Annotated in this window: 52 protein-coding genes and 6 pseudogenes (1 of these 58 only partly in view); 32 read left to right on the plus strand and 26 right to left on the minus strand. The window is 63.9% G+C overall.

The window, feature by feature from the left end; genetic code table 11:
- The 6 genes and pseudogenes from C486_RS03030 to C486_RS03055 all read left to right on the plus strand — a co-directional run.
- Window positions 1–222 (plus strand): annotated as a pseudogene (locus C486_RS03030) (nucleotide exchange factor GrpE); the annotation flags it as partial.
- A 171-nt stretch (window positions 223–393) separates the two neighbouring features.
- Window positions 394–2322 carry a molecular chaperone DnaK gene (gene dnaK, locus C486_RS03035; RefSeq protein WP_008452911.1) on the plus strand — a complete coding sequence of 643 codons (1929 nt, stop codon included), beginning with the start codon at window positions 394–396 and terminating at the stop codon, window positions 2320–2322.
- A 236-nt stretch (window positions 2323–2558) separates the two neighbouring features.
- Window positions 2559–2756: a hypothetical protein gene (locus C486_RS03040; protein WP_008452913.1), complete on the plus strand. Its 198-nt coding sequence runs from the start codon at window positions 2559–2561 to the stop codon at window positions 2754–2756.
- A 365-nt stretch (window positions 2757–3121) separates the two neighbouring features.
- Entirely contained in the window at window positions 3122–4294 is a 1173-nt protein-coding gene (dnaJ, locus tag C486_RS03045; RefSeq protein WP_008452917.1) for a molecular chaperone DnaJ, read from the plus strand.
- 119 nt (window positions 4295–4413) lie between these two features.
- Window positions 4414–5007 (plus strand): DJ-1/PfpI family protein, encoded by a 594-nt coding sequence (locus C486_RS03050; RefSeq protein ID WP_008452919.1) that lies wholly within the window; start codon window positions 4414–4416, stop codon window positions 5005–5007.
- A gap of 82 nt (window positions 5008–5089) precedes the next feature.
- The gene (locus C486_RS03055) at window positions 5090–5833 is read left to right on the plus strand and encodes a hypothetical protein (protein ID WP_008452921.1); all 744 of its coding nucleotides are present in this window, start codon (window positions 5090–5092) and stop codon (window positions 5831–5833) included.
- 30 nt (window positions 5834–5863) lie between these two features.
- On the opposite strand, the pseudogene C486_RS03060 reads toward C486_RS03055, so the two are convergent.
- Window positions 5864–6124, minus strand: a pseudogene (locus tag C486_RS03060) (Rieske 2Fe-2S domain-containing protein); the annotation flags it as partial.
- Here C486_RS03060 and C486_RS19950 point away from each other — a divergent pair.
- The 5 genes and pseudogenes from C486_RS19950 to C486_RS03080 form a co-directional block, all read left to right on the plus strand.
- Window positions 6113–6309: pseudogene (locus C486_RS19950) on the plus strand (FAD-binding protein); the annotation flags it as partial. The pseudogenes C486_RS03060 and C486_RS19950 sit on opposite strands and share 12 nt — an antisense overlap.
- Before the next feature lie 100 nt (window positions 6310–6409).
- Window positions 6410–7063, plus strand: a complete 654-nt coding sequence (locus C486_RS03065) for an HAD family hydrolase (protein ID WP_008452928.1) — start codon at window positions 6410–6412, stop codon at window positions 7061–7063.
- A gap of 112 nt (window positions 7064–7175) precedes the next feature.
- Window positions 7176–7520 carry a hypothetical protein gene (locus C486_RS03070; protein WP_008452930.1) on the plus strand — a complete coding sequence of 115 codons (345 nt, stop codon included), beginning with the start codon at window positions 7176–7178 and terminating at the stop codon, window positions 7518–7520.
- A 116-nt stretch (window positions 7521–7636) separates the two neighbouring features.
- Window positions 7637–8560, plus strand: a complete 924-nt coding sequence (locus tag C486_RS03075) for a M48 family metallopeptidase (protein WP_008452932.1) — start codon at window positions 7637–7639, stop codon at window positions 8558–8560.
- Between the two features lie 122 nt (window positions 8561–8682).
- Entirely contained in the window at window positions 8683–9270 is a 588-nt protein-coding gene (locus C486_RS03080; protein WP_008452935.1) for a GNAT family N-acetyltransferase, read from the plus strand.
- A 33-nt stretch (window positions 9271–9303) separates the two neighbouring features.
- Here the strand turns inward: C486_RS03080 and C486_RS03085 are convergent, their stop codons facing one another.
- A complete protein-coding gene (locus C486_RS03085; protein ID WP_008452936.1) occupies window positions 9304–9552 on the minus strand; it encodes a hypothetical protein in 249 nt (82 codons plus the stop codon).
- A 56-nt stretch (window positions 9553–9608) separates the two neighbouring features.
- On the opposite strand from C486_RS03085, the gene C486_RS03090 reads away from it, so the two are divergent.
- From C486_RS03090 to mce, 3 genes are all read left to right on the plus strand, one after another.
- Window positions 9609–9962, plus strand: a complete 354-nt coding sequence (locus C486_RS03090; RefSeq protein ID WP_049910075.1) for a hypothetical protein — start codon at window positions 9609–9611, stop codon at window positions 9960–9962.
- Window positions 9963–10050: 88 nt separating this feature from the next.
- Entirely contained in the window at window positions 10051–11733 is a 1683-nt protein-coding gene (locus C486_RS03095) for an acyl-CoA mutase large subunit family protein (RefSeq protein ID WP_008452940.1), read from the plus strand.
- A gap of 383 nt (window positions 11734–12116) precedes the next feature.
- Complete coding sequence (gene mce / locus C486_RS03100; RefSeq protein WP_008452945.1) at window positions 12117–12500, plus strand: methylmalonyl-CoA epimerase; 384 nt, start codon at window positions 12117–12119, stop codon at window positions 12498–12500.
- 9 nt (window positions 12501–12509) lie between these two features.
- Here the strand turns inward: mce and C486_RS03105 are convergent, their stop codons facing one another.
- Both C486_RS03105 and C486_RS03110 read right to left on the minus strand, forming a co-directional pair.
- On the minus strand, window positions 12510–13442 hold the full coding sequence (locus C486_RS03105) for a hypothetical protein (protein WP_008452947.1): 933 nt from the start codon (window positions 13440–13442) through the stop codon (window positions 12510–12512).
- 301 nt (window positions 13443–13743) lie between these two features.
- Window positions 13744–14382 (minus strand): ferredoxin--NADP reductase, encoded by a 639-nt coding sequence (locus C486_RS03110; protein WP_008452950.1) that lies wholly within the window; start codon window positions 14380–14382, stop codon window positions 13744–13746.
- Window positions 14383–14656: 274 nt separating this feature from the next.
- On the opposite strand from C486_RS03110, the gene C486_RS03115 reads away from it, so the two are divergent.
- Together C486_RS03115 and C486_RS03120 are read left to right on the plus strand one after the other, a co-directional pair.
- Window positions 14657–16411 (plus strand): 2-oxoacid:acceptor oxidoreductase subunit alpha, encoded by a 1755-nt coding sequence (locus C486_RS03115; protein ID WP_008452952.1) that lies wholly within the window; start codon window positions 14657–14659, stop codon window positions 16409–16411.
- The gene (locus tag C486_RS03120) at window positions 16411–17277 is read left to right on the plus strand and encodes a 2-oxoacid:ferredoxin oxidoreductase subunit beta (protein WP_008452954.1); all 867 of its coding nucleotides are present in this window, start codon (window positions 16411–16413) and stop codon (window positions 17275–17277) included. Before C486_RS03115 ends, C486_RS03120 begins: the two co-directional genes overlap by 1 nt.
- A 46-nt stretch (window positions 17278–17323) precedes the next feature.
- Here the strand turns inward: C486_RS03120 and C486_RS03125 are convergent, their stop codons facing one another.
- Window positions 17324–17989: a DUF6517 family protein gene (locus C486_RS03125; RefSeq protein WP_008452956.1), complete on the minus strand. Its 666-nt coding sequence runs from the start codon at window positions 17987–17989 to the stop codon at window positions 17324–17326.
- Between the two features lie 150 nt (window positions 17990–18139).
- Between C486_RS03125 and C486_RS03130 the strand changes: the two genes are divergently transcribed.
- Window positions 18140–19297 (plus strand): pyridoxal phosphate-dependent aminotransferase, encoded by a 1158-nt coding sequence (locus C486_RS03130; protein WP_008452959.1) that lies wholly within the window; start codon window positions 18140–18142, stop codon window positions 19295–19297.
- Between the two features lie 99 nt (window positions 19298–19396).
- Window positions 19397–20187, plus strand: a pseudogene (locus tag C486_RS22145) (alcohol dehydrogenase catalytic domain-containing protein).
- Window positions 20188–20240: 53 nt separating this feature from the next.
- On the opposite strand, the gene C486_RS03145 reads toward C486_RS22145, so the two are convergent.
- Window positions 20241–21248, minus strand: coding sequence for a TIGR04024 family LLM class F420-dependent oxidoreductase (locus tag C486_RS03145; RefSeq protein WP_049910099.1), 1008 nt, complete (start codon window positions 21246–21248; stop codon window positions 20241–20243).
- A 184-nt stretch (window positions 21249–21432) separates the two neighbouring features.
- Window positions 21433–23160 (minus strand): alkaline phosphatase D family protein, encoded by a 1728-nt coding sequence (locus tag C486_RS03150; RefSeq protein ID WP_008452965.1) that lies wholly within the window; start codon window positions 23158–23160, stop codon window positions 21433–21435.
- A gap of 175 nt (window positions 23161–23335) precedes the next feature.
- On the opposite strand from C486_RS03150, the gene C486_RS03155 reads away from it, so the two are divergent.
- Entirely contained in the window at window positions 23336–24763 is a 1428-nt protein-coding gene (locus tag C486_RS03155) for an FAD-binding oxidoreductase (protein WP_008452966.1), read from the plus strand.
- 101 nt (window positions 24764–24864) lie between these two features.
- Window positions 24865–25725: a hypothetical protein gene (locus C486_RS03160; RefSeq protein ID WP_008452968.1), complete on the plus strand. Its 861-nt coding sequence runs from the start codon at window positions 24865–24867 to the stop codon at window positions 25723–25725.
- A 74-nt stretch (window positions 25726–25799) separates the two neighbouring features.
- Here C486_RS03160 and C486_RS03165 read toward each other — a convergent pair whose 3' ends face one another.
- Window positions 25800–27488, minus strand: a complete 1689-nt coding sequence (locus C486_RS03165) for a thiamine pyrophosphate-binding protein (protein WP_008452970.1) — start codon at window positions 27486–27488, stop codon at window positions 25800–25802.
- A 95-nt stretch (window positions 27489–27583) separates the two neighbouring features.
- On the opposite strand from C486_RS03165, the gene C486_RS03170 reads away from it, so the two are divergent.
- Window positions 27584–28444: a UbiA family prenyltransferase gene (locus C486_RS03170; protein ID WP_008452972.1), complete on the plus strand. Its 861-nt coding sequence runs from the start codon at window positions 27584–27586 to the stop codon at window positions 28442–28444.
- A 35-nt stretch (window positions 28445–28479) separates the two neighbouring features.
- Here the strand turns inward: C486_RS03170 and C486_RS19955 are convergent, their stop codons facing one another.
- The 7 genes from C486_RS19955 to C486_RS03200 form a co-directional block, all read right to left on the minus strand.
- Window positions 28480–28728, minus strand: a complete 249-nt coding sequence (locus C486_RS19955; protein WP_008452974.1) for a hypothetical protein — start codon at window positions 28726–28728, stop codon at window positions 28480–28482.
- 790 nt (window positions 28729–29518) lie between these two features.
- Window positions 29519–30652: a universal stress protein gene (locus tag C486_RS03175; protein ID WP_008452976.1), complete on the minus strand. Its 1134-nt coding sequence runs from the start codon at window positions 30650–30652 to the stop codon at window positions 29519–29521.
- Window positions 30652–31320, minus strand: a complete 669-nt coding sequence (locus tag C486_RS03180; RefSeq protein ID WP_008452977.1) for a potassium channel family protein — start codon at window positions 31318–31320, stop codon at window positions 30652–30654. The genes C486_RS03175 and C486_RS03180 overlap by 1 nt, the downstream gene beginning before the upstream one ends.
- A 124-nt stretch (window positions 31321–31444) precedes the next feature.
- Window positions 31445–32962, minus strand: a complete 1518-nt coding sequence (locus C486_RS03185) for a TrkH family potassium uptake protein (RefSeq protein WP_049910101.1) — start codon at window positions 32960–32962, stop codon at window positions 31445–31447.
- A 118-nt stretch (window positions 32963–33080) separates the two neighbouring features.
- On the minus strand, window positions 33081–33818 hold the full coding sequence (locus C486_RS03190) for a potassium channel family protein (protein ID WP_008452981.1): 738 nt from the start codon (window positions 33816–33818) through the stop codon (window positions 33081–33083).
- Between the two features lies 1 nt (window position 33819).
- Window positions 33820–34242, minus strand: coding sequence for a universal stress protein (locus C486_RS03195; RefSeq protein ID WP_008452982.1), 423 nt, complete (start codon window positions 34240–34242; stop codon window positions 33820–33822).
- A 4-nt stretch (window positions 34243–34246) separates the two neighbouring features.
- Entirely contained in the window at window positions 34247–34645 is a 399-nt protein-coding gene (locus tag C486_RS03200; RefSeq protein ID WP_049910077.1) for a hypothetical protein, read from the minus strand.
- A gap of 278 nt (window positions 34646–34923) precedes the next feature.
- On the opposite strand from C486_RS03200, the pseudogene C486_RS22755 reads away from it, so the two are divergent.
- Window positions 34924–35130: pseudogene (locus C486_RS22755) on the plus strand (AsnC family transcriptional regulator); the annotation flags it as partial.
- Between the two features lie 421 nt (window positions 35131–35551).
- Here the strand turns inward: C486_RS22755 and C486_RS03210 are convergent.
- The 5 genes from C486_RS03210 to C486_RS03230 form a co-directional block, all read right to left on the minus strand.
- Entirely contained in the window at window positions 35552–36730 is a 1179-nt protein-coding gene (locus C486_RS03210; protein ID WP_008452988.1) for a redox-regulated ATPase YchF, read from the minus strand.
- A 142-nt stretch (window positions 36731–36872) separates the two neighbouring features.
- Window positions 36873–37604: a GNAT family N-acetyltransferase gene (locus C486_RS03215; RefSeq protein ID WP_008452991.1), complete on the minus strand. Its 732-nt coding sequence runs from the start codon at window positions 37602–37604 to the stop codon at window positions 36873–36875.
- 371 nt (window positions 37605–37975) lie between these two features.
- The gene (locus C486_RS03220; protein ID WP_008452993.1) at window positions 37976–38539 is read right to left on the minus strand and encodes a DUF7344 domain-containing protein; all 564 of its coding nucleotides are present in this window, start codon (window positions 38537–38539) and stop codon (window positions 37976–37978) included.
- Window positions 38540–38943: 404 nt separating this feature from the next.
- Window positions 38944–39642 (minus strand): helix-turn-helix domain-containing protein, encoded by a 699-nt coding sequence (locus tag C486_RS03225; protein WP_008452995.1) that lies wholly within the window; start codon window positions 39640–39642, stop codon window positions 38944–38946.
- A 577-nt stretch (window positions 39643–40219) separates the two neighbouring features.
- Entirely contained in the window at window positions 40220–41155 is a 936-nt protein-coding gene (locus C486_RS03230; protein ID WP_008452997.1) for an A/G-specific adenine glycosylase, read from the minus strand.
- Between the two features lie 122 nt (window positions 41156–41277).
- Here C486_RS03230 and C486_RS03235 point away from each other — a divergent pair, with 122 nt between their 5' ends.
- Window positions 41278–41601 carry a hypothetical protein gene (locus C486_RS03235; RefSeq protein ID WP_008452998.1) on the plus strand — a complete coding sequence of 108 codons (324 nt, stop codon included), beginning with the start codon at window positions 41278–41280 and terminating at the stop codon, window positions 41599–41601.
- 380 nt (window positions 41602–41981) lie between these two features.
- Here C486_RS03235 and C486_RS03240 read toward each other — a convergent pair whose 3' ends face one another.
- Window positions 41982–43886, minus strand: a complete 1905-nt coding sequence (locus C486_RS03240; protein WP_008453004.1) for a DHH family phosphoesterase — start codon at window positions 43884–43886, stop codon at window positions 41982–41984.
- Window positions 43887–44009: 123 nt separating this feature from the next.
- Window positions 44010–45179 carry an outer membrane protein assembly factor BamB family protein gene (locus tag C486_RS03245; protein WP_008453005.1) on the minus strand — a complete coding sequence of 390 codons (1170 nt, stop codon included), beginning with the start codon at window positions 45177–45179 and terminating at the stop codon, window positions 44010–44012.
- 155 nt (window positions 45180–45334) lie between these two features.
- On the opposite strand from C486_RS03245, the gene C486_RS03250 reads away from it, so the two are divergent.
- Together C486_RS03250 and C486_RS03255 are read left to right on the plus strand one after the other, a co-directional pair.
- Window positions 45335–45832 (plus strand): Mov34/MPN/PAD-1 family protein, encoded by a 498-nt coding sequence (locus C486_RS03250; RefSeq protein ID WP_006184590.1) that lies wholly within the window; start codon window positions 45335–45337, stop codon window positions 45830–45832.
- A 97-nt stretch (window positions 45833–45929) separates the two neighbouring features.
- Window positions 45930–46361, plus strand: coding sequence for an adenylyltransferase/cytidyltransferase family protein (locus tag C486_RS03255; protein WP_007109358.1), 432 nt, complete (start codon window positions 45930–45932; stop codon window positions 46359–46361).
- A 69-nt stretch (window positions 46362–46430) separates the two neighbouring features.
- Here C486_RS03255 and C486_RS21530 read toward each other — a convergent pair whose 3' ends face one another.
- The gene (locus tag C486_RS21530; RefSeq protein WP_008453015.1) at window positions 46431–46589 is read right to left on the minus strand and encodes a hypothetical protein; all 159 of its coding nucleotides are present in this window, start codon (window positions 46587–46589) and stop codon (window positions 46431–46433) included.
- 113 nt (window positions 46590–46702) lie between these two features.
- Complete coding sequence (ilvD, locus tag C486_RS03260; protein ID WP_008453017.1) at window positions 46703–48430, minus strand: dihydroxy-acid dehydratase; 1728 nt, start codon at window positions 48428–48430, stop codon at window positions 46703–46705.
- Window positions 48431–48761: 331 nt separating this feature from the next.
- On the opposite strand from ilvD, the gene C486_RS03265 reads away from it, so the two are divergent.
- From C486_RS03265 to C486_RS19965, 4 genes are all read left to right on the plus strand, one after another.
- The gene (locus C486_RS03265) at window positions 48762–49748 is read left to right on the plus strand and encodes a beta-ribofuranosylaminobenzene 5'-phosphate synthase family protein (protein ID WP_008453018.1); all 987 of its coding nucleotides are present in this window, start codon (window positions 48762–48764) and stop codon (window positions 49746–49748) included.
- Window positions 49749–49838: 90 nt separating this feature from the next.
- Window positions 49839–50168, plus strand: a complete 330-nt coding sequence (locus C486_RS03270; RefSeq protein WP_008453020.1) for a transcription factor S — start codon at window positions 49839–49841, stop codon at window positions 50166–50168.
- 170 nt (window positions 50169–50338) lie between these two features.
- Window positions 50339–50761, plus strand: a complete 423-nt coding sequence (locus C486_RS03275; RefSeq protein ID WP_049910103.1) for an ester cyclase — start codon at window positions 50339–50341, stop codon at window positions 50759–50761.
- A 17-nt stretch (window positions 50762–50778) separates the two neighbouring features.
- Complete coding sequence (locus C486_RS19965; protein ID WP_008453024.1) at window positions 50779–51399, plus strand: helix-turn-helix domain-containing protein; 621 nt, start codon at window positions 50779–50781, stop codon at window positions 51397–51399.
- Between the two features lie 32 nt (window positions 51400–51431).
- Here C486_RS19965 and C486_RS22150 read toward each other — a convergent pair.
- A pseudogene (locus C486_RS22150) lies at window positions 51432–51845 on the minus strand (transposase); the annotation flags it as partial.
- Window positions 51838–54123 carry an amino acid permease gene (locus C486_RS03285; protein WP_008453026.1) on the minus strand — a complete coding sequence of 762 codons (2286 nt, stop codon included), beginning with the start codon at window positions 54121–54123 and terminating at the stop codon, window positions 51838–51840. The gene C486_RS03285 and the pseudogene C486_RS22150, both read right to left, overlap by 8 nt.
- A gap of 627 nt (window positions 54124–54750) precedes the next feature.
- Between C486_RS03285 and C486_RS03290 the strand changes: the two genes are divergently transcribed.
- The 3 genes from C486_RS03290 to C486_RS03300 all read left to right on the plus strand — a co-directional run.
- Window positions 54751–55482 carry a GNAT family N-acetyltransferase gene (locus C486_RS03290; RefSeq protein ID WP_008453028.1) on the plus strand — a complete coding sequence of 244 codons (732 nt, stop codon included), beginning with the start codon at window positions 54751–54753 and terminating at the stop codon, window positions 55480–55482.
- A 78-nt stretch (window positions 55483–55560) separates the two neighbouring features.
- On the plus strand, window positions 55561–56907 hold the full coding sequence (locus C486_RS03295) for a DNA polymerase Y family protein (protein WP_008453030.1): 1347 nt from the start codon (window positions 55561–55563) through the stop codon (window positions 56905–56907).
- 135 nt (window positions 56908–57042) lie between these two features.
- Window positions 57043–57144, plus strand: partial view of a J domain-containing protein gene (locus C486_RS03300; RefSeq protein WP_008453032.1) — the start only. It continues 1128 nt past the right edge of the window; only the first 102 of its 1230 coding nucleotides appear in the window; the start codon lies at window positions 57043–57045; the stop codon falls past the right edge of the window.

Genomic DNA, 57144 nt, shown 5'->3' on the forward strand with positions numbered 1-57144 from the left:
GATGTGTATAAGAGACAGGCCCAGGTGACCGTCTCGAACGGCGACCTCGCCGACGGGGACGGTGACGAAGCCGCCGAAAACGCCGCCGAGTCGACCGACGGAAACGGCGAGGACGCCGCGACCGAGACCGATGCGACGGACGCCGAGGACGACGCGATCGAACTCGGCGGCGAAGTCACCGCCGACGGGACGGACGCTTCCGCCGACGAAGCGGACGAGTAACACACGGGCTCGTCGAGTGGCGACCGCTCGAGCGAGCGCCGGAGTGACGCTGATTTTTACTGCGAGCCAACTGTCGCGAGCGAGGCTGTACGCCGGCAGACGCGCGTTTTATTCGGCTTCGCCGGTCAGCTAGTAACCTTTAAAACAAAGTGCGCACAATACCCGTCCACGATGGCGAGCAACAAAATTCTCGGAATCGACCTGGGGACGACAAACAGCGCGTTCGCGGTGATGGAAGGCGGCGATCCGGAGATCATCGTCAATGCCGAAGGCGAACGGACGACGCCCTCCGTCGTCGCCTTTACCGACGACGAGCGACTCGTCGGGAAACCGGCGAAGAACCAGGCGATCCAGAACCCCGAAAAGACGATCGCGTCGATCAAGCGCCACATCGGCGAGGAGGACTACACCGTCGAGATCGAGGGCGAGGAGTATACGCCCGAGGAGATCTCCGCGATGATCCTCCAGAAGATCAAACGCGACGCCGAGGACTATCTCGGCGACGAGGTCGAGAAGGCCGTCATCACGGTCCCGGCGTACTTCTCCGACCGACAGCGCCAGGCGACCAAAGACGCCGGCGAGATCGCCGGCTTCGAGGTCGAGCGCATCATCAACGAGCCGACCGCCGCGTCGATGGCCTACGGCCTCGACGACGATTCCGACCAGACCGTGCTCGTCTACGACCTCGGCGGCGGCACCTTCGACGTCTCGATTCTCGATCTCGGCGGCGGCGTCTACGAGGTCGTCGCGACCAACGGTGACAACGATCTCGGCGGCGACGACTGGGACGAGGCCATCATCGACTACCTCGCCGACCAGTTCGAGGCCGAACACGGGATCGACCTCCACGAGGACCGGCAGGCCCTCCAGCGGCTGAAAGACGCCGCCGAAGAGGCCAAGATCGAACTCTCCTCGCGCAAGGAGACCGAGATCAACCTGCCGTTCATCACGGCGACCGACGATGGCCCGATCCACCTCGAGGAGTCGCTGACCCGCGCGAAGTTCGAATCGCTCACCAGCGACCTCATCGATCGCACGGTCGAGCCGACCGAGCAGGCACTCGAGGACGCCGGCTACAGCAAGGACGACATCGACGAGGTCCTCCTTGTCGGTGGCTCGACTCGAATGCCGCAGGTCTCCGAGAAGGTCGAGGAACTCATCGGCGAAGAGCCCCAGAAGAACGTCAACCCCGACGAGGCCGTCGCGCTGGGCGCGGCGATTCAGGGTGGCGTCCTGGGCGGCGAGGTCGACGACATCGTGTTGCTCGACGTCACGCCGCTCTCGCTCGGTATCGAGGTCAAAGGGGGGCTCTTCGAACGACTCATCGAGAAGAACACGACGATTCCGACCGAGGAGTCGAAGGTGTTCACCACCGCAGCGGACAACCAGACCACGGTCCAGGTCCGGGTCTTCCAGGGCGAGCGCGAACTGGCCGAAGAGAACGAACTGCTCGGCGAGTTCCACCTGACCGGCATCCCGCCGGCCCCCGCCGGCACACCACAGATCGAGGTGTCCTTCTCGATCGACGAAAACGGCATCGTCAACGTCTCGGCGGAGGACAAAGGCAGCGGCACCACCGAGGAGATCACCATCGAGGGCGGTGCCGGTCTCTCCGACGAGCAGATCGAAAAGATGCAAGAAGAGGCCGAGAAACACGCCGAGGAAGACCAGCAAAAGCGCGAGCGCATCGAAGCGCGTAACGCCGCCGAGGCGACGATCCAGCGCGCGGAAACGCTGCTCGAGGAGAACGACGAGCAGGTCGACGACGATCTCCGTGCCGATATCGAGGCCGCGATCGAGGACTTGGAGGAGACGATCGACGACGACGATGCCGACGCTGACGATATCGAGTCCGCGACCGAGGCCCTGAGCGAGGAACTACAGGAAATCGGCAAGCAGATCTATCAGCAGGAGGGCGGTGCCGGCGCTGCCGGCGGTGCTGCGGGTGCTGGCGGTGCGGCCGGTGCCGGTGCAGGCCCCGGCGGCATGGGCGGCGGTCCGAACCCCGGCCCCGACGCCGGTGCTGCCGGCGGCGAGGACGAGGAGTTCGTCGACGCCGACTTCGAGGACGTCGACTTCGACGAGGACGACGAGGAGTAACGAACCCCTTCCAGTTTCGGCACCGGCGAAACGAGTGCTGACTGCGATCCGGTTTTCGAGTCGCGTCGGCCCGCTATTGTTTTGCGTTCCTCGAGTCGGCTCATCCAATAGTGGATAGATCCACGTCAACCCTGTACAGAAGGCGGAGTCCGCTAACCCCCTCTCTTTCAACCGGAAGAGTCATTGCTACATTCGATCTAGAATAGATAACAAACCCTCCAGTGGACCCACGACCGATGTCCGAGAAGCAATCAAACGACGGGTTCTATTCGAGTCGGGTCGGAAAGGCGGTCGTCTATTTTTCCGTTACGTTTTCCGCGGCGGTCATATCTGGAGTGTATACAGGCCGATCCGTCGGGGACGTGATCGGGACCTCGCTTGTCTTCGCCGCCGTCTTCGCAGCAGTTATCTGGTCCGTATGGATCGAAGGCTAACCCCCATTTGAGAACCGTTGTATCGGTCCTCGTCCTGATTGTTTTCGGCCACCGCGGTCTCTCGTTCCCGACGGTAGAACAGGGCAGTCCAGTATGGCTACCGGTACGTGCCCGAACCGGGATGGTCATCCATCTTATAGAACGGGCGGCCATTGATCCGTCGGACGAATACGACGAGCCCCTCTTTACCGGTTCGATCTGGGGCGCTCGTCACGGCGAGCGCGTCCTCATCACTGCCGCAACCGGACGGCAGTGAACTGCAGCAGTGGGTGGGGTCGCTCCTGATGGGGCACGAGCGCACTGGACCGCATGCTCCATGGAACGTTCGTTTCAAGTGGCTCAACCGAGTATCGGTTGCACAACGAATGAGCGAGGACTTCTACGACGTTCTCGGCGTGAGCCCCGACGCGTCTGCCGAGGAGATCAAACAGGCGTATCGGTCGAAGGCCACCGAGTATCACCCCGACGTCAGCGACGACCCCAATGCCGAGGAGAAGTTCAAGAAGATCCAGAAGGCAAAGCAGGTCCTAACCGACGAGGAGAAGCGCGAGGCCTACGACCGGATGGGCCACGACCGCTACGAACAGGCCGAAAAACACGGCTTCGACGCCAGCGAGTCCGGCGGTGCCGGCGGCATGGGCGGCGGCCCGTTCGGCGGCATGGGCGGTGGCGGCATGGGCGGGGGTGGCGGTCTCGGCGACCTCTTCGAACAGGTCTTCGGCGGCGGCGGTGGCGGCGGACGCGGCCGCCGTCAGCCGCGCAAAGGGCGGGACCTGCGGACCGAACTCGAGATCGATCTCGAGGAGGCATACGAAGGTGCTGAAAAGCAGTTTACCGTCGAGCGACCCGAGGAGTGCGATGTCTGTGCCGGCGAGGGCCACCCGCCGGAGGCCGACGCCGAAACCTGTCCGCAATGTCAGGGCCGCGGGCAGGTGACGCAGGTCCAGCAGACGCCGCTCGGCCGGGTCCAACAGACGACGGCCTGTCCCCGCTGTGAGGGCGAGGGGACGCTGTACTCCGAGACCTGCGGCGAGTGTCGCGGCGAGGGGTACGTCCGCAACGAGGCGACGCTGACCGTCGAAGTCCCGGCGGGCATTCAGGAGGGCCAAACTCTCCGAATGGAAGGCGAAGGCGCGCCCAGTCCCGAGAACGGCCCGCACGGCGACCTGCTGATCGACGTCTCGATCCGCGACCACGACGAGTTCGAACGCGAGGGCGACGACCTCCAGTACCGGCTGCCGATCTCGTTCCCGCAGGCGACCTTCGGCGACACCGTCGAAGTCCCGACGCTCGAGGGTGCTGCCGAGTTCGAGATCCCGGCGGGGACCCAGAGCGGCGAGACCTTCCGCCTCGAGGGGAAAGGCATGCCGCGTCTCCGCGGTCGCGGGCAGGGTGACCTCTACGTGCAGGTCCAAGTCGTCACGCCGGAGAGTTTGAACGAGGACCAGCGCGAGGCACTCGAGGCCTTCGCGGAGGCCGGCGGCGACGAGATCGAAGTGACGGAAGGCTTCTTCGAGAAGATCAAGCGGGCGTTCTGAGTCGCGTTTCGTCCCCGCCGCTCCGTCGGATCGAACGGCGGTGCTCCGGCGACCGGAGTGGCACGGTACCATCCACCACATGTTATGAGCGTTGCGCTCGAATCATCGTATGGATTCGCATGCCAGCACAACAGCTCCTGCTCCTCGCCGGCGACTACGTCGAGGACTACGAGGTTATGGTTCCGTATCAGGCCCTCGAGATGGTGGGGCACGAAGTGCACGCCGTGTGTCCGGAGAAGGAAGCCGGTGAGACCTGTCCGACCGCGATCCACGACTTCGAGGGCGACCAGACATACACCGAAAAGCCCGGGCACCGGTTCGAACTGACCCACGACTTCGACGCCGTCGATCCGGCCGAGTACGACGCGCTTGTCGTTCCCGGCGGCCGCGCGCCCGAGTACCTCCGTACCTACGACGCAGTTCTCGAGTACGTTCGACACTTCTTCGCGGAAGACAAACCCGTCGCGTGCCTGTGTCACGGCGTCCAACTCCTCGCCGCCGCGGACGTTCTGGACGGCCGAACCTGTACCGGCTATCCGGCGCTCGAGACGGACGTCCGAACGGCCGGCGGTGACTGGGCGGAGGGCGTTACGCGCGACGGGAACCTCGTGACCGGACAGGCCTGGCCCGACCATCCCGAGTGGCTCGCCATGTTCCTCGAGTGTCTCGGGACCGACATCGATCACGCCGAACCGGCGGCCGCGGACGACTGAGCCCGTCGTATGAGGGTCGCATACGGACGGGCCGGTAGAGCGAGTCGGCGCGCTTTTTCGGCCCCGGGACGGAGTGGCTAGTATGAACGTTGGGACGGTCGACGGCTTGCTGACTCGGGAACTCCGCGACGATCGGATCGCGCTCGTCGACGCGACGGGGCGGGAGTACGACTACCACTGGCTGTGTACGACCTCGTGGAAAGCCGGCAACTTCCTGCGGCACGCGGGCGTTCGCAACGGCGTCACCGTCGGGGTCGTCGGCGACGGCCCCCTCGCACTGCTGGCCTTTTTCGGGACGACGTTGCTCGAGGGAACGACCCGCTTCGACCCGCCGACGGATCTCACCGACGAGGACGACTTCCGGACGCTCGTCGCACCCGTCGACCGATTCGCGGACTACGAGGTACCCCGCGGCGCACAACGGGTCGGCTACGGTGACAAGCCCGACGCGCCGGACATCCATCACTTCGACGCGGGGCTGTGGAGCGAGAACCCCTCGTTCCCGCCGCTGTCGATCGATCCCGAAACGGTCATCCTGACCGACGGCGAGCGGCCCGTCACGCACGAGGGGCTGCTCGAGGCCGCACGCGAGGTCGTCACGGAAACCGGTCTCGAAGCCGACGACCGCGTCGTCGTTCGCACGCCCCTGTCCGATCCTCGGACGATCGCGGCGGGCGTGATCGCGCCGCTGTTGGCCAAGGCCGTGCTCGTCCTTCCGGGCGACGAGACCGTGGGCGAGCAGGCGAGCTATGCCGTCTCGAGCGCTGCCGCCGAGTCGGTCCCCGAGCCAAACCGGATCGATCTCGACGCGGTGGCGCTCCCCTGACGGCGACCGGGTCCCGCTGCTTTGCAGCGGTCAGAGCTCTCGGGACAGCAACCCCTCGACGGCAGGTCCCGACAGAACCTCGCCCTCGTGGGTGAACCGCGAGCCGTGACAGGGGCAGTCCCAGATCGCTTCGGCGTCGTTCCACTGGACGAGACAGCCCATGTGCGGACAGATCACCGAGACGGCGTGCACCGTCTCCGCCTCGTCCGAGACTCCGAGGGGCTGGTCCGGTCGCCGAACGACGCGACCGTCCCCGGTCCGGGGGATGCCGTCCGACCCGTGTGCCTCGAGCGTGACTGTCCGACGCTCGAGACACTCGCGATCGGCGGCGGCTCCGCTGGACTGAGCGCAGCGCTGTTCACCGCGAAGAACGGCCTCGAGACGACGGTGGTCGACACGACGAGATGTGGATGCACACGGCCCACCTGTTCACCTCTCCCGGCATTCGGAGCATCAACGGCAGCGCGTGGGACTCGCGCGCGATCAGGGCAGCGACCGCGGAGCCGACGTGGGCGTTCTCGCGGCCAGCCGAAACGCAATAGCGTTATGCTCTTCGAGTGAATATTCCAGCGCAGTATGGAATACGATGCGGTCCTGTTCGACTTCGACGGCGTCGTCGTCGAAACACCGTCATCCAAGCGCCTCTCCGACGCTCTCGGCCGGACGTACGAGAAACTCGGCCGGTCCGGTCCGGCGGCGGAGACGTTTCAGGAACTCATGGGCGGCGACTTCGAGTCGATCGCCGACCGCTGTCAGGGCCTCGGCATCGAGGCGGACGTGTTCTGTGCCCAGGCCGCCCGCGAGATGGTCCGAACCCAACTCGAGGAAGTGGAACGCGGGGTGCGATCCGCGTACGACGACATCGCGGCGGTGCAGTCGCTCGAGCGTCCCCTCGGCATCGTCAGCGACAATCACCCGACCGTCGTCTCGACGCTGCTCGACCGGTTCGGGCTCCGATCGCTGTTCGAAACCGTCTACGGCTGTCCCCTGACTCCCGACGGGCTGGCTCGACGCAAGCCCGATCCGACGAACATCGAGGCCGCGATGGACGCGCTCGAGGCGGACGCCGCGTTGTACGTGGGCGATCGAACCGTCGACATCCGGGCGGCCGACAACGCGGGCATCGATTCGGTGTTGCTCTCCCGGTCCGGGACGGAGCCACCCGAAGCGGACGTGGACCCCACCTACCGCCTCCCGTCGCTGTCGGGGCTTCCGTCGGTCCTCGAGTGAGCGCGCCGACGGCGGGTCGAGCATCGTTCCCGTCGACACGGCTCACTCCCTATAGTAGCTGTCCAGATACAGGGGAACGCATAGGACAGTGCCACGGAAGAGAGCCGAACGTATGGCGACCGTCGAAACCGTTCTGTCGTCGATTTTCAGCACGATTCCTGAACTCCATTCCGGGCAACTCGGACTGCTGTCGGGCGTCCTCGTCGGGATGCTCTACTGGCACGGCTATCGCCGGCCTGCGCTCGCGCTCCTCACTGCGTTCTATCTGCTGGCGCTCGGTATCGTGCCCGGGTCCACGAGGGGGCTGATCGTCGCCCAGTCGAACCCGTGGTACTTCTGTTCGTTTCTGCTCATCGCCTCGCTGAGTGTGATCGGGGCAACCGCCGTCCGGGCGCGGGTGGCACGCTCGAGCCGACATCGAACTCGGCGAGCGGACGGCAAGCCGTCGGAGTGGTAGTCGTGGGGAGTCGGTCTCGACGGTGACTCGGGCGTTCGATAGCCGTTTCAGTCGCCCGGTCGTAGTTGACCCGAGCCATGCCTCCTCGTCGACGCGGTCACGGAACGCGCTTGCTGATGGCGCTGGTCGGCTGTCTGCTCCTGCTGTGGTCGCTCGCGCTGGCCGCGATCAGTTACTGGGCACTGTCCGCCCTCCGGGCCTCCGCACCCGACCCCGGGACGACGCTTCTCGTTGTCGTCGGTGCCGGTCTCTTGGGCGGGTATCTGAGCTATCGGTTCGGGACGACCCAGTTGCTCTCGCGGCTCGAGGCGGTCGAACTCCCGCGATCGCACGCACCCCGGTTCTACCGGCGGCTCGACGATCTCGAGTCGCGGATGGACGTCGATTCGCCGACCGTCGCGATCGCGCGGCTGCCGATGCCAAACGCCTTCGCACTGGGCAGTCGACGCGGCGGCGTCGTCGTCCTCGATCGGTCGCTGTTCGGGTTGCTGTCGCTCGACGAACTCGAGGCGCTCGTGGCACACGAATTCGCCCACCTCGAGCGGTACGATGCCTTCGTCCAGACGCTTGCCTACAGCGTCTTCCGGACGATCGCCGGGCTTGCCGTCCTGCTACTGTCGCCGCTGCTGGTTGCGGTCATGGGGATCGCTCGAGCCGTCGCGTGGCTCCGGGGCGATCCGCAGTCGTGGTCGCGGACGGCCGTCGGCCGGCTGCTGGGCCGCATCGAAGGCGGCGTCGTGATCTGCGTGCTCCTCGTGACGCTGGCCGTCCGGGCCCACTCACGACGGCGGGAGTACGCCGCCGACGAGCGGGCCGCAACCGTCACGGGACGGCCGGTCGCGCTCGCTCGCGCGCTCCGGACGATCCAACGCGCCGCGGACCCGTCCGCGGGGTTGCTCGGTCCCCTGTACGTTCACACCGAGGACGACGAGACGTGGCGGCGGTTGCTCTCGACGCATCCCCCGACGGACGACCGGATCGAGCGGTTGCTCGAACGGGCGCGACACGACCGCGATCGCGCGCAGACTCGAGAGGTCTAACAGTCGTGGGTGGTGTGCGTTCCGACCGTAGTGGTGGCATCCCAACCCGGTGACGGCGGGAGCGTCGCCGACGTACTGGCAACCCACAAACGCTTTTTGCTGCACACCTCCTACGTCAGGCCATGTACGTTCGGGACGCGAAAAACAGGGAAGAGGTCTGGCTGCTGGATCACATCGAGTCGATGGGGCTCGACGAGACGGCGTTTCGCTCCCGTGACTACGTCATTGCGATCGACGAGGAGTCCGGCGAGAAGGCCGGCTTCGGTCGCATCCGCATCCACAAAACCGACGCGGACTCGGGAGCCGTCTGCGAACTGACTAGCATCGGGGTCCTCGAGCGGTGGCGCGGGCAGGGCGTCGGGGCCCACATCGTCGAACGGCTCGTGGAGTACGCCAGCGACGAGGGGTTCGAAACCGTCTACGTCCTGACCGGCGACGGGGCCTACCTCGCTCAGTTCGGCTTCCAGCGGATCGAGGAGGCCGATCTGCCGGCGGTCCTCCAGGACCGACTCGCGGACAAGCGCGAGGGGATCGATCCCGACGCAGTGCCCCTGGCGATCGATGTCGCGGAGTTCCGAATGCCGGATCGGCTTCGGGAGGCGTTCAAGCACGCCCCCGAGGGGCGCGACGAGGCCGACGACACGGAGTCCCCCGAGGACTTCGGTATCGATCCGGACTCGGCGACGTACAAGTACGATACGGGGCAGTAGATGACGGCGATAGGGCCGCCCGTCCGTCCTGCCTTACCGGTTCGATCCCGATCCGGCGGGGCGCTCGTCGAAGCCGTATCGGAACGCGACCCAGGCGATCCCGGAGAGGAACAGCATCGGCGGGAGGACGGCGAACGCCCACAACGGGTCCAGTCCCCAGCGGAGCAAGAGTCCGAGGGTCACCACTCCGACTGCGAGCAACGGCGCGACGTACCGGGCCGCTCGACGCCGATCGCCCGTCCCGTCGCTCGACAGCGGCGACCCCGATGGCTCGCTGGACATGTTCGAGCCGTCGACGCCGTGAGAAATAAGCGATTGTGGCGATTCCGAACACACTCATGACCGCGAACCGCTCCGATTCGGCGGCCGACGGCAGCGATTCCGACACCGACGGGTCAGACGATGGCGCTCCCGCCGCGGACGAAGCCGTTCCCGTCTGGCTCGTCGAGCGAACGTACGGCGACGACGAACTCAATCTCATCATCCTCGTCTACGCGACCGAGGACGGCCGGCGATATCACCGCCGGGAGCGCGCGCTGACCAGCTTTACCGGCCCCACTCGAGAGACGACGGCCGGACTCCGCGTCCCGCCCGACGCGCTCGGGAGCGTCGACGATCCGGCGACGCGGGAGCGCTATGCCGAGGAAGCGTCGCGGATGGCACGGCAACACGACCCTGCCGACAGCGTTTGAGGCGACGGGGGTCGTGAGTCGACGACGCGACCGCGAAGCTTGACGTGTTCATCAAAGTTGAAGCCCCGCCCGACCCACGATAATCATAATGTTCGACCCCGACGAACTCGAGGAGATCCGTGCCAACAAGGCGTCGTGGCACGAGGCGGAAGTCGAACCGGTCCTCGATCGGTTCGGCGAGCGCAAGGAAACGTTCACGACCGATACGGGCGGTCAGGAGGTCGATCGGCTCTACACACCCGACGACGTCGGCGATCTCGACTACGAGGAGGATCTGGGGAATCCGGGCGAGCCGCCGTACACGCGCGGCGTCTACTCGACGGGCTACCGCGGTCGGCTCTGGACGATGCGCCAGTACGCCGGGTTCTCGACGCCGGCGGACACCAACGAGCGCTACCACTACCTGCTCGACGAGGGACAGACCGGGCTCTCGATGGCGTTCGACCTGCCGACGCAGATGGGGTACGACTCGGACGCCGCCATGGCCGCCGGCGAGGTGGGGAAAGCCGGCGTGGCGATCGACTCGCTTGCCGACATGGAGACCGTCTTCGACGGCATTCCGTTAGACGAGGTCTCGACGTCGATGACGATCAACGCACCCGCGTCGGTGCTGCTGGCGATGTACATTGCGGTGGGGGACCAGCAGGGGGTCGACCGCTCGAAGCTTCGCGGGACGATTCAAAACGATATCCTGAAAGAGTATATCGCGCGCAACACGTACATCTACCCGCCGGAGCCGTCGATGCGAATCATCACGGACATCTTCGAGTTCTGTGCCGAGGAAACGCCGAAGTTCAACACCATCTCCATCTCGGGCTATCACATCCGCGAGGCCGGGTCCACGGCCGCCCAGGAACTCGCGTTTACGCTCGGTAACGGGATCGAGTACGTCGAAACGGCGATCGAGGCCGGTCTCGACGTCGACGAGTTCGCGCCCCAACTCTCCTTTTTCTTCAACGGCCACAACAACATCTTCGAGGAGGTCGCGAAGTTCCGCGCGGCCCGCCGGATGTGGCACGACATCATCGAGGAGCGCTTCGACCCGGACGACCCCAAGTCCAAACAGCTCAAGTTCCACACCCAGACCGCGGGCTCGATGCTGACCGCCCAGCAGATCGAGAACAACGTCGTCCGCGTCGCCTACCAGGCGCTGGCGGCAGTGCTCGGGGGGACGCAGAGCCTCCACACCAACGGCAAGGACGAAGCGCTTGCCCTGCCGACCGAGGAATCCGTCCGGACGGCGCTGCGAACCCAGCAGATCCTCGCCCACGAGTCCGGCGCGGCCGACACCATCGACCCGCTGGCGGGCAGCTACTACGTCGAATCGCTGACCGACGACGTCGAGGAAGAGGCCTACGAGATCATGGCCGAGGTCGACGACCGCGGCGGCATGCTCGAGGCCGTCGAGCAACAGTGGGTCCAGCGCCAGATCCAGGACACGGCGTTCGACCGCCAGCGGGAGATCGAGGAGAAAGAGCGGATCATCGTCGGCGTCAACGAGTTCGAAGTCGACGAGGACCCCGAAATGGACGTCGAGGAGGTCACCGAGGAGGACCAACAGCGCAAGATCGACGGTCTCGAGGAAACCCGCGCGGAGCGCGACGACGAAGCGGTCGACACGGCCCTCGAGGCGCTTCGCGACGCGGCACGGAGCGACCGGAACCTGATGCCGTATATCATCGACGCGGTCAAAGCGTACGCGACGGTCGGCGAGATCTGTAACGTCATGCGCGACGAGTTCGGCGAGTATCAGCCGGGCAGCGCGATGTAGGCGCTCGGGGGCCGAACTCGAGCCGAAATCGGGTTCTCGCAAATAACGCGCTGCTACCCGGTCAGAGACCGCTCCCGGCGGCTCCGTGGCCAGTCATGGAGAATCGTGCCGCCGGGCGAGAGCGACTCCCTCTCGAGCCCCGACACGGACGATGGCGGTGCTGCCACGGCGGACGACCAAGCGGACGAGAACGCGTCGACCGACGAGTAACGACGGTTCCCGACCGCGAACCGAAACACGAACACGCGCGATCGCGCCGACGGCCGTTTTTCATCCTGACGGACGTCCCGTCGGGAGTCCGGTGTTGCCGTGCACGCTGCTCGAGGCGGGGACCTCACGAAAAATCACAACAGTAACACGGCCATCGACCGGAGTACAGGCCGATGCACTTCGATCACGCCGGCATCGCGACCGACGATGCACAGGGACTCGCAACGCTGTACGGCGACCTCTTCGGCCTCGAGATCGCCCACGAGGAGGAGTTCGATGGCATGCGCGTCGTCTTCCTCGACTGTGGTGACGGGTACTTCGAACTGCTCGAGCCCCTCGAGGAAGGGACGATCGCGCGCTATCTCGAGGACAACGGGGCGGGCATCCACCACCTCGCGCTCGCGACCGACGACATCGATGGTGCCCTCGAAACGGCCCGCGACCACGGCGTGGCGCTGATCGACGCGGAGCCGCGGCCGGGCGCGTGGGGGCACTCGGTGGCGTTCCTCCATCCGACGGACACGGGCGGCATCCTGATCGAACTCGTCGAACACTGACGGCGGTGGCTACTCAGCCGCCGGCGACTCGGTCGTTGTGAGCCGTCGCGTCTCGTCGCGGTGTTCGTGGCGGACCGCGACGGTGTCGGGATACCGCCCCTCGAGATCGATCCGCGCATCGTAGCCGACGATCCCGAGACAGTCGATGCAGGTGGCTGCCGGTTGGGTGCCGACAGCGACGGTGACCGCGAGGAGATCGCGGTCCGCGTCGTAGGTCGCCTCGGTGAGCGAGAGGTCGTGACAGGGCGTCGGCGTTCCGAGAGCGCCCGCGATGACGACGCGTTCGGCGGTGAATTCGACGGTGGCTCGCTCGCGGTCCGTTCGCCCCGCACACTCGCCCTCGCCGACAGCGAGCGATGCGTCGACGACGTCGGGGTCCGGACAGGGGATCGTCGTCGAACTCGACGCTGTCTCGATGCCGGTCCCGCGGAGCGTGATGGTTGTTCGGGAGCGGAGACAGTCGAACGGCCGCCGGCTGACGCCGTCGGTAACGGTCGACTCGCTCGTGCCGTCATCGCCGCTGGTCGTGACGGTAATCGCGTACGACCGCGGCTCGATGAGGGAAAGCACGAGCCTCTCCCCCGCCGGGAGCTCGAACTCGTGCTCGAGCAGTGCGTCGTCGCCGCTGTCGGCCGTGCTATCGGCTCCGTCGTCCCCGTGCCCCTGGTCGGTCGTGATCGTAACGGAGACCGTTCGGTCCCGGTCGCCTTCGTTGCGGAGTGTGAGTTCGTGCGGCGGATGCGCGCCGAGAAACGGGACATCGTCGGGATCGCCGACCGTGATCGCGTCGTCCGATTCCGATTCGGCGACGTCCCGGTCGGTATCGCCGCTCGAGTCGGTCCCGGGGTGGATCGTCCGGAATCGGTCGACCGTCGAACCCGTACAGCCGGCCAGTCCACAGACCGCGCCGGTGGTGCCGGCGAGGAGGTCTCGTCGTCGCATACGCGCTCCCACCACGATACGGAATAAACACTTTTGTCAGGAACGCGAACCTGTCCGCCGTCGGGAGTGTCAGTGGGTACGGGACGTGGCCGTCACGACGTCGTCGAATCCGGTTCGAGCGGGCCCGCGAGGCCGATCGAAGCAGTGGCGACACGATGTGCCCGCACCCGGGGACGCTTTCGCCGACCACTGCGGTAGGGCAGGGCTCGCTGTCCCCCAGTTGGGCCGAACCTGGGATGCCGGGGATAGGCCACTTGATCGCGCCCGCGATCCGACCGTGGGCTCCGATCGGTACGGCGCGTCAGCCGAAGTTCTCGATCAACGCCTCGTCGGAATCGCCGCCGGCGTCGTCGATCGCCTCGGCGACGAACGTGACGAAGCCGTCGAAGCCGAACGCGTAGATCTGTCCGTCCTTGCGGTGCGTCGCGATCGCATCGGCCAGTTCGTCGTCGGCGTCCTCCCCGACGGTGACGACCGTCGCGCCCGCATCCGCGAGCGCCTCGAGACGCTCGGTGTGGGCGGGTTCGTCGGCCTGATAGATCACCACGGCGTCGTGGCCCGTGTCCTGGGCGGCTTCGGCAACGGCGATCGAAGGGCCGATACCCGGGCCGCCAGCGGCCGCCACGATATCGTCCTCGCCCTCGTAGGTGATCTGCCCGAACGGTCCCTCAACGTGTACGGTCTCGCCGCCCTCGAGATCCGCGAGCCACGGCGAGAGGTCGCCGTCGGGATCGATGCCCACGGTGAGTTCGAACGTCTCGCCGACGGACGGTGACGAGAGCGTATAGTGACGCGAGATCGCCTCATCGTCGGGTGCCGCTCGGAGCAAGACGAACTGTCCCGGCAAGGCATCGAACCCGTCGGGCGTCTCGAGTTCGAGCGTGACCGTATCGGGACCGACTTCACTGACCGATTCGACGGTGACTGGTGTCCCTTCCATATCGAAGCCGTTCGGCGGCTGATTGAAAAGACGTTCCGTTCCGTCGACGACGTGGTTCGACGGCCCGTAGGGCAGACGCCCGTGAAAACGACGGTGGGGAACCGCCGGGGTCGCTCTCCGGTATCGGTTGCCGTCCCGCGGTACGCCTCTCGCCGAGATTCATACCGATTAGTATGGAATAATTTGTGCTATCAAACAGATCACGCGTCGTTACACTCATCCGGGTGGGGTTTCAGAAGCCTTTTCATTTATGGGGGGCAAGGCCCATCATAACATGGCTGAGGACCTCAACTGGGCGGTTGGAGGCGAGGCCGGGGACGGAATCGACTCCACGGGCAAAATTTTCGCTCAGGCACTCGCCCGAGCCGGACGGCACGTATTCACCTCGAAAGACTTCGCATCACGGATCCGCGGGGGGTACACGGCCTACAAGATTCGGACCTCCGTGGACAAGGTCCAGAGCGTCGTCGACCGACTCGACATTCTGGTCGCGCTCACCCAGCGGACGATCGACGAGAACCTGGACGAACTCCACGAGGGCAGCGCCATCATCTACGACGGCGAGCGCTCCTGGGAAGCCGAGATTCCCGACGAGATGACCGCCGTGGATGTCCCCCTGAAGTCGCTGGCCGAGGAGGCCGGCGGCGCGATCATGCGCAACATCGTCGCGCTCGGTGCCGCGTGTGAGATCACCGGCTTCGACGTCGAATACCTCGACGAAGCCCTCGAGAAGCGCTTCGGCGGCAAGGGCTCGAAGATCGTCGAGAACAACAAGGCGGCGGCCCGCGCCGGCCAGGAGTACGTTCGGGAAAATTACGATCTGGACCACCTCGGCTACAACATCGAGACGACCGACAACGATTACGTCCTGCTCAACGGCAACGAGGCGATCGGGATGGGCGCACTCGCTGCCGGCTGTCGGTTCTACGCCGGCTACCCGATCACGCCCGCGACGTCGATCATGGAGTATCTGACGGAGCGTATCGAGGACTACGGCGGGCACGTCGTTCAGGCGGAAGACGAACTCTCGGCCATCAACATGTCGCTCGGAGCCGCACGTGCCGGAGCACGATCGATGACCGCGACATCCGGGGCCGGCGTCGACCTCATGACTGAGACCTTCGGTCTGGTCGCGACCAGCGAGACGCCGCTGGTCATCGCCGACGTACAGCGCTCGGGCCCCTCGACGGGGATGCCGACGAAGCAGGAACAGGGCGATCTGAATATGGCGCTGTACGGCGGTCACGGCGAGGTCCCCCGGTTCGTCGTCGCTCCCACGTCGATCACCGAGTGCTTCTGGAAGACCGTCGAGGCGTTCAACCTCGCGGAGAAGTACCAGACGCCGGTCTTCCTGATTTCGGATCTGGCGATGTCGGTCACCGAACAGACGTTCCCGCCCGAGGCCTTCGACATGGACGAGGTCGAGATCGATCGCGGCAAACTCGTCGACGAGGACGAGGTCGACGAGTGGCTCGACTCGCAGGGCCGGTTCCGCGCCCACGCCGTCACCGACGACGGCGTCAGTCCCCGCGCCATCCCCGGCACGACCGACGCCGCCCACATGTCCACCGGCCTCGAGCACGACGAGCTCGGCCGCCGGACGGAAGAAGAGGACGAGCGCGTCCATCAGGTCGACAAGCGAAACCGCAAGGTCGAGACCGCACGGGCCGAGGAGGACTGGGATTACCGCGAGTTCGGCGACGCCGACGCCGACAATCTCATCATCTCGTGGGGCTCGAACGAGGGCGCACTCGTCGAAGCGCTCGACTACCTCGAGGCGGACGGCATCGACGTGCGCGTCATTTCGGTGCCCTACATCTTCCCGCGGCCGGACCTGACCGAGGAAATCGAGGCCGCCGACGACACGATCGTCGTGGAGTGTAACGCGACCGGGCAGTTCGCCGACGTGATCGAACACGACGTGCTGACCCGCGTAAAGCGCATCAACAAGTACACGGGCGTCCGCTTCAAGGCGGACGAACTCGCGGACGACATCACCGAGAAACTCTCCGAGGAGGTACCAGCATAATGAGCTCCGACGTACGATTCACCGACTTCAAATCCGACAAGCAGCCGACGTGGTGTCCCGGATGCGGCGACTTCGGGACGATGAACGGCATGATGAAAGCCCTCGCGAACACCGGCAACGATCCCGACAACACCTTCGTGGTGGCCGGGATCGGGTGTTCCGGCAAGATCGGGACCTACATGCACAGCTACGCGCTGCACGGGGTCCACGGTCGCGCGCTCCCGGTCGGCACCGGCGTCAAAATGGCCCGTCCCGATATCGAGGTCATGGTCGCCGGTGGCGACGGCGACGGCTACTCGATCGGAGCCGGTCACTTCGTCCACGCCGTCCGTCGGAACGTCGACATGACCTACTGCGTCATGGACAACCGCATCTACGGGCTGACCAAGGGACAGGCCTCGCCGACCTCGCGGTCGGACTTCGAGACCTCGACGACCCCCGAAGGACCCAAACAGCCGCCGGTCAACCCGCTTGCCCTCGCGCTCGCGTCGGGTGCCTCGTTCATCGCTCAGTCGTTCAGTTCCGACGCGATGCGACACGCCGAGATCGTCCAGAAGGCCATCGAACACGACGGCTTCGGCTTCGTCAACGTCTTCAGTCCGTGTGTCACGTTCAACGACGTCGACACCTACGACTACTTCCGCGACAGCTTAGTCGACCTACAGGAAGACGAGGAACACGACCCGACCGACTACGAGGCAGCCAAAGAAGTCATCCTCGACGCCGACAAGGAGTATCAGGGCGTGATGTATCAGGACGAAAACTCCGTGCCGTACCACGAACAACACGGCGTCACCGAGGACATGTCCGAGATTCCGGACGGCGCGCCCGAGGACGCGATGGACCTCGTTCGCGAGTTCTACTAACGCCGTTTCGGTGACGCTCGCCGCCCGTCGTCGGGCGACCCCCGATTCAGGTATCGGCCGGGTGTTCGACCGATTCCATCAGTAGTTCGACGTTCGCCGACTCCTCGGTGAGACGCTTCGGAAGCACGCCGAGTAACACGAGCAGATCGTCCTCGTGATCGAACGACGCGAGTGTGAGCTCCACGTCGAGTGGCTCGCCATCGAGTTCGGACTCCCCGACGAAGCTGTCGACGTCCCGGCTCTCACCGAGGATCTCGAGCACGAACGACTCCTGATGCCGGATGTTGTCGACAGTGCCACGGTTGCTATCGACCCGGCCGAGGAACTCCTCGAGGAGTTCTTCGTTCGACATCTCGTCGAGCGGGTTGACCGACTGTCCGGCGACTTCCATTCCCGGGACCGAGACGGCGGTAAAGACGCTTCCCTCCCGCGTTTGGCCCCTGTATTCGACCGCCTTCGAATAGCTCGAGGTCCAGAGCGACGCTTCGAAGTCGCGCTCGATGCCGCCGATGCTCTCGGAGCGCTCCATCGTCCGCTGTTCGACCGCGCGTTCTTTGTATCCGGTCTCCGCGACCATCTCGTCGATCGGCGCGACGCGGTCGGCAGCGAACTCGAGCGGTTCGTTCCCAAGGACGAATCCGAGACAGCCGGCGGTCAGTGCGATCGTCCCGGTCGCACCCGCAGCGAGCAACGATCGTCGAGCGTGAGCCATTATCCCATTAATTCGAGGAGAATGGCATATTCCTTACGCAACCTTCAAATGTATAGACACTATTAGTGGACGTTCGTGACAATATAGTCATGTGAGTCGAGACCAGCAAACACATCAAGAGTTATCGGGGTCGGCCCCTCCCGTTTAGCTATGACCGACTTCGCAACTCGAGTCGAGCAGGTGTCGATCAGCGGTATCCGCGAAGTGTTCGAGGCCGCGGACGAGGACGCGATCAACCTCGGGCTGGGCCAGCCGGACTTCCCGACGCCCGCCCACGCCCGCCGCGGGGCCATCGAGGCGATCGAGTCCGGACAGTCCGACGCCTACACCTCGAACAAGGGCACGCCCCAGCTTCGGGAGGCGATCGCGGCCAAGTACGACCGCGACTACGGCCTCGAGATCAACCCCGCGGACGTGATCGCGACCGCCGGCGGCAGCGAAGCGCTGCACCTCGCGCTCGAGGCCCACGTCGATCCGGGCGAGGAAGTACTCTTCCCCGATCCCGGCTTCGTCTCCTACGACGCGTTGACCCGCATCGCCAGCGGAACGCCGAAGCCGGTCGGGTTGCGAGACGATCTGACGCTCGACCCCGCGGCGGTCGAGGACGCCATTACGGAGGAGACGGCGGCGTTTATCGTCAACAGCCCCGCGAACCCAACCGGAGCCGTTCAAAGCAAAGCTGACATGCAGGAGTTCGCCCGCATCGCCGACGAGCACGACGTGCTCTGTCTCTCCGACGAAGTCTACGAACACATCGTCTTCGATGCCGACCACCATTCGCCGCTCGAGTTCGCCGAAACGGACAACGTCGTCGTCGTCAGCGCCTGCTCGAAGACCTACTCGATGACCGGCTGGCGGCTCGGCTGGGTCGTCACGACGCCGGCTCGTCGCGACGAGGCCTCGACGCCCGGCTCGAACCCCCGCATCGAGCGCATGCTCCGGGTCCACCAGTACGCGCAGGCCTGCGCCTCCGCACCGGCCCAGTACGCCGCCGAGGCCGCGCTGACCGGCCCGCAGGAGCCGGTCCAAGAGATGGTCGACACCTTCGAACGGCGGCGGGATCTCGTCCTCGACGGCCTCACGGACGCCGGGCTCGAGGTGCCGACGCCCGAGGGCGCGTTCTACGCGATGCCGAAGGTTCCCGAAGGCTGGTGTGACGAAGTGCTTGACCGCGGCGTGGTCGTCGTCCCCGGCGACGCCTTCGGGTCGAACGGCGAGGGGTATGCACGACTCTCCTATGCGACGGGAACGGAGGAGTTGAAGGAGGCACTCGAGATTATGGCCGACGCGACGACGGCAGTGCGATAGCGGTCCGGCGGATTCGTCGCCGGTCGTCTCGCGACCGGCCTCGAGTCCCCTGCCTCAGGTGTACCGTTCTTACCGTCCCGCTTCGTGGATACGAACGAGATGCGAGCTGTACGCCTTCACGAACACGGCGATCCGGACGTACTGCAGGTCGAAGAGGTCGACCGACCCGAGCCCGCCGCGGACGAGCTCCTGATCGAGGTCGCGGCCGCGGGTGTCAACCCCGTCGATACCTACTTCCGGGACGGGTCGTACGAACCGGTCGACGTGCCGTTCACGCCCGGCGTCGACTTCGCGGGCACCGTCGTGGAGACGGGTCCAACGGTCGAGCACTTCGAGGCCGGTGACTCCGTCTACGGCACCGGTATGGGAAACGGTGCGTTTCAGGGATCCTACGCCGATACGCGACGGTACCGACCGATCGCGTCGTTCACCTCTCCGACGGTGTCGACGTGACCGAAGCGGGTGCCGCGGGCGTCGCCGCCGTCACTGCCTGGCGCGCGTTGATCGACCACGCCGACCTCGAGCCGGCGGAATACTGTCTGGTCCACGGCGGCGTCGATGCGATCCTCGACCATCGGCTGGACGACTACCTGCAGTTCGACGCGGACGTCGCCACAACGGGCGCTCGCGTCGTCGGCATCGGGGAGCACAGCCCCGATCCGGGCTTTTCGAACGACGGCGTGGCCCGATCGAAGGACGTCTCCTACCAGTTCATGAGTATGTTCAACACGCCGGATCTCCGCGTGCCGCTTCAGGGCGTCGCGTCCCTCATGGAAACCGGTGCGCTCTCGATCGAGGTGGCGCGAACCTACGATCTCGAGGCGGCGGCCAACGCACAGCGGGCGGTCGTAAACGATAGCGTCCTCGGTAAACTCGTCATCGAACCGTAGGGCCAGCGCGGGTGCGCCGTGCGCGTGAGAGTGAAGACGAATCCCGGACGCGGTCAGGACAGGTCGGCGACCGCTTCCATCGTCGTTTCCTTGTCCGTGTCGGACATCCCGTTGACGAACCCGACACGAACGGCGTCGACGCCTTCGATCTCGCCGTACTCCGCGACCCACTCGCGGACTTCGTCGGGCGTACCCGCGGGGGCCAGTTCGTCGAGGACGTCCGCCGGCAGCGCTCGAGCCATCGCATCGGTATCCCGCTCCTCCCAGGCGGCCCGGATCTCGTCGACGACGTCGGGATACCCCTGCTCGGCGACCGAGTTCCCGTAGTAGGGACCGTAGGCCCCGAGCAAGAACGCAACCGTACTGCGGGCCTTCTCCCGTGCCGCCTCGCGGTCCTCCGATGCGATCCCCCGGACGATCGGGGCCACTCGCAGGTCCGAGGGGTCTTTGCCGCCGAGTTCGGCACCGCGTTCCAGGTCCTCGAGCCGGTTCCGAAGGCCGTCTTTCGTGAACAGTTGCGGGGCCCACCCGTCGCCGAAGCGGCCGGCCATCTCGGTGGCCTTGGGGCCGAGGGCCCCGACGTCGATCGGCGGCGGGTTCTCGCTCGGCCCGCGCTCGTAGTCCAGGCCGGGGATGTCGAAGATCTCGCCGTCGTAGGAGGGAGTGCCGTCCTCGAAGACCCCTCGCATGATCTCGATCACTTCCCGGGTCCGACGGAGCGGTCGGTCGAACTCCTGCCCGTGCCAGCGCTCGGTGATCGCCGGCGAACTCGGCCCGATCCCGAACCGGAAGCGGCCGTCGGCGGCCGCCTGCAGCGTGAGCGCCGTCTGGGCGAGCATCGACGGCGTTCGCCCGTACGGCGAGATGACGTCGTTGGAGATGCCCAGTTCCTCGGTCCGGTCGGCGGCCAGCGTCAGCGGGGGCACGATGTTCCAGCCGGTCGTCTCGCCGACCGTGAGCCGGTCGAATCCGAGCGCTTCCGCCTGGACGGCGCGATCGGCGACACCCTGTGGCTCGTCGTAGTCGCCGAGTCGGACCAGGAGATCCAGTTCGGCGTTCATCGGCTCTGCCTCCGTCTCGGCACGCGAATCGTGGATCGCGCTCTCATCACCATCCACCGCGTCACGCACTCACATAAAACTGTAGCGTTTCCATCCAGTCGCACGCGCGACCGATCGCAGGCCGGCGACGGGTCGGTCGTCACAGCGCCGGCGACCCGCTCGAGGCGACCCACCAACCGCGTGGCTACAGTTCCGTGAGAGCGAGGTCGCCGTCCGGGGTACGATATCGGGCGAGGGTCGACCGCTCGGCATCCCGCGGATCCGCGTCCTTGTCGACGCCGTACACGGTGTACGTACAGTGATCACGGGTGAACTCGACGACGGCGTAGCCGTGCTGATGCCAGTCGACGTACTCGAGGTGGTCGTTTTGCTCTTTGGTCAATTCCGCGAGCGCGTCGTCGTCCCAGTCACCCGGGAAATCGATCACGTCGGCGGCGTTGACGCTTGTAACGGCGGGAGTCATCAGTTCGACGCCGATCCGGTCGTACGTCTCGAGCGGCTCGATCTCGCCGTAGCCGGCTTTCACGTGGCCGGCAAGCGACGCGTGGAGGTCGCCGGTCAGGACGACGAAGTTGCGCGGATCGACATCCGCGACGTGTTGCATGAGTTCCCAGCGTTCGTGCTGGAAGCCGTCCCACGAGTCGTGGAGCAGTTCGATCTGTGACCAGTTATCGCCGATGGTCAGGGGCATCGTCAGCACTTCGTTGGCCCAGACCGACCAGACGGCGTCGGACTCAGTGAGCCACTCCTTGAAATACTGTTTCTGTTCGCGGCCGAGCATCGTCCGCCCCTGTGCTTCCTCTTCCGTGCAGGTGATCCGTGCGTCGCCGCAGGGCGGGCCATCGCGATACAGTCGTTCGTCGGTGACGGTCAGATCGACGAGGTCGCCGAACTGGAGGTCCCGCCACAATCGGAGCTGGTCCTGCAGTGCCGACTCGTTCGGATCGAACTCGACGCGGGCGGGAACGTACTCGACCCACGCCTGAATGCCGTCGGCCGTGATCTCCATCGCCCGCTCCGGCTGCTCGCCGCCGTCCGTATCCGGCAGCACCGGCGCGTTCGCTTCGTCGTCCCAGTATCGATTGTTCCCGATTTCGTGGTCATCCCAGCCGTGAATAACCGTGTGTTGCTCGAGTCCTTCTTGGAGGAATTCGTTCCCCTTGTAGGTCCGATACAGCGTCCGGAAGTCGGCCAGGGACTCGGCCAGCGCAGCGCCGCTGGGGAGGTCGATGTCGCGCCCGTCCGTGATATCCGTCGTCGGCGAGGTGTAGGCACCGTCGGCGGATTCGTAGATGAAATCGCCGAGGTGGACGACGAAGTCGACGTCTTCGGCCGCGATGTGGCGGTAGGCTCCGTAGTAGCCGTTCTGGTAGTCCTGACACGTAAGGACCGCAAACGACAGCGAATCGGGGCTCGCGCCGGCCGCCGGCAGCGTCCGACAGCGACCGGTTCGGGTCGCGACGCCGTCGTAGACGAACCGATAGTAGTAGCGCCGATCCGACTCGAGAGCCCCGTCGAGGTCGACTTTGACCGTGTAATCGTGTGCACTCGAGAGTCGGTCGGCGGGGACCGTTCCCTCGTACACCGCATCCTCGAAGTCGTCGTCGGTCGCGACCTGGACACCGACCGGCTCCTCGGAGACGACCGCGCTGGGGGCGATCCGTGTCCAGAGAATAACGCCGCTCGGGGTCGGCCCGCCGCTGGCCACCGATTGCGGAAACGTCGCGTCGGGATCGGCTGCCCCGTCAACGGCGAAGACGCTCCGATCGGTCGCCGACGCCGCGGCGACCGGCTGGACGATATCGCGCTGAGCGAGAATCGCCGCGAGGCCGCCAGCGACCGAGGTGGTGCCGATGCTCTCGAGAAAGCCGCGCCGATTCGTCCGGTTCCGTGTGCCATTTTTCTCTGGCATACGATTGCGATTTCAGAATTAAGTAAAATAATATTATAATTTAACTATGTTAGATATTGTTATTATAATTTCAGATACGATGAATATATACGATCGGGTTCACGGAAGTCCCGCGAGAGGGATTGCGTGCGAACCAGTGGGAAACGTTGATATTGTTAGTTACTAACGAACACACATGACACACGATTGCTCGTTTCTCGAGGATCTCCCCCTCGCGACCGACCGGATTTCCGTCGCGGACGGGCGGCGGGAATCGCACGCGACCGACTACGGGGCGGAGCGAATCGACGACGGGGGCGTGCTCCCGGACGCCGTCGTCTGGCCAGCGTGTACGGCCGACGTGTCCGCGGTGGTGGCCGCCGCGACCGACCGCGGCGTCCCGGTGACGCCCTACGCCGCGGGGACCGGGCTCGAGGGCAACGCCGTCCCCGCACACGGCGGTATCAGCCTCGATCTCACGCGGATGGACGGGGTCGTCGACTACCGGCCCGCGGACCGTCAGATCGACGTCGGACCGGGGATCATCGGGTCGGACGTCGACGAGTACGTCGCCGGGGACGGTCTCTTTTTCCCGCCGTTGCCCTCCTCGGGCGATATCTCGACGATCGGCGGGATGATCGCGACGGACGCCAGCGGAATGCAGACGGTCCGATACGGCGAAGTCGCCGACTGGGTGCTCGGTCTCGAGGCGGTACTGGCCGACGGCACCGTCATCGAGACGGGCTCGCGGGCGAGCAAGACCTCAAGCGGCTACAACCTGACCGATCTCATCGTCGGCAGCGAGGGCACGCTGGCGGTCGTCACCGAAGCGACGCTTGAACTCGCCGGCCGACCCGAACAGGTTCGCGGCGGACGAGCCATCTTCGAAACCCTCGACGACGCCGTGGAGGCCGTCTTCGACGCGGTCCGGACCGGCGTCGGCGTCGCCAAAATCGAACTCGTCGACGGACTGAGCGCGACCATGGCGAACGCGTATCTCGGGAGCGACCTGCCCGATGCGCCGATGGTCTTCCTCGAGTTCCACGCGAATCACGGCATCGAGACGGAGATCGATCTCTGCCGGATGATCTTCGAGGACCACGCTGTCGGTCGCTTCGAGATGAGCGACGACGACGCCGAGATGGCCGCCCTCTGGCAGGCCCGCCGGGAGCTGGCCTATGCGATCTCGGCGTACGATCCCGATCTCGAGCCGATCCATCCCGGCGACGTGACGGTCCCGATCAGTTCCTACCCCGAGATCGTCCGCGAGACGAAGCGCCTCGCCGACGAGTACGACCTCCTTGTCCCCTGTTTCGGGCACGCGGGCGACGGCAATCTCCACTACAGCGTCCTCGCCGATCCGGACGACCCCGAGCAACGCACCCGCGGCGAGGACCTGTACCGGGAGATCGTCGCCCTCGCGATCGAACTCGGCGGGACCGCGACGGGAGAACACGGCATCGGCGCGGGAAAACAACGCTTCCTCGAGCCGGAGCACGGGGCCGGGGCTGTCGAGGCCATGCGGGCGGTGAAACGTGCACTGGACCCGACAGACACGCTCAATCCGGGGAAGATCTTCCCCGAAACGGCCGACGGCGAGCGGCTCACCGAGGCGGAGCGGTGAGCGTGGCTGGACCGCTCGAGTCGTGCTCGAGCGGCGAACGGCTCGCTGATCACTCGTTCGGCCACCGATAGTTTACGTCTCGCGTCGCATCACGTTCGATAATGAACCGTCGAGAGTTCCTCTCGAGTGCCTGTCTCGCCGGCACCGCCGTCGTCCCCACGACCGGGTCGGCCGACGCCGGCGACGGTGCCCTCACGGTCGAGGTCATCCGTCACGAGTCGGTCTCCGCGACCGACGGTGCGATGCGTGCTATCGTCGACGGAGCGACCCTGTTCGCCGACACGTGGACGGACGCGACCGCGGGGACGGCAACGGTAACGATCGACGAGGAGTCGGTCGCTGACTTCGGGATTTCGGCGTCACACACCGCGACCCTCGATGCGATCGAGGACGCCGGGCTTCGACCCGACCGGACGCCCGAAACGATCACGGTGTTCGTCATCGGGGACGGGAGGACGTCCGCAGGTGCGATGCGATCCTACGCGGGACACGACGGGGGAGGTGACGGCGAACCCGGTGCGTACGGCTACGTCAACACCGAAATCGTGTCCGGACTCGGATTCGGTATCGGGACGCCCGAGGATTTGCGGCGGAACTTCGCCGCACACGAGTGTGGCCACGCGGTCATCGGCTGGGCCGACTTCCCACACTATCCGGCTGACGCGACCGCAGACGATCCCTCGCCGGTGGTGCGGGCACACAGCTGTGGCGCACAGGACCATCCCGACGCGAGCGGCTGGCTCACCCACCACGGGATCACCGTGATGGCCACGGGCTATTCGGCACGGGAAAGCCGAAACACGCCGCGGAACCACCAGTTTGCGACCCAGCAAGGAGCGATCGACGACACCGCTGACCCTGTCGACGAATCGTGGTCCGTCCTCAACATGGATTACGTCGCCGCGTTCTCGGACACGTCTCGAGCCGTAATGAGCGACCACTATCGCCAGTTCCTCTCGTAACCTGTGGATCGGGACGGGCATCGACACCGATGCGTGGCCCGATCCGATACCGACGGCCGTAGCGCGGCCGGGACTCAGTCGTGGACGAGCACGTCGAGGACGTCCGGCCCCTCGCGAGCGAGTGCCGCCTCGAGCGCGTCCTCGATTCCGTCGGGCGTCTCGACCAGTTCGGCACGCGCACCGTGGCTCTCGGCGTTTTTCACCAGATCGACTGCGGGATCGAAGTCCATTCCGACGAACTCGTAGTCCGATTCCTCGCCGCCCATAATGTGCAGCGTGTTGTCTTTCAGGATCCGGTAGTTGCGGTTGTCCGAGATGACGACCGTCAGGTCCAGCCCGTAGCGAGCGGCGCTGTAGATCGAGTGGGGATAGTACTGGTAGGACCCGTCACCGATGAAGCCAACCACGTCGCGGGGCTCGTCGCGTTGTGCCTCGGCGACGGCGGCACCGACCGCCGCCGGTAACCCGTACCCGAGACCGCCGCCCTTGTTCGAGATGTACTGCTCCGGCGCGAGATCCCACCGCGTCAGCATGGCGTACTTCGAGGTGACACCCTCGTCGACGATCGCGGCGTCGCCCGCGACTCGCTCCATCGCGTCGACCAACTGGACTTTCGAGGCCCGTGGGTCGTCCCCTTCGGCTTCGCCGGAGCCGGCCATCCGGGTCTCGACCATCTCCTTGACTTCGGCGACTCCCTCGAGACGATCGGCGACGACGTCCTCGGAGAGCCTCGTTTGGACGCGCTCGGCGATGTCCTGCATGACGAGCCCCGGGTCGCCGATCACGGCCGCGTCGGCGGGCTGGTTCTTCCCGACCTGCCAGCTGTCGTCGGAGAGGTGGATGCAGGTCGTGTCGGGATCGACCAGTGCCTCCTCGTGGCGGGTCAGCGTCGTGTTCGTTGAACAGCCCGCGAAGCAGATCGTATCGGTATCCATCAGCATCGCGGCCAAGTCCCCGTTGGTCGGCAGGTAGGAGACCCACTGCTCATGGCCGGTCGGGAAGTCCACCTCGCAGGCGAGGATCTCGCCGTGGACGCGGGCCCCCGTCGCCTCCGCGAGGCCAACCGCCGCGGCGACGGCGTCAGCCCCGGAGCGGGCAACGTGATCGCCGACGACCAGTACCGGTTCGTCGGCCTCGGCCAGCAGGTCGGCCGCGCGCTCGAGTTGGCCGGGATCGCCGCTGCCGGCGCTGGGAATCGGGCCCAGTCGTTCGGGCTCGGCGTCGGTCTCCGCGAGCATCACGTCCAGCGGGAGACCGAGGAAGACCGGACCCGTCGGCGGCGTCATCGCGACCCGGAACGCCCGTCGGAGCATCGTCGGCAGGGCTTCCACGTTCAGCACTTCGTCGGACCACTTACAGAACGCACGAGCCATGTCGGCCAGCCGACCCGAGAGGATCGGCTCCTCGTGGCGGAAGTCGGTGCTGTGGTTGCCCGCGGTCACGACCAGCGGCGCGCCGGCGATCTTGGCCGCATAGAGGTTTCCCAGCCCGTGGGCCAGCCCCGGCGCGATATGGAGGTTCGCCACGCCGACCGGCGTGATCGAGTCGTCGTGATGGGCGTGGTAGCGACGCCGCTGGGCGTAGCCGCCAGCCATCCCGACCGCGATGTCCTCGTGGAGCCCGAGGCGGTACTCGAGGTCGCTGTCGCCGATCGCGTCCATGATCGGCAGTTCGGTCGTCCCCGGATTGCCGAAGACGTAGTCGACGCCGTAGGCCTCCAGAGCGTCAGTGAAGAGATCCGCGCCGGTATATTCGTCCGTCATGCTCGCTCGTGGCACGGCACACCACATCAAATTGAGTGTTTCGGAACCGTAGCGCCTGCCCCGGGTATTATCCGTCAGTTCGTTGTCGTCCCGGTATGGCCCTCGCGAGAGACGGGACGGGGTCGGGCACGATCGCTCGAGCGTACTGGTCCCAGGTCCATCCCGTCTTCATGACGCCGCCGATCGCCGCGTCGCTGTTCGGGGCGATCCTCGCGGGGAACGTCGATCCGGTTCTCGCAGCGGTCCACGTCCTCGCGATGTTCGCGGCGGTCTACACGGCCCACGTCAAGGACGGCTACGTCGACTTCTACGTCCGCGGGGAGGACGACGACCACCCGCTGACCGAACGCGGCTGTCGGCTCGGGCTCGCGGCGTCGACGGCGACGTTCGCGGGCTGTTGTCTCCTGCTCGCGGCGCTGGTCGATGCCCTCGTGCTGGCGGTCGTCGTCCCGACGTGGCTGATCGCCTACTACCACGCACCGCAACTCGACACGAACCCAGTGACGGCGACGACCGGCTACCCGCTGGGCATCGCCCTCTCCGTACTCGGTGGGTTTTACGTGCAGGCGGGAACGATCACCGTCGTCCCGCTCGGATTCGCCGGCGTCTTCCTCGCGTTGCTCTCCGGGGTCAAGGTGATCGACGACGCACAGGACTACACCTACGACCGGTCGATCGAGAAGCGAACCGTTGCGGTGGCGGTCGGCCCCAGTCGTGCTTACGATATCGCGTACGGGTTGATGGCCGTCGCGTTGGCGGCCGTCGTCGTCTTCGCCGTCGCTCGCGTCTTCCCGCTGACGGCGCTGCTCGCTGCGCTGGCCTTCGCTGCAGTCGCCGCCGTCGCGCGGCGGGCCGGTCCCGAACTCGCGACCATGTTGCTCGTTCGGGGTTCCTACGTCTTCCTCGCCGTCCTCGTGGCCGCGGTTCGGTTCGATCCTCTTGGGAGTCTTATGTGAACAACCCGTTCGGACTATCGTACTCTCGAGAGGGGCTATATCGATCGCCGGTAGCCACATCTCGGACAGTACATCGTGTCGTCCTTAATGAGCGTGTGACTCTCGTCACAGTGTCCGCATAAACAGCCGATGGAGACGCCAACTTCCCGTGCGAGCCCGGCCAGCGTGTTCTGTAATTGCTGCTGGCGACGCTCCGTCGCCTCGAGTCGATCGGTGAGGACGGCCAACTGTGCCGTCGTTCGCTTACGATTGGGATCGGAAACACGGGTTGGACGGGGCGTCATAGTCGATATAGGTCGACAGTGAGCAAATAGTCATCTCTACCCGACAGCCGTTGTGAGACTCCGGCCGGATGGCTATCGCCCCTCAGTGACGACTCTGCTCGCGATCCCAGATAGTGCGACCTGATTCACACGTTATCGGACAGAGTAGCGTCGCTACGGGTGCAATACCACCCGTACACAAGTATCAGAGAAACGGAGTGGGTCTGTCAATGGTAGCCACACGTGGAAACCACGCGGGCTGAAAGGTGCTGGCTGACCGTGCCGACTACCACCTACTCTCTTCCATCGGCACAAACACCTCCAGTACTCAGTTGAGATGAGGCGGGACCGAGCGTGTGACTCGTACCGACCGGAGCGTATCACGTAAATAATGCACTGTGGACAGTTTTACGTATCCGTATGAACAAGGCGAGCGGTTCACCTCCGGAACGAGGTAAAACTCCGTGACGGCGACTTTTTAGCCTCATCAAAATCGTTAAGCGTTCTGATTAGCACTCAGAACACATTGCGTTCTGACGGCATCAACGGGTTTTGCCGGGGGGTGAGGCTGGCGTCGCAGACATCAACAGATTCCCCGGCAAAAGAGGATCTAAGCAGAGCTTTCAAAAAGCGAGTCCGAGAATCGAACTACGCCTCTCAGCCTACACAGACTGAAGGATCTCCACTACCCCAACTCGGACACGCGGACACTGCACCTCTTGTTATCACGGTCATCTGATTACAGGCCAGGATGGTTTTCAGGTGATGAAGTAGAAGTTAATTCTAGATAGATGATAGTTTGTTGTTCCCCCTATTCGGAGTTGCCGTCGGATTCTTCATCTCCTATGGCCTGTTTATACCGGTAATAGAGTGACCGCATGGTCCGATCCGCATCACGACTCATGAGGACAGTCACGTCGTTTCGGTCAGCAAGCGCCTCCTGCACCGGAGTAAATACGAGGTCCCAAAGCCCGGATTTCCGTTCGGGCGAACCAATAGACGTGAAGTCATGGTTCTTTGCTTCCTGGATGATAACGTCAGCCGGGTCAGTTGCTTCCCTCAGTTCCGTCTCCGACTCAGCGTCAGAGCCAAGCACGAACTCCGCAAACTTCAGCAGTCCCTTCGCGTCATTCCACTTCTTACTAGATGCATCCGGTGGGATAACGTGCAGGACCGTAACTGAAGCATTGGATGCTCGAGCTACCGCACGAGCCGCCTCTGAAGCAAGCGCTGCATGCGGTCCGGTTCCTACTGGAAGCAGTATCGAATCGATCGTTTTGGCCACCGGTTCTGATAGAGAAGCGACAGTGTGGTCTTCGATATCCGGAACGTATAATGCGTCCGTCCCTTCTTGAACGCCAACGTTTTCTACAAACACGTCACAGTTTGCCTCCTCGATCACTGTCTCAATCATGTTTTTTCCGAGCAACCAGCTTTTGTCGAACCCGGTTCCCTGAAGGAGGAGTACAGCTGTTTCACTTCTGCCAGCGAGAGCGTCGAGAATACCCTGTGTCGTATTCGTCACCGTCTGTACCGTAGCGCGTACGGGCACGTTCGGATTAATCTCTCCTGCAATGGATACCACCTGCGCTAACTGGCTTTGACGTTCTATGACGAGTTCTGGAGCCGACTGCTCTTGACCTTCTGCCATGCCTCCTAAAGAAGCGTACTCTCGTATCTGTTTGAGCGTGGCTTTATCATCCACCTCTGCAATTCCTAGCAGAACGACTCGACCGTCGTTATCCGCTGCCAAGGCTATTGCAGTCTGAAGGAACCGACGAGCGTTGATTCCAGCACTGCTATCAAGCGGATCGTCGATAACAGGTACTACGATGGAGTAATCAGGCTGATGGATAACTTCCCCGTCGTATCCATACGCGTCCACCTCCGACTCCGACGACGGCGCTGGCGCTGTGATCGGGACATCAGGAGAACTGTTCGACATCAGTATGACCTCGTGAATGCATCCGTGATTTGGTCACTCGCACCGTTTTTAGCGAACATCGTCACGGTGTCGCCTGCTTGGATGGCTGATTCCCCGCGCGGAATGAGCAGTTCACCATCCCGCACTATCGCTACGATAACCGTCTCTTGGGGAAGGAGGCCCTCCGAGTCGGCGTTGATCAGACTGAGTCCGGCGATTGGAGCGTCCGCCTCCACGGTCAACTCAAATATTTCGGCACCACCGCCGACTTCCATGAAATCCCGGATAGCGGGCCGTTGAACAGTCCGGTAGAGATACTGCCCGTTGAGTTCGTGCGGGCTTTCGACGATGTTCACGCCGAGATCACCGAACAGATCCATATGTTGGGGATCGTTGATCGAACTCACGAGCGTCTCGACACCGTACTGTTTGCCGAGCATGGAGATCATGAGATTTACTGAGTCGTTCTCCGTCGTGGAGATGAGTGCGCTAGCCTCCTCCACACCCGCTTCGAGGAGTATCTGCTTGGAGGCAGCGTCAGCGTTGATGACCATGCAGTCGTACGTTGCGCTCACCTTTTCGGCGAGGTCTTGGTCTCGTTCGATGACGACTACCTCGTGATCGTCTTGGGTCGCTAATTCGATGACTTTGCTTCCGGTGCGGCCTGCGCCGACAACGATGATGTACATTGGGATTTGCAAGGTATGTCTGATAATTGATAGACGGTGCTAGCAGGTGATCCTGAACGGCGCGGTGGTGGTCCAGGAACGTCGAGAACTGGCTTACTGGAAGGGATCAAGTAGTGCATGTGGATCACCGCCTGACGATGCTGTTTATCAGGACGAGGACTGGAACGATTTCGAGCCGCCCCATCCACATCTGGAGGATGAACAGACTCTCCGCGATGACCGGCATTTCCGGCCCGGTGAGTCCGGCGGAGAGGCCGACGGTCCCCTGTGCGGTCGCCACCTCGAAAATCGCGTCCGCGAGCGTGAACTCCGACGGCAGAACCGTCAAGAGCACGAACAGCGAGGCGGTTAACAGGAGCAGATAGATGAACGCGAAGGTCGCCGCAGCCCGAATCTCGTCGTTCGCTTCGTCAACTGTGAACGTCCGCTGGCCGATTCGGAGATCCTGGATCGCGTGTCGTGGGAGGAACACGCGAGAAACCTCCCAGCGGAGTCCACGACCGATGATGTAGCCACGAATAATCTTGATCCCTCCGACCGTCGCACCAGCGCACCCACCGATCAGCATCGCTCCGAGGACGATGGACATGACCGCTCCGTCGTTCCAATTGCCGATGGCAGACGTCTGCCATCCGGTGGTCGTCTGTGCACTGATGAACTGGAACAGGCCGTCGCGGAACGCCTGACTCGTCGCTACTCGTCCGATGTACCCTATTGGGTCACCGTCGTATGGAACACCGACCCACCGGGCGAGAAACGCCGTCAAGACGACGACACCGACGGCGAACATCCCGAATAGCATCCGAACCTGAGGATTACGAGTAAAGTCTCGAATATTTCGCTCGGAGAGGACTCCCCAGTAGACGGGAATCGAGATCGCTCCCGTAACCATCGCAGGAATATGAATGAGTTCCATCGCATAGGAGTTGTAACCCGCAATGGAATCATCGAGCGTACTGAATCCGCCGGTAGACTGGCCGGTCATCGCGTGATTGATCGCGTCGAAGAGCGTGTTTTCGATGCCGTATCCGGGTTGGACGAGGAACGTTGCCACCACGAGATACACCGCCACAGCTGCGGTCACCCCGACGTAAACCTTCCAGATCGCTCGTGCGGTCCCGACGATGCTGGGGCGGAGTTTCTCGCTCCGTCCCTCCGACTGATACAGTGAAATCCCCGCCGTCCCGTGGGGCTGTCGAAGGATCGCCAGGGACAGGACGATCATTCCTGCACCGCCGATCCACTGCATCTGCGAGCGGTACCAGAGGAAGCCGTGTCCGACCGACGGCTCTCGGACGCTCATCGTCAGTCCCGTTGTGGTATACCCGCTCATGCTCTCGAAGAACGCGTGCAGCGGATTCCGGAAGTACAGGAGACTCGAGTGGTAGTTCGATCCAGCGGGAACGAAGGACTCGAGGACCACCGGTGGTGTAATGTAGGCCGCGATGACGAACGGGAGCGCGCCGAAGAACGCTGTCACGGCCCAGCCGAGCGCCGCGACGATCATGGCATGATGTCGTTGCGGTTCGGGGGCGTCTTCGCTCAGTTTGTACGCGCCTCCACCGACGAGTACAGTGATTCCTGCTGCGATCAGAAACGCAAGTGCAGTGTACCATTCTTGGTAGAGGAATGCGACGAGCATCGGGACGAGCATTGAGCTGCCGATGAGAACCTGAAGAGCGCCAACGTCTCTGAAGATCGTTTTCGTAGCTGTCGCAAAGGTGAACCGCCGACCTGCCGATATCGTAGCTGCTTCGTAATCAGACATCGTTGAAACTGTTACAGAACTCTTCGGGAATCGATTCTAGATCCGCGTTGCCGTGACCTTCGTACTGTCCGAATACGTCGGTAACTTTGGCCATCGCCCCGGTTTCCGAGTAGACGGTCAGCCGGTCACCCGAGCGAATGCGAGTAGTGCCTCGGGGGGTGATCGGTTCGCCCTCACCATCGCGTTCGATCGCGACGATGAGAACATCACCGCCGAGCAAACCGGTGTCGCCCGCCTCGTGAAGGGTCCGATCAGCGATCGGTGCGTCAGGGCCGACATCGATCTCAAACACTTCTGGACGGTCACCGATACGCATGTAGTCAACGATCGTCGGACGCTTCACGGCTCGATAGAGGTATTCGGCGATGAGGCGCTGCGGATTCTCTATGGTATTGACGCCGATCCGCTCGAAGATCCCCATATGTTGAGGGTTATGAACGACCGAAACGACGCCGGGAACCTCCAACCCGGCAGCGAGCAAGCACACCATGATGTTCGTCGCGTCTCGATCGGTGGTAGAGATCAACGCGTCCGCACGGTTACCCCCCGCGTCGATCAGCGATGATTTCGTCGTCGCATCGGTATTGAGAACCAGACAGTCGTACTCGCTCGTGATCGTACTCGCCCGCTGGTCGTCGCGCTCGATCACGACGACTTCGTTGCCCGAGCGAGTGTCGATGTCGATGAGCGGCGTTCCGATGCCTCCCGCTCCGACGATGATGACATGCATTTCAGTGATTCACCTCCGCTCCGTCGTGAACAGCGATGACCGGCAGTTCTGCCTCAGTCACAAGCCGGAGCGCTTTATCACCAGCGAGTAACTGCACGATGCGGTTGCCACCTCGAGGTCGGAACGCGATGGCATCGACCTCCAGTTCGACCGCGAGTTCGTTGATCGCCTTGACAACATCCGTGGCGTACGTTATTTCCGTCTCGACATTGGGAACGATTTCTCGGAAGGCAGCGAAGGAGTCTTCCGCTCTCGACCGCGCCTGTTCGAGCGGTATCTTATCGGGTACGCCGCCACCTTTCTCGACGACGTGAACGACTGTGATCCGGTTATACGGACACTCTTCGAGGGCGGTCGCGGTCGCTCGAGCATCCTCCGCGTTGGCGACCGGGACGACGAGATGAGCCGTGAGGAAGTGACTCATTAAATCACGCACCCTCGTTATCGTGAGATATCCCCTCACCGCGGTACTCACACTCGACAGTGGATTGCTTCGGAACGTCTCCCAGGAACGTCCAGTGGAGCGTTTCTTCACCGTCCAGTTGCTTCTCACGCCTGACGCTGTAGATGGAGAGCGGTTGTGTGGATTGCTCAGAACTCTTCTGGGATGGCGGATACTTCCGGACGAGGGTATCTGTTCCACAGTTCTCGATATCGATGATCTCACCCTTCGCCTCCGAACGGATCATTTCTCGGAGAGAAGGTCGAAGATCGTCGAGTCGCTGTTCAGCGTACTTACGAACCGCGCGAAGAGTTGGTGCGTCCAACTCGTTGAGGATCTCAAGGAGTCTATCCGGAGGCTCCTGATCATCTGTCGGTATGCTCATCACTCTCCGATCCGCAACGTATCGATAAATAATTTCCGCATATTTCTTCTAATCGTTTGTGTATAGACCATACATATTCTAATCGTTCGATCCAATATATCACTTCGTACAGACAGTAGAACGCCGTTTCACCGCCATACGTTAGCTACTTGATAGAGTTTATCGACATGGAAATGATCGATAAAGTCGAGAATATTAAAGGAAGATTGGGAACCAATTCTCGAATATAAGAATGAATGAAGGAATCGATGGAACCGACGAGCGAATTCTCTAAAGAGAAGGAATACTTCTGCCCGTACGCACAGTTTGGTCCAAAGGATGAGGAGGCGACATCACCCGTCACAGGTGTCGCAGGGCTGGCTGGTGCCGCCGACGTAGTCGAAGTAATCGTGAAGGACGATGCGCCTATCGCTGGCAAAACACTCAAAAAGGCAAATGGAGAAGGTCTGATCGCGTCCGGCATACTGCACGTCCGAACTGAACGAACTCGACGCGGACGTAACCGACGGACCCATCGAAGACGCCTTCCCCACTCACCTCAACGAAGAAGACATCACCGACTCCCTCATCGTCCACGATGGTGAGACTTTCGGCTTCGTCACGCTCTGCGAGGGTCACATCTTACCCGGAAATACTCGCAGTACCTCCATATCGTGAATCTCGCTATCGACGGGGGTGAGCAGAATCAAGGCCACGGGGCGGCGGTCGTCGAAGTATGAAAGAACTCGCTCGCGAGGGTGTGACGACCTCAAATCGCCCTGCGGATGACAGATTAAGGGCGCACGCCGGTTCTACCGCAACGCGGACTTGCAACCTAGGCAAGCCGACTACGTACAGCCGCTAGAGTAAGTAGAAGTACGCCGGTCTATCTGGTCGCTCCAAACACCGATAAAATCTGGCCATGTATTAGTTAGTGCTCACGATCTTGATCACGTCGCCTTCCTCGAGTTCGTACTCCTCGCCGATCTCGCGGTTCGATTTCGCGTTCACGGCGTGGAGGTAGCCGTCGCCGATGTCGGAGTGGACGCTGTAGGCGAGGTCGACCGGGGTCGACCCGTCGGGCAGCAGGAAGGCGTCGGGCAAGACGTTGCCGCTGCCGTCGGACCACTTCGAGGCGTCCTCGACCGGATAGGCGGTGAGGTGCTCGAGGAGGTCGTACACAGCGTGATCGAGCGCCGCCTGTACGCCAGTGCCGCCCCACTCGGCCATAGTGTCCGCGAGGTCCTCAAGGGCCCCACGCTGGGCGTCGTTGACGCCGTCCCCGATCGCGATCGTCTCGTCGCCGGGATCGTACTCGATGAGATCGTTGTCGGCGGCCCGGCGCAGGGCGAGTTCGCCTTCCGCGGTCGTCGGGATCACCGGTTTATCGAGGTCGAGCAGGCGTTCGACGTTCTCCGCGGGTGCAACGTCGATCTTGTTCGCCGCGACGACGATCGGCTTGGTTCGCTGTCGGACATCACGGGCCAGCGCTTCGCGGTGTTCGTCCTCCCACTGGATCGGGTCATCGGGATAGTCGAGATCCCGAAGGGTCATCGCGATCTGTTTGGGCGACGCGCCAAAGCCCGAGAGCATGTCCGCGAGCGCGTCGTCGATGTCGAAATCGGGCGAGCGGGACTTGCGCTCGACGGATTCCCAGTTGCGCTCGACGATGCCGGCAAGCCAGAGGTCCATCTCCTCCTCGATGAAGTCGATGTCCGCGAGCGGGTCGTGGTCGCCGATGTCGACGGGTTCGCCCTTCTCGTTGGTGCCACCGGAGGCGTCGACGACGTTGACGATCACGTCCGCGTTCGTCAGTTCGTCGAGGAACTGATTGCCCAGCCCCTTCCCCTCGTGAGCGCCGGGGACGAGTCCAGCCACGTCCAGCAGTTCGATCGGCACGTAGCGCTTGCCGTCCTCGCAGTTCTCGGCGTTACAGCGCTCCTCGCGCTCGAGACAGGGACACGTGGTCCGAACGTAGCTCACCCCGCGGTTGGCGTCGATCGTCGTGAAGGGGTAGTTGGCGACGTCTACCTCCGCCATCGTCGCCGCCGTGTAGAACGTGGACTTGCCGGCGTTCGGTTTCCCGGCAAGTGCGATCGAAAGCATGCTCTGGCGTAGCGCCGTCGACAGGAATTGTCTTTCGATTCGACCGGTGCCGATCGCCGCGAGCGACGCGGTCGCAACGAGGGAACGGTCCTGAGACTGGCGAGCGCGCGTCTGCAACCCGACGAATCGAACCGAGAAGGAGCTACAGTTCGACGGCCATCATCACCTCATCGACGTAGTGGCCGTTGAGTTTGTAGTGGTCCTCGCGGACCGCTTCGGTTTCCCAGCCGTGTTCCTCGAGGAACGTGATCGCCTCCTCGTTTGTCGACGGCACGCTCTGGTAGACCTTCTCGTAGCCGTTCGAGCCGGCCCACTCGAGGCCCCGCGAGAGGAGGTGTGAACCCACGCCGTGGCCACGGTAGTCCTCCAAGACCCCGACTGTGAGTTCGGCGGTGTGGCTCAGCTTCTCTACCTCCGGGGCGTGGAGGTGAACCCAGCCGACGACGTCGTCTTCGACCGTGGCGACGAAGAACATCCGCGACTGGAGTTCGTTGTGTCGGAGCAGGGCCTCCTCGTGGTCGATCTCGTCGGCGACGGTCTCGGCCTCGATGTAGGTCTTCTCTTCGGCAACCTGTCTGATCGCACCGACGATCCCGGTCAGGTCTTCCTGTCGGGCCGGTCGAATGTGGAACTCGAGGTCCGCGGAGACGTATTCCTCCGCGGCACCCGCGTCGATCGTTACCCTGAGCGTCCCGCCGTCCGCCTCGATTCGGCCATCCCGCTTGAGGATCGCGACGTGATGGCGGAATCCGCTCGGATCGAGTCCGAGTCGTGCTCGCGTCTCGTCGGGGTCGACCGCACCGTGTCGCTCGACGTACTCGTAGATCTCTCTGCGGTCCGCATGACCGAACTCGAGTGTATTGGTCGATGCCATGGCACGCGCTACCACTCGACAATACTTAATGCTTGGCCGAGCGACACCCGTGGGCTGTGCTCCGCGGAGCGGATGAGGGGTCGGTCAGAACACGACGGGGCGGAGGTCCGACTGAAAGCGGCGCTTCGATGGGCCTGACTGAAGACGACAACTAGTACAGGCGGGGGGACTTCTCCCGGAGGGGCATCCACTCGATACGTGAGATGAGTGGTGCCCCGGTCGCCGGCGGCTCCGCCCATCGGCTCCTCGAGCGGTCCGCCGATCCGACCACGGCAGTCACTTCCCGCGCCGACTGACGGTCGTCGTCTGGCTCCCGTGTTCGAGTGTTGTGATCGACTTCTCGCGGACGGATCGCGGCCGCCGTCGGGAGACTACCGGCGAACGATGGTCGACCACGCGTGTGCGACCGTGACGGCGGTCACCGCGGCGAGTACGATCCCCGCGCCGGCGAGGCCGGCGATCGGAACGATCCCCGCCCCGATACCACAGATCAGCAGCCAACAGAGACCGACTGTCGCCGCGTATCGCTGTGGCCACCGGTCGGGCGAACCCGTCTTCCGCGGGGGCTCGAGATACGAGTCCAACTGCGAGAGCCGCGGGGTCGCTTCGACCCGTCCCCGATCCTTGTCGTAGTCGACGATCCCGTGGTTGTCGAGTTTCGGCAAATGCGACTGATACAACGAGATGTAGACCCGCTGGCGTTCGTCGGAACTCAGGTTCTCGACCGCCGTGTCCTGCTCCCAGGCGGCGACCTGTTCGGCGAGTTCGCGCAACCGAACCGGTCCGTCCGCCCCGCGGAGGTATCGGAGGACGTCCCGACGCCGTTTCGTCTGGAGGAGGTGGTAGACATCGTCCAACGATAGGTCCGACGGAGTCCCCTGCTCGACCGCTCGAGCGGCCTCGTCGATGGCTCCCGTTGGGCTTCGTCCGATCACTTCTCTCTCGAGGTCGTGTATTTCAGCGTAACAGATAAAACCACGGACCTGTATCTGAGTTGAAAATAACTCGTTCGAGTCGAACGGGGACCGGGTCGCGAGACGACCCAGCAGCCGTCCGGTAGTGTCGCAGCCACACAGCCACGAGCGACCGCGACTCCGGATGTGAGCACGGGTGATCCACCGGCGCTTACGGCACGCTCGGTGCGCCGGTCGGTCGGCACCACGCCGACATCTAATTATCGTCATGTGCAGTAATAAGGCTATTCATTGGCTCAAATGCAGCCACTTTGGCGAGTAGATGCACCATATATAGCTAAAACAGCGGTAGAATAGGATAGACAGCCACTGAGTTCGGTCGGTGTCTGACGGTCCCCGAGGCACCGACGGTCTGCTACCGCGTCTCAGAGGTCGATTTCCATCGGTGCGCTGCGATCGGACAGTTCCGCACTGACGAGGGCAGCGTGACTCCGACGCAGCCGCTCCGACAGCGCCTGGTGTGAGATGTCTAGTTCCGCCGCCAACTCCTTGAGGGTCACTCCCCGCGGCACGTCGAAGTAGCCGAGTTCGTGGGCTTTGCAAATCGTCTCGTACTGCGTTTCCGTCAGGGGTGTCTGTGCACTCGCGAGGTCGTCGATCCCACTGATCCGGGTGACATCGGCTCCGAACTCGTACTGCTCGAGGAGGTCGTGACACGCCGATACCGACTCTCGGTCGTGAAAGAGTAGTTTCACCATCCATCGCTCCTCCCGTCCCCGGGCCGTCAGGATCGCGCCGTCGTTTTCCGTGACGATTTGCTCGAACAGTTTCACGCCCTCCCCGAACTCGAGTCGGAACAGCCAGCGATCGTTCAAGCCAGTAGCCGTCCCGGTATCGGTCGTGGCCTTCCCGCCGTCGTCGGCAACGCTCGCGATCACGTCGACCGACGGGTCCGACTCGAGCGCTCGCCGAACGGTCTCTCGATCGCCGCCGGTCGCCCAGACGAGCGGTGGGGAGCCACCGATCATGCCGCCGATCTGGAATTCGAACGCCGACACGCGATCGAACGTGCGGGCGAGTCCGAGCCGATCAGCCGAAATCCCGAGTTCGACGACTGTGGTCATCACCGGACTCAACCACAAAGACGTATAGACGGATTTGGTTACCGGTAGCCTTTCCCGCAACCCAATCCCAGTGACTGTCATTTCACCCCACTGATCACCGCTGCTAATCAATCGGGAAAGACGCGGTCGTCAGACACTCTCTGAAGAAAGTCACGAACCCGTCTCATCTCATCCTTTCGAAATTTGTCGGTAGAATATACTATCACGAGCCGATAGGATAACGGTGACAGTGAACGGCCGTCGTCACACGTCGGCGTTCTCATTCCCTGCAATCGTCGGCCACGTACAAGTGAGACCGGACACTTTTTCCGATAGGCCACACATTGGAAACTGGCCGCTAGGGAATGCACGGCGCTCGGCATCACTTGCCGTTTTGCCACCGACCGTTATCCGCCCGATAGCGTCGGTACCGACGTTTCTGTCCTCATATCGCCGTCACTCGGATCGCCTGTGGATCGCCAGTCGAAGTTGCCCGCGTCATCGATCGAGAACGGTGAGCCGCTCGGACCTCCCGATGCTGACAACGGTGGACACGAACAGGGTCGATCGGACCGTGTTCGGCGGTCGTTCGATCGCATTAACGCCGGAGGCGGGCGACGTGTTCTCCGTCCGCGTCGCGCTCGAGGTCGACCAGTCCGTCCGACTCGAGGTCGGTCAGCAGCTCCGTAAGCCAGTCACGGCCGTACTCGCCGCCGGGCACGTAGTCGACGCGGATGCGGTGACCGAGCGCGTCGAGTTCGAGTTCGTCGTACTCCCGAAGCGTGCCGATCACGCGGCCACGGAACTGCCGGCGGCTTCCCTCGAAACTCGGCTGTGTAGGCACGTCGGGGGCGGTAAAGTCGCCGGTCTGGTAGGCGTGACACCACTCCCGCCAGGGACAGCCGGCCTCGTCACAACGGGGTGTCTGCTCGCAGGCGACGCCGCCCAGTTCCATGATCGCGTTGTTCCAGACCCGCGACCGGCCCTCGGGCATGAGGTCGTTGGCAGCGTCCTCGAAGGTCGCGTCGTCGTCGGGAACGTCGAACGCCCGGTAGAGCACGCGTTTGACGTTCGTATCCACGACGGCGTCGCCGTCGTTGAACGCGAAACTCGCCACCGCGTTGGCCGTGTACGGGCCGACACCCATCAGTTCCTGTAGCTCCTCGGGCGTCTCGGGGAAGTCGCCGCCGTATTCGGCTTCGACCTGTTGGGCGGCCTCGTGGAGGTACTTCGCCCGATTGTTGTACCCCAGGCTGTGGTCCGTCCAGAATCCCACGACATCGGCACGGTCGGCGTCGGCGAGGTCGGCGGTGGTCGGCCAGTGCTCGAGGAATTCCGTCCAGGCCTCGACCACGCGGCCGAGTTGGGTCTGCTGGCTCATCACCTCGCTGACGAGGATTTCGTAGGGATCGTCCGTCCGTCGCCACGGGAACTCGCGATGGTCGGCCTCGTACCACTCGATCAGGGCCTCGCGAACGGCCCTCGGGTCGTCGGGCAGGGTCCACTCGTCGGCCGGTGCCTCGGCGTCACTCATCGGTCCCGCTAGCGACTGGGACGCCTTACTGGTGGCGGTCCCGAACGAGTGACCTGCCGGGTCGGCATCGCCGATGCGACGACCACGAAAAGCCTATCCGGCCCGCTCGAGTCCCCTCCCGTATGAGCCTCGACGATCTCACGGCTGAAGTCACGGACTCGTACAGCGACATCGGCGACGACCTCACCGTCTCGCTGGACCGCGAAACGCGCAACGAACTCGCCCTGCTCGAGACGGCCTTAGAGCCCGAGGAAACCGACGAACTCGTCCGGCGGGCGATCCACATGCTCTTTCAGTCGACCGTCGACACCGGGAAACTGGACTTTCAGCTCCGGTCGGCCTACGACGTGACCTACGACGAGTACCTCTCGGGAATGACCTTCGAGGAGATGACCGGTGCCGACCAGTATCCGTCGATGGACGACGAGCGACGCTACCAGTTTTAATTCGGTCGCGGCGACCACTTCCCGTCGTGTCAGCGCCCGGGTCACTCGCCCCCGGAGAAGTGTGAGAGCCGTCGTTCCGGGGCGAGAGACTGCCGCACGTTCTGGGCTAACTAGATGATTTCACGGGCATAATCGGTGAGCGTATTAGCGCTCGGCCCCTCGTGTTACATATGGCAATCAATCAAAATTCACTCGGATCCGAATTCCATTGTCCCGAATGCTCGGGCTCGCTGTCGATCCGACACGAGTCGCTCGTCTGCGACGGCTGTGGATACACGCCGCGTCACGGCGCTGACTGACGGGGGTTCGACTCCTCGAGACGGTCGTCCAGTCCCAGTGGAAAACGATTTTTCGCCGACGCGACGTTCGCTCGAGTCGCGTCAGTCGTCGATCGGGGCCGCACTCGAGAGCGCTTCGTCGATGTCGGCCTCGGCCATCTTCTCGACCAGGGCGTCGATGACCTCCTCGCGTTTGCCGGTCACGAACTTGATCGAGCCGACGACGAGGTGGCCGCCACCGGAGACGCCGCCGCCAGCGATTTCGGCCTCGAGTTCGGAGACCATGTTCGGAATGTCCAGTCGCACGCCGTCGCTCCGAAGCACGGCGAAGTCGGGGCCGTAGCCGACCGTGATGACCGGATCACCGGTTTCCTCGATCTTCCGGTCGTGGATCTCGCCGGTGGTCTTCCCCGGCGCGGGGTAGGTAAAGCGGTGCGCGTAGTTCTCGACGTCGATCCGGTAGAGGTGGGCCCCGTTCTCGAGCGTCTCGTGCTCTAAGTGGGGCATCGCGGCGTCGAGTTGCTCGTCGACTTCCTCGCGGCCGCGGTCGGCGAAGAACTCGACGAGTTCGCGGTGGCGCTGTTCGTCGTCGCTGTCGACCTGGAGCAGGTCCTGAATGAGTTGGTCGCCGGAGTTGTAGCGCAGCCAGAAGGCGGCGTAATCCAGCGCCTCGCTGACGTCCTGCAGGCGGTCCTCGTCGTAGCCTTCCGCGGCGGCCAACTCGAGGTAGTCGTCCATCGCGTCGGCCTTCGAGCGGTCCGAGAGGCCCGCGACGGCGGGGATGTGACGGAGTTCCTCGCCGAGGTCGGGGTAGATCATCCGCGCGAGTTCGACACAGAGCATCCCCGTAGTGATCCGGTAGTCCTCGTCGTGGAGGTACGGGTTGACGTGGGCATCGAGCAGGTCGCCGACCGCGTCCGGATCGGGGTGATGGTGGTCAACGGCGACGATCGGGATATCGTAGTGGGCCAGCGTCTCGTAGGCCGGCACGTCCTCGGCCGTCGACCCGTTGTCGAGCATCAGCAATAGCGGCAGTTGCTGGCCGTGCTTCTCGCGGTCCTCGAGCGCGAAGTTCAGGTCCCGCGTGGCGTCTTCCATCTCGTAGAAGGGCGCTTTCGCCGGCAGCCGCTTGATGAGGTGACGCGGCGCGTTTTCGTCTTCGTGAACGTCGGCGATGAATCGCTGGAGCGCGATCTGAACGGGGACGGCGGCACACATCCCGTCGCCGTCGGCGTGGTGGCGTACGCGGATCGGACGGCCCTCGAGCACCGTCCGCCGGAGCAGTTGCGCGACTTCCTCCAAGTTCGGCCGCAGCTTTTCGAACGCCGGCCAGTCGATCAGGGGCTCGACGTCATGGGGTTCGGCACGCTCCTCGAGGGCGTCCTCGAGTCGCTCGCGGGCCGCGTCGGCGTCCTCGCCCTCGAGTTTCGAGAGGCCATCGACCTCGATCTGGACCGAGCCCTCGCGGTGTTCCGGCGTCCCGGTGACACGAACGATGTCACCGACTTCGATCGCGGGGTAGGCCCGGACGCCGGCCTCCTCGAAGGCGGCACAGGGGACGACGCCCTGCTCGTCGGCGACGTGGAAGATCGTCGGGCCGCCGGTCTGTTTGACCTGTGTGACCGTTCCTTCGAGGTGGATCTGTTCGCCGATGGTGCTCTCGAGGCGGTGGGTGCCGGTCAGCGAGTAGTCGTGGCCGACAGTGTCGACCGTATAGTCGTCGATATCGACGGGTTCAAAGGCCATGTCGCCGTTCTCGCGGACAGTCTCGAGTTCGACGACGAGTTCGTCGCCGACGGCGAACGTGCCCTCGAGAACGGATTCGTGGACGAGACCGGAAACGGAGTCGGAGAGATCGACGAAGACGCCGTAGTCGACGATACCGTTGATCTCGGCGAGATAGGGGCGGCCGTGCTCGACATCGTCGGCGGTACAATCGGAAGCGAGATCGTAGACGACGGAATCCCCGTCGTCTGCGCCGGGTTCCCCGGCGGAGTCACGCGTCATCTTGGTTCGCTGTTTGAGGTGGTCGCGTATAACCCTTGTCAAGAAGCGATGGGGCTCGAGGGAGTCGATCACCGGCTCGTACGGTCGGGCTCCGCGGATCGATGCTCGCGGAGTAGCGGGGTCTCACTCGGGGGGAGACAGGGCCCAAAGCGTTCCCGCACTGGTCTGGGCGAACGCCTGGTTGCCGGCGGCACCGAGCCCGAAGCCGCTGGTCGGAAGTGACGTCTCTGGCCGAGCGAAGAACGACGCGCCGTCGGTCCACGTTACGGTTCCGTCGCCCGTCCCGACGACGAACGTCGCCGTCGTCGATGCTGCTCGAGTAACGGGTGCGTCGAACCGCATTTCGTACCGTTCGCTCCCGTCTTCCGCCGAGAGTTCGTACACCGTTCCGAACGTGTCCGACGGGGCGTCGTCCGTCGACTCTGCGACGAGCAGCGACGAATCGGTCGCGTGGACCCCCGTGATCTCGGCACCGCGACCGAACGGCGTCCGCCACCGATCGGAACCGTCCGCCGCGTCGAGTGCGACGACATCTCCGCCACCGCCGACGTAGATCGTGTCGTCGATCGGTACCGGACCGACGGTGGTTGCCTCCCACTGTGTCGGTCGCCAACTCCACGAGGCGGTCCCGTCGGTGGGGGAGATCGCAACTACTCCATCCCCGTCACCGAAATAGACCGCGTGGTCGTCGGCCGCCAACTGGTCGTCCGGGGCGGCGACGACGGTAAAATCCGTTTCGGGGACGTGGGACTGTTCCCCTCGAACCGATCCGTCGGCGGTCTCGAGCGCGGCGAGACCGCCGTTTGCAGCGTATAGCGTTCCGTTCGATACGGCCATCGCCGACGAGAGATTGGATACCATCTGCCGCCACCGTCGTGACCCCGTCCGGGCGTCGAAAGCGGAGATCCGTGACTGCCCCGAATCCCGTTTTTCGCCGACGTACACGGTGCCGTCAGCGGCGACGAGACCGGTCGGTCGTCCGAGGTCGCGGTCCCACTGCTGCGTTCCCGTTTCCGTATCGAACGCGACCAGCTGCCCGTTTTCGAGACGACCGTCGCGGCTGCCACCCGCAGCGACGATTCCCTCGGTAGTCACTGGTGACGCGAGGCCACCCAGCTCGGGGACCGAGGCCGACCAGTCAGCTCCGTCCGGCTCACGAAACCAGGGCACCGATACACAGCCGGCGATCCCGAACGAGACGATGCCGACGCCAGCAGCGAGAACCGAGCGGCGGGAAGATATCGATCGATAGTAGCCGGGAAGCGTGAATATGTCTTTTGAATGAACATACACGAGTGGAACTGGCTCGACCTGTCAGCGGTCTCGAGCGGAACTGAACACGTTCGAATCGTGCACCCGGTCCGCTGTCGCAGACCAGTCGACCGCGCAGCGTTCGAGACAACCGGTGCATCGGAACGTTTAGCAACCGCAAGGCCGCACGTGGGGATATGGGGCTGTTCGACGCGCTGTTTCGCTCGAGCGAGATCCTCGGCATCGCCGAGGAGACCCTCGAGTTCGCCCTCGAGTCCTCCGAGGAGACCCACCCGAACGAGTACATGGGGTTTCTCCGGGGGACAGAGGCCGATCGCCTGGGGCTGGACCGGGATGGCCTGGTCATCACGGACGTGCTCGTGGTCCCCGGGACCGAGACCAACAGCGTCAGCGCGACCGTCAAGACGAACCAGATTCCGAACGACGTGAAGGCGCTGGGGAGTATCCACTCCCACCCCAACGGGGTGATCAGGCCCAGCAACGCGGATCTGGATACGTTCGGCCGCGGGAGCGTCCACGTCATCATCGGCGCGCCCTACCGCCGGACCGACTGGAAGGCGTTCGATTCGAAGGGCCAGCCGACCACGTTGAACGTGATCGATGTCGACCTGCCCGATACCGAGGACTTCTTCGATTTCACGCAGGCGGATATCGACGAGGAACTGCGACGATGAGATGCGCTATGCTCGAGACGATGCCATCAGTGACTACCGGACCGACGACGACGGGATCGACGCGGCAACCGCCGGCGACAACAGTGGAGGATGACGGATGACACGGACCGTCATCGCCCAGGGCACTTTCGACATCCTCCACCCCGGCCACGTCCACTATCTCGAGGAGGCCGCGGCGATGGGCGACGAACTGTCGGTCATCGTCGCCCGCAAGGCCAACGTCGATCACAAGGAGACGCCGATCTGTCCGGCGACGCAGCGCCGCGACGTCGTCGGCGCGCTCGCGGCCGTCGACGAGGCCCTGCTCGGTCACGAGGAGGACATCTTCGTTCCCATCGAGGAGATCGATCCCGACGTGATCGCGCTCGGTCACGACCAGCACCACGACGACGAGGCCATCGCGGCCGAACTCGAGCGACGGGGGATCGACTGCGAGGTCCGCCGGGCGAGCGGCCGCGAAACCGACGACGAGCAACTGCTCTCGACGCGACTGATCATCGAGCGCATCCTCGAGCGGCGAGGGGACTGACACACGGTGTGGCCCACGGCTCGTCGCGCTCGCGTCGACTCGCCGACGCCACGGTGATGGGGGACGCGATTAGTTCTCGAGGACGGCCGTCGGCGGCGGCAGCCGAAGCGAATCGACCGTATGCCCTGTCTCGACGAAGTGCTCGATCGCTTTCTCCGACACTTCCTTTTCGGTGTAGCCGTCAGCAGTACTGATCCGCCAGTCACACTCGAGGCAGTACTTACACATCCGTTGCTCTATCCGAGAGTGGGTCACAAAGGCGGGAAAGACTCGTGCAGGAAATCGAAGGGAGTTCCTGCGAGGAACGGAGAACGGGGCCGTACCGGTCGCCGTCGACCGCGCTACTCGTCCGTGACGCCGGGGTTGGTCACGGCACCGTTGGCCGCCGACCCGAAGTCACGGCCGTACTTCGCCAGCACCCCGGTGGTGTACTGCGGCTCCGGCAGGTCGTGGTCCGCGAGGCGCTGTTCGATTTCCGCGTCGGAGAGGTCCACGGACAGTTCGAGGTCGTCGATGTCGATGGTGATCGTATCGCCGTCCTCGAGCGCGGCGATGGGGCCGCCGACCGCCGCTTCGGGGGCGACGTGGCCGATGGAGAACCCGCGAGTCGCGCCCGAGAAGCGGCCGTCGGTGAACAAGGCGACGTCCTCCGCGTGACCCTGGCCCGCCACGGCGGAGGTGACGCCGAGCATCTCGCGCATGCCGGGGCCGCCGCGTGGCCCCTCGTTGCGGATGCCGATGACGTCGCCGGATTCGACGTTGCCCTCCTGGACGTACGCCATCGCGTCTTCTTCCTGCTCGAAGATCCGGACCGGCCCCTCGTGGTGGAGGTGGTCTTCGCCGGTGATCTTGATGACCGCGCCGTCGGGCGCGAGGTTGCCGGTGAGGATGCGGATGGCACCGCGTTCGTGGATCGGATCGTCGACGGTATGCAGGAAGTCGGCGTCGAGATCCGAAATCGCGGGCGGATCGACCCGTTCGATGGCCTCGGCCATCGTCTCGCCGGTAACGGTCAGCGCGTCGCCAGAGAGTAGGCCGGCCTCGAGCAGTTCGCGCAGGACGACCGGCACGCCGCCGACCTCGTGGAGGTCGTTCATCACGCGCTCGCCGCCGGGCTGGAGATTGGCGATCTTCGGCGTGCGGGCGCTGATCTCGTTGAACGTCTCGATGTCCAGATCGACACCGGCTTCGGCGGCCATCGCCAGCAGGTGGAGGACGGCGTTGGTCGAGCCGCCGACGGCGACCTGCAGGGCGATGGCGTTCTCGAACGCCGCTTCGCTGAGGAAGTCGGAGGGTTTCCGCCCCGCTTCGACGGCTTCGACGGCGATCTCGCCGGCCTCGCGGGCGACCTCGTAGCGCGAGTCGGCCTCCGCGGGCGGGCTGGCGCTGCCCAGCGGCGCGAAGCCGATCGCCTCGGAGATCGACGCCATCGTGTTGGCGGTAAACATGCCGCCACAGGACCCCGCGCCGGGGCAGGCGTTGCGCTCCATCTCGTCGAGTTCGTCCGGGCTCATCTCGCCGTCGGCGACGGCACCGACGCCTTCGAAGAGGTTCTGGACGGTGACTTCCCGACCCTCGTGCTCGCCGGGCATGATCGATCCGCCGTAGAGGAAGACCGACGGAAGGTCCGTCCGGATCGAGGCCATCATCATCCCCGGCATGTTCTTGTCACAGCCGCCGATGGTGACCAGCCCGTCCATGCGCTCGCCGAAGGAGACGAGTTCGACGGAGTCGGCGATGAGCTCCCGGGAGATCAGCGAGGCCTTCATGCCTTCCGTTCCCATCGAAATGGCGTCGGAGATGGTGATCGTCCCGAACTCGATCGGCATGCCGCCGGTCTCGTCGACCCCCTCGAGCGCGGCGTCGGCGACGTCGTCGAGGTGGACGTTACACGGCGTGATGTCGGCCGCCGGATTCGGAACGCCGATCATCGGCGACCCGAAGTCGTCGTCGTCGAACCCCATCGCACGGAACATCGCTCGATGGGGTGCCTTGTCCGGCCCCTCCGTCACTTCGCGGCTCCGCAACTGCTCGTCTTTCCCGTAGTCGAACTCGTCGTCGCTACTCATGGGTTGAGCTTGATTCCCACAGGTATAAGTTACCCTTTCTCGGCCAACCGTTCGGTCGCGAGCGGTTCTGCCTAACCGGTTCGGGACGGCCCTGGGGAATACCGTCCGGACGGCCCGGACTCGGAGCCGAACCGTCGGCCGGTCGGGTGTGAATCGCTGCCGGTACCACGACGGGCAGCACCGACGCTCTCGGACGGACGGCGATCCGGACCGAGCACAGCCGCAGTCGATCGTTCGCCATCGTCGAGTCGAATCAGCCCGCGGTTTCGGCAGTCCCAGTCGTTGCCACCGTCGAAACCCCCTTCCCGGGAGCCTCCGTAGGCGGCGTATCGTGACGACCGCGACCGTTAGTACGGGGGCACGGCTCCACGTCGGCTTCCAGAACCTCTCGCTCGCTCGCGAGCGACTCTACGGCGGGATCGGGATCGGGCTCGCGGAGCCGCGGGTCACCGTCACTGCCGAGCCCGCCGCCTCGGTCGCCGCCGCCGATCCGCTGATCCGGGACTACGCGAACCGCGCCGTCGACGTGCTCGCGGTCTCCGGTGTCACGATCACGCTCGAGGAGTCCCTACCCCGCCACGTCGGCCTCGGAAGCGGGACCCAGCTCGCGCTCGCCGTGCTGACGGCGACGGCGCGAGCGCACGGCCTTGAGCCGCGGAGCCGTGACCGCGCGCCGGCGATGGGACGGGGCGGTCGCAGCGGCGTCGGGGTCGCGACGTTCGCGGCCGGCGGCTTCGTCGTCGACGCCGGCCATCCGACCACCCGGTTTACCACCGAGCCGCCGGCGGCGGGCGACTGGACGGTGCCACCCGTCGTCGCCCGCCACGACCTGCCGCCCGAGTGGCGGTTTCTGGTCGTCGTCCCCGACGCTGAGCCCGGCCGCAACGGCAACGACGAGGACGCGAGCATGCGCGCCGTCGTCGAACGCGCCGACCCCGCCATCGCGGACGAGATCGCCGGCGTCGTCACCCGCAAACTGCTGCCGGCGGCCGCCGCGGGCCGCCTCGAGCGCTTCGGCGAGGCCATCGCGGAAATCGGCCGCAAAAACGGTGCCTGGTACGCCGACGCCCAGGGGGGCGTCTTCCGGCCGCCTGCGGGCGAACTCGTCGCATCGCTCGAGGACTGTCCGGTCCTCTCGGGCGTCGGCCAGTCGTCGTGGGGGCCAGTCGTCTACGGCGTGACCGACGCCGCCCACGCCGAGGAGGCCGCGGCCGCGGCTCAGGACGCGCTTACGGACCGCGGGCTCGAGGGGGAAGTCGTCCTCGCTGCGCCGGCGGGGACCGGGGCTCGGATCCGGACGACCGGCGACCGCCAGTAGAAACAGGGTGGAGGCGGAGCGTAGCGCACGGCGTCGGGAGAGGGCGGTCGACTGGAGTCTTTTTGCGTGCCGAGTCCGTACGTGACCGATATGCAATTCTGCGACGACTGCGGTTCGATGATGAAAGCGCGGGGCGATCGCATGGTCTGTACGAACGACGACTGCGGGGCCGCGAGCGAGCGGGACCGCGAACGAGAAGACGCGTTCGTCACGACGGAATCACAGACCGACGGTGACGTAATCGAGTCCAGCGAGGAGGCGAACTTCGAGGGCAAACCGAAGGCGACGGACGTCGTCTGTGACGAGTGCGGTGCCGAAGAAGCGTGGTACACGCTCAAACAGACCGCCTCGGCCGACGAGCCACCGACGAGGTTTTTCAAATGCACCGACTGCAAGAATAAGTGGCGAGAATACAATTAAACGGCCTTGTTGAAACCTGCTATCGGTGATCGGTCTCAACAGTGCTGCTGGAAACACAGCGCTTATACAGCGGGTCAGTCGAGTCCGTTAGCGGCTTCGACCGCTGTCAGCACGTCGGTGGCAACATGTTGACCACAACTCCCAATCTGATTGCAGTAGTAACAGGTGATATGCGGACTCCCGAGGACACACTCACCCAACTGTATGAAGACGTCTGGAACGGCTCAAACCCGAACACTGCGAACGAATTAGTCCATGAAGAGTACCAGATCCACGACCGCGAATTGGCAGCCGAAATGCAGGGGCCTGCCTTGTACAGGGCACTGGCAAGCGGAACACGAGACATCTTTCCGGACATGACGGTCACGATAGACGACCTGATGGCTGCTGACGAGAAGGTGGCACTTCGATGGACGATGACAGGCACTCACGAGGGCGGGCCTCTGTTCGGTGTCGAGCCAACAGGACAGGAGGTCGAACTCACGGCCATCGAAATCAATCGCTTCGAGGACGGGAAACTCATCGAGACGTGGACGCAAAGCGACCAACTCGGCCTCATGCAACAGTTGGGTGGCGAGTTGGAGGACAGCTGACCACAGCAACTAAATCCATGCCCCAGGCGACACTGAAAATCAAGTCCAACGAAGCACTCGTTTCCCTATCAGAGAGCCATCCTGAAACCGAGTTCAGCGTGCTGGGTGCATGGCCGACTGATGACAAACTCAGGGTGCTCGTTGAAACGTATACTATTGCGTTACCCTCGCTTGAAGAGACGCTTTCAGCGATCCCCTCACTCACCGATGTCGAAATCAGACATTCCACAGACGAGACAACCCTCTTCGAGGTAAGTACGCCAACGCCCCCGCCGCACGGAGCAATGGCGAATTCGGGAATCGTCCCCTCGTTTCCGCTCCATCTGGAAAACGGGTGGTTTGTCGGCGAACTCACAGCGTCGCGAGAGCAACTCTCGGCGTTTCGTGACGAACTGGAAGCTGGAGAGATAGAGTACCAACTCGTCCAGATTTCTTGTATGGACGGAACAGGTGATGTACTTACTGCCAGGCAACTGGAAGTCGTCGAGTTGGCAGTCGAACATGGGTATTACGACTCACCACGCCGGTGTACGTTGAGCGATCTCGCCAACCGGCTGGACGTAAACAAATCCGTCGTCAGCCGAATCCTCCAGCGGGCGGAAAGACACATCATCACCGCATACTGTTCCTCGTGCTGAGTGTCTCCTCTATATCCAGCAGGCCAGTCCTCTCAGCAGTAGGGACATCCGCTCTCTTCAGGCGAAATAGCGAGGTTTCGTTCCACGTTGTGAACGACGCACTTGATGACGAGTTCGCGGAACTGCTTCAACCACCGGGTGACCGCACGAAGGCACCGAATTTCCGTTTGATTGCCGCATTGACTGTCTCGTTCAGGTTGCGGCGATGGTAAAGGTCGCCGTCCAGCCGTGCATGCCATGCTTTGTGAAGTGAGGTGAACTCACGATGCTTGATGAGTGGTCGGATATCGTGGTCTCGGGCGAGCTGCCGGGGTTTTGATCGTCGTGGCTCTTGTACCGGTCAAGACCGCGATGGACTGTGCGTTCCGTTTCACTACCTGTGGCGCGATCTGCGTATCGTGCTTCCGCGTTGTCGTCACGTGAATATCGAGCACGGCGTTAGTCCTGGTCCGTAATACCCAGCAACCGTTCACGCAGGGTCCGCTTGCGAGCCGTCTGAGCGAGTAACACCGAACACTCGACATCGTCGAGGACATCCAAGACCGGCGATCCGCGGACCAATCGGGACAACAGCCCGCGTTCGGTCGCCCCGATCACGACGAGGGTTGCATCCGTGGCTGCATCGCCGATGGCGGTCTCGACGTCTCGGTCGTCGACAACCAGATCTGCGTCAGTGAGCCCGTTTTCGGCGGCCCACTCTTCGAGGAACTGTTCGCCCTCGTCAGTGGTCTCATCATCCGAAAGAGCGTGTAGGACCGTCACGTCGGAGTCGAACTCGTTGCGAAGCAACTGGGTCACCTCTGCACCGAGCACCGAGTCGGGGCCGCCAGCAGTTGGCACGAGGATATGCGAGGGGTCGAACCCGCGCTCTCTCAGGACCAGGCAGTCACAGGGGAGATCATGGGTCAGTTCATCGAGACGCGATTCGGCACGGCCATGAGAGGCGGGCCCCCAGCCCATGACGACCTGGTCAGCGTCGAAGGTACGGGCGGCGTCGAAGACCTCCTCGAACGACCGGTGTGAAAGCACTGTCTGCGTCTCAATGGGAACATTAAATGTCTCGGCGTCGGTACGTGCCTGCTCGAGTAATTTCTTTGATTCGGCGTTGATCCGGTCGTTCTGTTCGGCACGTTCAAGCGGCGTCTGGTCGGGAACCTGCACGATGTGGACTGCATGCACTGTGCCGCCACGTTGCTTTGCGATGGCACCGCCGAGTGTGATGAGTTCTTTTTCGGTTCGGGGGTTTGCCAACGGAACCATTACGCGGAAATCGCCCCCGTCCGGAACACTGGCAGTCGGTCGGATCGAGTCAGCCGCCGCCACTGCAGCATCGGGCATCTTCTCGGAGCGGTCGAGGATCCAGCCGGCGAAGACGCCGTCGTTCTCGACGCGCTGGCGCGCGTACAGCAGGTACCACACGCCTGCAAAGACGACGAGTCCCGCCGAGAGCAGAATGACGCGTGGTTCGATGTACGCGATCAGTGCGAACGACGAAATCGTCCCGAGAATGGGAACGACGGGGTAGAACGGAACCTCGAAGTCGGGATCATAATCGGCGGGGTCGGCCTCTCGCATGACGATCAGCGCGATATTCAACAGGCCGTAGACGATCAGATGCAGCACCGAGCCGGCTGTCGACAGGAACTCGAGGTCGCCAAAGAGGAGGAAGGCGATAATAAGCGAGCCGGTGATCAGGATCGACTTGTACGGCGTCCCGAACCGTGGGTGGATCTCGTTGACTGACGGCGAGATAATCTTCTCGCGTCCCATCGCGAAGTTGATCCGCGAGGAAGAGAGGATCGATGCGTTTGCGCTCGAGGCGGTCGCAAGAAGGCCGCCGAGCAACAGCAACCCCCAGCCGACCGTCCCCAAACCGAAGCCGAAGACGCTGTACTGGCCGAAGAGCAGTTGAGCAGCCGTAACGACGGCCGCGTCATTGTTCGCCACCAGGTCGTTCGGCACCGCCGCAAGCAAGACAACGAGAAACAGGGCATAGACGACGGTGACGATGACGACCGACCCGATAACCGCCAGCGGGAGGTTTCGGCCCGGGTTCTTGATTTCTTCGGCGACCGATGTGATCTGGACGAAGCCGAGGTAGGAGACGAAAACGATGGCAGTGACCGGGAGTACCTGTTCGGCCGTCCCCGGCGGCGCAAACGGTCGCAACGACTCGAGATCACCGTTCAGGAGGCCGACAACGGTGAAGACGCCGAGGATGGCGAGTAGCGTGAGGACGATCCCGATCTGGAGGCCGCCGGTCTCTTTGGCACCGATGTAGTTGATGGTGATAAACAGCGCTGCCCCGATGAGCCCGATCATCTTAACCGCCGATACCGTCACCGGGCCGAGCGCGAGCGCCGAAGCGCCGACGAGTTCGTTGACGTACTTGCCGAAGCCGTACATGTAGAACGCGGACGCAAACGCCAATCCAAGCCAGTTAGCCCAGCCGCTTATCGATCCGAAAAGCGGTCCGAGCGCACGGTTAATATAAAAGTAGGCACCGCCGGACTTGGGCATCGCCGTCCCCAGTTCTGAGGCCGAGAGTGCCGTGAACAGTGCGGTGACGCCGCCAATGACGAACGTCAGTGCTGCGAGCGGGCCCGCTCGAGCGACGGCGGTACCCGGCAGCACGAAGATTCCCGCCCCGATCATCGTGCCGATGCCGATCGCGATCGCCGAGAGGAGTCCGAGGTCCTTTGCGAGTTCCTCGTCGGCGCTCATACGGGATCACCACCGGATAGTATCTGCTCGTGCACTGATATCGGCGGTCGGTTCGATATCAGCCTTCCCGGTGGATCGGACGTTCGATTGCGGACGTTCATTGAATCGAAGTTCACAAGGAGATGGTGATAAACCCTAGGATTGCGTTATTGAATCCGTAGTTTCATACCCAGACAGTGACATTCAGTAGAAATCATCTTCAAAAGAGAACGTTCGATCATCCGTCCGGGAGTGTTGATACTGCTGAGTGGTCGCTGTGAAGTCCAACGGGAGCTCGTAACGCATAGCGTTTTTCGTGTGTCCGTGACCGAACGCATCATCCTCACTGGATCTCTTGACCGACTTGAGCGAGGTTCGTGGAGTGAGTGGCACTTCGCTTTCGAGTACTGTCGCTATTCTTGAACTGTTCGATGTTGAACGGGCGTATTGCGCCGTTCACAAGTGGGTTCACACAGCCGAGCTACAGCCTGCGGATGGACGGCATCCGGCTCACAGTGGGGTCGACGAGACCGTGATCCACCTCGATGATGGGCGATCTTGGCTGTACGCCGCAGTCGACCTGCGACGAGCGATAGTTGTATGGTAGCATTGAACAAGGAATAAGCGGACGGCGTGCGTACCAATCATATGGACGCGATTGAACGGCCGACGTTTGCGTCCGAAGCCAGCAGGCGTATATACGAATACGTCGAACGGCACGGAACCGTCGAACGACACAAACTGCCAGAGATCATGTCCCTCCCGGACGAGGAGTTCCGAGCCTGCCTTGCGGAACTGAAATCGGACGGCTACCTCGAAGATGCGGACGGAACCCTTCGGATCGCCCTCGAGTTCGGTGCCGTCGAGAAACACGAACTCGACGAGTTCACCGTGACCGTTCGGCCCGCTCGACAGGCGGATTTCGACGGTCTCGTCGATACCATTCGGGATGTCACGGCCGAGGAGACGTACGTCGTCGCCGAGACGATCGCCGAACAGTTGTTGTACGAAAACGCCGTTACCAGACACAACACGGTGCGGTCGCGGCGATTCTTCGTTGCAACCGTCGACGGCGATGTCGTCGGCTGGACCCACCTCGATCTCCAGCAGGTCGATCCGGTCCGGGAGGTCGCCCAACAGACCGTCGGGGTCCGCGAGGCCTATCGGGGCCACGGGATCGGGAGCACACTCCTGCAGCGAGGGATCGAGTGGGCCGAAGCGAACGGGTATCGGAAGGTCTACAACAGTATTCCCGTCGTCAACGAGACCGCCCTCGAGTTCCTGACCGTCCACGGCTGGGACACCGAGGCGATCCGCAGGGACCACTACACGATCGACGGCGAGTACGTCGACGAGGTGATGATGGCGTACGAGTTGTAGCCGCCGGCGGATGAGCCGCGTCGCCCCGACTCGGGGCACAACGTTCACGTCCGTTCGGACGAATCGGTCGGTAGACGAATGTCCGACGGGCCCCGACTCCCGGGCGTCGAGGGCGAGGACGACGAGGATCGCATCGTCTGCCACGTCGACGCCGATTGCTTCTACGCCGCCTGCGAGCGACTGCGCGAACCCGAACTCCGCGGCGAGCCCCTCGTCGTCGGGATGGGTTACGAGGCAGGGGAGACAAACGGTGCAGTCGCCACCGCCAGCTACGAGGCCCGGGAGTTCGGCATCGAGAGCGCGCAGGCGATTTCGACGGCCCTCGAGCGACTGCCCAGACGCGCGGCCTTCGATCCCGGCGAGATCGCCGCTCCCGACCGCGAGGGCGGGGCACAACGCGCTTCGGACGACTCGAGCGGGTCACCGCGAGAGCGCGAGGACACTGGCTACTACCGGCCCGTCGATATGGACTACTACGAGTCGGTCGCGGCCGACGTCCGGGAGATCCTTCACGACTGCGCCGACGTCGTCCGTGAGGTGAGCATCGACGAGGCCTACCTCGACGTGACCGAGCGGACCGCCTGGGAGGTCGCGGACGGCTTCGCCCGTCACGTCAAGGACCGCATCCGACGGGAGGTCGGCGTCACCGTCAGCGTCGGCGTCGCACCGACGATGAGCACGGCCAAGATCGCCAGCGACTTCGACAAGCCCGACGGGCTCACCGTCGTCGAGCCCGGCGACGTCCGGGCGTTTCTCGCGCCGCTCGCCGTCGATCTGCTTCACGGCGTCGGCCCCGTGACCGCCCGCGAACTTCGCGAGATGGGCCTCGAGACGGCGGGCGACGTGGCCAGCGCCGATCCGGAGCCGCTGGTCGACCGCTTCGGCGAACGCGGCCGGGAACTCTACGACCGCGCCCGCGGCGAGGACGACCGCCGCGTCGAACCGAAAGGCGACCCCAAGAGCTTCTCCCGCGAGTCGGCGTTCGCCGATCCCGTCGAAGCGCCGACCCCGAAGTACGAACTGATCGAGACGCTCGCGGCGGCCGTCGCCGACCGCGCTCGACGGGAGGGGGCGCTGTACCGAACCATTGGCGTCAAAGCCGTCACGCCGCCCTACGATGTCAACACGCGCGAGCGGTCGCTGCCGGGCCCGATCGACGACCCGGCTCTCGTCGATCGCATCGCGCGGGACCTGTTCGCCGAGTTCGAGGACGCACCCGTCCGCAAGCTCGGCGTCCGGGTCGCCAACCTCGAGTTCGCGACCGCCGATCAGGCGAGCCTCGAGAGTTGGGAGCGGGACGCGGACGGTGCCGGAACCGAGTCCGACGCGGTCTCCGCCGACGACGGCTCGGCGGCGGAGACGGCCCCAGATTCCGATCGCGGGAATCGGCCGGCCGGGCAATCGTCGCTCGCGGATTTCCGGTGAGCGATGTCCGGTTGTCGTCGGCCGACCGGTCGCCGCCCTCGAGCCGCGGGACGGGTTCCCGAATCGGAAAGAACGCTGAAATTATAACCCCACCCCGACAATCAATGCAGCAGACCACAGTACCCGTCTGATTACATGACAGAGGACTTTTACGATCTTCTCGAGATCCCGCCCGACGCCTCCCAGGACGAGATCAAAGACGCCTATCGCGATCAGGTTCGCGTCTACCATCCGGAT

This window comes from Natrinema gari JCM 14663, from assembly GCF_000337175.1.
In the GTDB taxonomy this organism is placed as follows: domain Archaea; phylum Halobacteriota; class Halobacteria; order Halobacteriales; family Natrialbaceae; genus Natrinema; species Natrinema gari.

Excerpts from the sequence above, each read along its gene's own strand:
- C486_RS03090 (WP_049910075.1), top strand. The coding sequence starts at position 9,609 with ATGACCGCGAACCGCTCCGATTCGGCGGCCGACGGCAGCGATTCCGAC.
- ilvD (WP_008453017.1), bottom strand. The coding sequence starts at position 48,430 with ATGAGTAGCGACGACGAGTTCGACTACGGGAAAGACGAGCAGTTGCGG.
- C486_RS03170 (WP_008452972.1), top strand. The coding sequence starts at position 27,584 with ATGGCCCTCGCGAGAGACGGGACGGGGTCGGGCACGATCGCTCGAGCG.
- C486_RS03145 (WP_049910099.1), bottom strand. The coding sequence starts at position 21,248 with ATGAACGCCGAACTGGATCTCCTGGTCCGACTCGGCGACTACGACGAG.
- C486_RS03195 (WP_008452982.1), bottom strand. The coding sequence starts at position 34,242 with ATGAGTCACTTCCTCACGGCTCATCTCGTCGTCCCGGTCGCCAACGCG.
- C486_RS03275 (WP_049910103.1), top strand. The coding sequence starts at position 50,339 with ATGCGGACTCCCGAGGACACACTCACCCAACTGTATGAAGACGTCTGG.
- C486_RS03085 (WP_008452936.1), bottom strand. The coding sequence starts at position 9,552 with ATGTCCAGCGAGCCATCGGGGTCGCCGCTGTCGAGCGACGGGACGGGC.
- C486_RS03175 (WP_008452976.1), bottom strand. The coding sequence starts at position 30,652 with ATGTCGAACAGTTCTCCTGATGTCCCGATCACAGCGCCAGCGCCGTCG.
- C486_RS03115 (WP_008452952.1), top strand. The coding sequence starts at position 14,657 with ATGGCTGAGGACCTCAACTGGGCGGTTGGAGGCGAGGCCGGGGACGGA.
- C486_RS03230 (WP_008452997.1), bottom strand. The coding sequence starts at position 41,155 with ATGAGTGACGCCGAGGCACCGGCCGACGAGTGGACCCTGCCCGACGAC.
- C486_RS03190 (WP_008452981.1), bottom strand. The coding sequence starts at position 33,818 with ATGCATGTCATCATCGTCGGAGCGGGAGGCATCGGAACGCCGCTCATC.
- C486_RS03155 (WP_008452966.1), top strand. The coding sequence starts at position 23,336 with ATGACACACGATTGCTCGTTTCTCGAGGATCTCCCCCTCGCGACCGAC.
- C486_RS03270 (WP_008453020.1), top strand. The coding sequence starts at position 49,839 with ATGCAATTCTGCGACGACTGCGGTTCGATGATGAAAGCGCGGGGCGAT.
- C486_RS03130 (WP_008452959.1), top strand. The coding sequence starts at position 18,140 with ATGACCGACTTCGCAACTCGAGTCGAGCAGGTGTCGATCAGCGGTATC.
- C486_RS03210 (WP_008452988.1), bottom strand. The coding sequence starts at position 36,730 with ATGCTTTCGATCGCACTTGCCGGGAAACCGAACGCCGGCAAGTCCACG.
- C486_RS03080 (WP_008452935.1), top strand. The coding sequence starts at position 8,683 with ATGTACGTTCGGGACGCGAAAAACAGGGAAGAGGTCTGGCTGCTGGAT.
- C486_RS03225 (WP_008452995.1), bottom strand. The coding sequence starts at position 39,642 with ATGACCACAGTCGTCGAACTCGGGATTTCGGCTGATCGGCTCGGACTC.
- C486_RS03215 (WP_008452991.1), bottom strand. The coding sequence starts at position 37,604 with ATGGCATCGACCAATACACTCGAGTTCGGTCATGCGGACCGCAGAGAG.
- C486_RS03235 (WP_008452998.1), top strand. The coding sequence starts at position 41,278 with ATGAGCCTCGACGATCTCACGGCTGAAGTCACGGACTCGTACAGCGAC.
- C486_RS03095 (WP_008452940.1), top strand. The coding sequence starts at position 10,051 with ATGTTCGACCCCGACGAACTCGAGGAGATCCGTGCCAACAAGGCGTCG.
- C486_RS03105 (WP_008452947.1), bottom strand. The coding sequence starts at position 13,442 with ATGCGACGACGAGACCTCCTCGCCGGCACCACCGGCGCGGTCTGTGGA.
- C486_RS03295 (WP_008453030.1), top strand. The coding sequence starts at position 55,561 with ATGTCCGACGGGCCCCGACTCCCGGGCGTCGAGGGCGAGGACGACGAG.
- C486_RS03290 (WP_008453028.1), top strand. The coding sequence starts at position 54,751 with ATGGACGCGATTGAACGGCCGACGTTTGCGTCCGAAGCCAGCAGGCGT.
- C486_RS03065 (WP_008452928.1), top strand. The coding sequence starts at position 6,410 with ATGGAATACGATGCGGTCCTGTTCGACTTCGACGGCGTCGTCGTCGAA.
- C486_RS03180 (WP_008452977.1), bottom strand. The coding sequence starts at position 31,320 with ATGTACATCATCGTTGTCGGCGCAGGCCGCACCGGAAGCAAAGTCATC.
- dnaJ (WP_008452917.1), top strand. The coding sequence starts at position 3,122 with ATGAGCGAGGACTTCTACGACGTTCTCGGCGTGAGCCCCGACGCGTCT.
- C486_RS21530 (WP_008453015.1), bottom strand. The coding sequence starts at position 46,589 with ATGTGTAAGTACTGCCTCGAGTGTGACTGGCGGATCAGTACTGCTGAC.
- C486_RS03240 (WP_008453004.1), bottom strand. The coding sequence starts at position 43,886 with ATGACGCGTGACTCCGCCGGGGAACCCGGCGCAGACGACGGGGATTCC.
- C486_RS03255 (WP_007109358.1), top strand. The coding sequence starts at position 45,930 with ATGACACGGACCGTCATCGCCCAGGGCACTTTCGACATCCTCCACCCC.
- C486_RS03150 (WP_008452965.1), bottom strand. The coding sequence starts at position 23,160 with ATGCCAGAGAAAAATGGCACACGGAACCGGACGAATCGGCGCGGCTTT.
- mce (WP_008452945.1), top strand. The coding sequence starts at position 12,117 with ATGCACTTCGATCACGCCGGCATCGCGACCGACGATGCACAGGGACTC.
- C486_RS19965 (WP_008453024.1), top strand. The coding sequence starts at position 50,779 with ATGCCCCAGGCGACACTGAAAATCAAGTCCAACGAAGCACTCGTTTCC.
- C486_RS03075 (WP_008452932.1), top strand. The coding sequence starts at position 7,637 with ATGGCGCTGGTCGGCTGTCTGCTCCTGCTGTGGTCGCTCGCGCTGGCC.
- C486_RS03125 (WP_008452956.1), bottom strand. The coding sequence starts at position 17,989 with ATGGCTCACGCTCGACGATCGTTGCTCGCTGCGGGTGCGACCGGGACG.
- C486_RS03185 (WP_049910101.1), bottom strand. The coding sequence starts at position 32,962 with ATGCTCGTCGCATTCCTCTACCAAGAATGGTACACTGCACTTGCGTTT.
- C486_RS03200 (WP_049910077.1), bottom strand. The coding sequence starts at position 34,645 with ATGAGCATACCGACAGATGATCAGGAGCCTCCGGATAGACTCCTTGAG.
- C486_RS03160 (WP_008452968.1), top strand. The coding sequence starts at position 24,865 with ATGAACCGTCGAGAGTTCCTCTCGAGTGCCTGTCTCGCCGGCACCGCC.
- C486_RS19955 (WP_008452974.1), bottom strand. The coding sequence starts at position 28,728 with ATGACGCCCCGTCCAACCCGTGTTTCCGATCCCAATCGTAAGCGAACG.
- C486_RS03050 (WP_008452919.1), top strand. The coding sequence starts at position 4,414 with ATGCCAGCACAACAGCTCCTGCTCCTCGCCGGCGACTACGTCGAGGAC.
- C486_RS03165 (WP_008452970.1), bottom strand. The coding sequence starts at position 27,488 with ATGACGGACGAATATACCGGCGCGGATCTCTTCACTGACGCTCTGGAG.
- C486_RS03285 (WP_008453026.1), bottom strand. The coding sequence starts at position 54,123 with ATGAGCGCCGACGAGGAACTCGCAAAGGACCTCGGACTCCTCTCGGCG.
- C486_RS03250 (WP_006184590.1), top strand. The coding sequence starts at position 45,335 with ATGGGGCTGTTCGACGCGCTGTTTCGCTCGAGCGAGATCCTCGGCATC.
- C486_RS03040 (WP_008452913.1), top strand. The coding sequence starts at position 2,559 with ATGTCCGAGAAGCAATCAAACGACGGGTTCTATTCGAGTCGGGTCGGA.
- C486_RS03070 (WP_008452930.1), top strand. The coding sequence starts at position 7,176 with ATGGCGACCGTCGAAACCGTTCTGTCGTCGATTTTCAGCACGATTCCT.
- C486_RS03120 (WP_008452954.1), top strand. The coding sequence starts at position 16,411 with ATGAGCTCCGACGTACGATTCACCGACTTCAAATCCGACAAGCAGCCG.
- C486_RS03110 (WP_008452950.1), bottom strand. The coding sequence starts at position 14,382 with ATGGAAGGGACACCAGTCACCGTCGAATCGGTCAGTGAAGTCGGTCCC.
- C486_RS03055 (WP_008452921.1), top strand. The coding sequence starts at position 5,090 with ATGAACGTTGGGACGGTCGACGGCTTGCTGACTCGGGAACTCCGCGAC.
- dnaK (WP_008452911.1), top strand. The coding sequence starts at position 394 with ATGGCGAGCAACAAAATTCTCGGAATCGACCTGGGGACGACAAACAGC.